This window comes from Enterococcus eurekensis (assembly GCF_042654605.1).
Lineage (GTDB): Bacteria > Bacillota > Bacilli > Lactobacillales > Enterococcaceae > Enterococcus_I > Enterococcus_I eurekensis.
Window position 1 is genome coordinate 114798 of record NZ_JBHSGT010000043.1, and the last position, 54675, is coordinate 169472.

Sequence of the window (54675 nt, forward strand, 5' to 3'; positions counted from 1 at the left end):
AGAGAAAACAATCTGTTTATGTGTTTTTTTGGCTACTTCGTGAATATCTTTTAAGATTTTTCTTCACTTATGCAACAAATCCCCCTTTCGTGTCGGGACTTAGTATGAAGGGAGATAAAGAAGTACATGCCACTCCCTTTCACGACAGAAAGGGGGTGAAAAACATGAAACCATCTTCTTTTCAAGAAACCATAGAAAATCAGTTTGACTATATCTGCAAACAAGCCATTGAAGATGAACGGAAAGATTATTTCAAACATCTAAGCAGACTGTCCAAAAAAGAAGTTTCATTTTCTGAAATAGATAACTACCTTGTCACCTCTTTTTCTACGGTTGATACGTATGTCACTGATTTTCAACTATTCACATTGTATGGATTAAGAATCAATGTTGAAAGTGATTTGTTAAGCGAAGCCTTACGCCACCTTCCAGAGAACAAGCGGAACATCATTTTACTTCATTATTTTATGGATATGAGTGATGTGGAAATTGCAGAATTACTAAATGTAAATCGTTCAACAGTTTATCGTCATCGAATAAGTGGACTAGCCATGATTAAAGAATTCATGAAGGAGTGTAAAGAATGAAAACAGCCTATCCAAGGGTTCCCTTCCCCCTCATTGTAAAGGCGACAGATGGCGACGTGGAAGCAATTAATCAGATTGTTAAACATTATCGAGGGTATACCTCAAAACGTTCTTTGCGTCGCATGACAGACGAATATGGCAATTCTCATATGGTTATTGATGAAACCCTACGTGGCAGAATGGAAACAAAACTCATCACCAAGATTTTAGCGTTCGAAATTAAATAATCTCATTTTTTCGTGGAAGCGTGTTGAACCGTTCCACGCTTCCCGATTTGGGAGGTTTGTTATTCCATCAAAGCCTACTGTATGTTCAGTATGTTTTGATAGGCTAACAAGCCAAACGTTCTTTGACAATTGAATAAAGCCAATCGAATACGTTTCGATAAGAAAAGAGCCAACGAACTAACACGCCATGACCTACAAAATTAGTGAGCGATTCATGTTAGTAATTCGAAAGTAATCTTTAGCAGGATTGCTGCCATGACTTTCTTATCGTGATAATGATACTCCCGTATAGCCATAGTCCGAGCGTTAGAAGCGTCACAGGCAATGGGTACGGCTACATGAGAACCATGCAGAAGTGAAATTCCTGTGAGCTTTGCTAGAGCTGTTCGATTGCTAAGATATTCTTCTCTTGTCAGTGTATTATTATAAAACTATTTGATATAATTATAGGTGAATATTGGAGTTTTCCTAGCCTATAATTGGGAAAGGAGTAATAATGATAACGGTCACAAAAAAGGATTTAGTTGAGCTAGGATATGGAACTTCTTTTTCAGCAGACATCATAAAAAAAGCAAAAGAATTGATGATTACAAAAGGGCATATCTACTATCAATCTCGAAAGCTAGATAGAGTCCCTCGTGAAGCTGTTGAAGAAATTCTAGGAATTCGGTTTTCAAATGAAAACAGGTCTGAGTAGTTTTTGCACAGTAAGGAGTAAAAACTATGGTTAAAGACCCAATAAAAAAAGCAAAGAATGGAACCTATTATTTTCGTGCAAATCTAGGTTATGATTCTAAAGGGAAAAAAATTCAAAAATATCGTAGTGGATTCACTACTAAAAAAGAAGCAAGAGAAGAATATTCGAAACTGCTATTGATGAAACCAGAAGAATTAAGTGAGAATAAGGATAAAATGACGTTTAAACATTATATCTTTGAAATTTTCCTTCCATGGTATAAGACACAGGTAAAGCTCAGAACATATGAAAATCGCTTACCAACTATTAAGAAGCATTTCTCTTATTTTGATAAAATGGCTGTTTCCGATATTGAGCCTATTGATGTGCAAAATTGGCAACTAAAATTATCAAAGAAGTGTAAGTCTTCTTATGTAAGAGCTGTTCAAGGACTATTTTCAGTTGCTATGGATCGAGCAATTGTCCTTGGGATAACCACCACAAATCCATCTAAGATTATTGGCAATGTGAAAAAGCAAAAGTCTAAAATTGAATTTTGGACAAAAGAAGAATTTGAAAAAGTAATCTCTCTAATTTACAAAGAAGATTACTATCAACACTTTTTATTTATCTCTCTGTGGTTTTTATTTATGACTGGAATGCGAATTGGTGAAGCTACTGCCATTCAATGGGAAGATATTGATTTTGACTCAGGAGTACTAACCATCAACAAAACACTCTATTACAAGAATCAATCGAATTATAGATTTGTTGAACCAAAAACAAAGGCGAGCGTTCGTCATATTGTATTAGATAAATGCACATTAACTTATTTATCCGAATGGAAGGAAGTACAACAAAATCTAATTCAGACAGACTTTGTAATGAGCTATAACGGTATTCCTACCCAAAAACATACACTATCATATGCTATTGAACGCTATGCTAAGCTGGCTGGTATCCATCGAATCAGAATCCATGGGTTACGGCATTCTCATGCTTCCTTGTTAATCAGTATGGGAGAAAATCCACTTATCATTAAAGATCGTCTAGGACACGAAGATATTGAGACGACTTTAGGAACGTATGGACATCTTTATCCTAACAGTAATTTCGAGGTAGCTAACAAATTAAATGGAGCCATTTCCTTTAAAGAAGCAAAACAAAATTATGATACTTCACCAAAGAATCAATTTACTGTAGACTACTTGCGAAACAAAGAAATGAAAAAAGTGCAATAAAAGTGCAGTAAAAAGATAAGAAGAGCCAGAAACCCTTGGTATAAGAGGATTTCTAGCTCTCCTACAACTACTCCCACTCAACTGTTGCTGGTGGTTTGCTCGTAATATCGTACACGATTCTATTTACGTGTGCGACTTCGTTTACGATACGTACTGATATTTTTTGTAAAACATCCCATGGGATACGTGCGAAGTCTGCGGTCATACCGTCAACTGAAGTGATCGCGCGGATCCCTACAGTGTAGTCATATGTACGGCCATCGCCCATAACACCAACACTGCGGATGCCTGGTAAAACGGTGAAATATTGCCAAATGTCGCGGTCTAGACCAGCTAATTTGATTTCTTCACGTAAGATGGCATCAGATTCGCGAACGATTTCTAATTTTTCTTCAGTGATTTCACCAAGGACACGTACGCCTAAGCCTGGTCCTGGGAATGGTTGGCGCCAAACGATTGAGTCAGGCATGCCAAGTTCAGTACCAACAGCACGAACTTCATCTTTAAATAATGTATTCAATGGTTCGATTAATTCGAATTCCATATCTTCTGGTAAACCACCAACATTATGGTGAGATTTAATTGTTTGAGCAGTTTCTGTACCAGACTCGATGACGTCAGTATATAACGTACCTTGAGCTAAGAAGCTGACTTTTTGTTCGCCGGCAATTTTGCCTGCTTCGTCATCAAATAAATAAACGAATTCGTTACCGATGATTTTACGTTTTTTCTCAGGATCGCTTACGCCAGCTAATTTGCTTAAGAAGCGTTCTTTTGCGTCAACGCGAATGATATTTAGGCCGAATTTTCCACCTAACATTTCCATTACTTCATCGCCTTCGTTTTTACGCATTAAACCGTGGTCAACGAAGATACATGTTAATTGATCGCCGATTGCTTTTTGTAAAAGAACCCCAACAACACTTGAATCCACGCCGCCTGAAAGGCCAAGTAAGACTTTTTTGTCGCCAACTTGTTGACGGATTTTTGCGATTTCAATTTCAATAAAGCTACCCATTGTCCAGTCACCTGCACAACCTGCAATATCAAAAGCGAAAGTTTTTAAGATATCCGTACCGTGTTCAGAGTGTAATACTTCTGGATGGAATTGAACGCCGTAAATGTGACGGGCTGGGTCTTGCATTGCTGCGATTGGGCAATCTTTACTTGTTGCTACAACTTCAAAACCAGCAGGAACTTCTGTTACTAAATCGCCATGGCTCATCCAAACAGTTTGATCCTTTGGTGTTTTTGTAAATAGTGCAGCATTATCGATTGCAATGTTAAGTTCGGCTTTACCGTATTCTTTATTAGCTGCTGCTTCGACTTTTCCGCCAAATTCATCGGTAATTAATTGCATACCGTAGCAAATACCTAAAACGGGGATACCTAAGTTTAAAATTTCTGGATCAATACGGAAAGCATTGTCCTCATATACACTGTTTGGTCCACCGGAAAGGATGATTCCTTTAGGATTGATTGCTTTGACTTCTTCAGCTGTGATGCGGTGGCTTAGTAACTCAGAAAACACACCGAATTCACGGATGCGACGAGTAATAAGTTGGTTGTATTGACTACCATAATCAAGAACGATGATTTTCTCAACGTTCGGCATAATGTCAACGTTTGTCACGGTGAACGACCTCTATTCTTTAAAATTTAATGAAAAAGCGAACTTTTTCGAAATGAATCTCCTGTCCTATCATAATAAAATTATTTTCATTTGGCAATTATTAATCATCATATATTAGTGTTTTCTTAGAGAAATCTGGTCAACAATATGGCTTTCTTGCTTATGTAAGATTACATCAGCCCGCCCACGTGTCGGTAAAATGAATTCTTCTAAGTTTTTTAAGTTGACGTTTTTCCAAATGGTCCGTGACATGGCCAAGGCTTTTTGACGGTCACCAATCGCATACTTATAATAATAGTTTTTCGGATCCAAAAAGGCTGTATCGAGAAGGGATTCAAAACGCTCTAAATACCATTTTTCGATTAAATCAGGTTCAGCGTCAATGAAAATGGAAAAATCAAAGAAATCGCTGACATAAATTTGTTCGTTAGCGGGTAATTGTAGCGTATTGATTCCCTCGACGATTAAAATGTCTGGTTGTTCTAACTTTTCGACTTCACCAGGTACAATATCGTAAATTTGATGGGAATAAATTGGAATTTCAACATCTTTACCAGTTTTGACTTCATTCAGCGTTTGAATTAAACGTTGCATATCGTAACTTTCAGGGAAGCCCTTTCGGTTCATAATTTTTCGTTCCTCTAAGACCGCATTTGGATATAAAAAACCGTCCGTCGTGATTAGCTGGACATTGCGTCTTGAAAACAATCGGGAAAGCAATTCTTGGAGTAAGCGCGCAACCGTGCTTTTTCCAACAGCGACACTTCCAGCAATCCCTATAATAAATGGTGGTACTTTGACATAGCGATGCAAAAAGAGTCCTTTACTCAAAGTTAATGACTCAAACTCTTTCATATAGAGATGAATCAAATGCGTAAGTGGGATATAAATATCTTCTACGTCTTGAACTGAAATTTGGTCATTCAGACTTTTGATGCTATCGAGTTCTTTTTGGGTCAAGGGCATATGCTCTTTCGTATAAAAACTTTGCCATTCCGACCGGGGGATTTCATAGTAGTTCATGCTTTCCTTCATTTTTTCTAAGGAGCCTCCTTAATTAACTTTAAGGATTATTTTATCATAAAAAGATGAATTAAATCATAAAAATGCACAAGGGTTAAAAAAGATGGTTTACAAGTAGTTAAAATTCGTTATGATTAAGGAAACACTCTAATTAAAGGAAGAAAACAGATGACAAATCATTATTATAGTAAGACACCAGACACGGCGCATGAATACGCGCATTGGGATTTTGAATTGAAAGGCAAGACGTTTCGTTTCACGACAGATAGTAATGTGTTTTCAAAAACAACGGTCGACTACGGCTCTCGAGTTTTAATTGATGCATTTGATGACACGGATTTGCCAGACGGGCCACTCCTTGATTTGGGCTGTGGCTATGGTCCAATAGGTTTGTCGTTAGCTTATGCGACGAATCGTTTTGTTGAAATGGTTGATGTCAATGAGCGTGCTTTGGAATTGGCACAAAAAAATGCCGTTCAAAATAAGATTGAAAATGTCGATATTCATTCATCATATATTTATGAAACCTTAAATAAAACGGCTTATGCCGGAATTTTAAGCAATCCACCAATCCGAGCAGGTAAACAAGTGGTCCACGAAATTTTAGAAAAAGCCGCTCCGTTATTGTTACCAGGTGGCACATTAACAATTGTCATTCAAAAGAAACAAGGCGCACCAAGTGCCCAAAAGAAAATGTTTGAAACTTTTGGTAACGCAGAAATCATCTTAAAGGACCGCGGGTACTATATTATTCAGAGCATTAAAGAAGCATAAGAATTGAGGGGAAATCAATGAAAAAGACGATTCGCCAGATTGCTGAAATGGCGGGGGTTTCTGTGACGACGGTCTCACAGATTTTAAATAACAAAGGGAGCCGTTTTAGTGAGGAGACGCGGAAACGGGTGTTAGATATTGTGAACGAACATCAATATCGTCCGGACTATTTTGCGTCGAACTTAATCAATCGTCACTCCAAAACGATTGGGATGATTGTGCCCGATGTGACCGATTTCTTCTTCTCAAAAATGGTTGAAGGGGTCGAAAAGTACTTAAATCCGTTAGGCTACATGTTGATTTTATGTAACTCACAACAAAGTTTAGATAAAGAAATTCAATTGTTGCAAGATTTGAATCACCGATCGGTTGATGGCGTCCTTTTAGCAACGCCGAACTTATTACCCGAAGAATATGCGTATGGGCATGATTTTTATCGTCGCATGCCTTTAATCTTAATTGATCGTGGAATTAACCAACGGGATACGGGACGCTTGATTATTAAAGAATATGAAGGAGCTTACCAGGCTGTTCATTATTTTACCAAACAAGGGCATAAACATATTGCGATGCTAAAAGAAAATGGCACGTATTATCAATTGCAAGAACGTTTTAACGCTTATCGTCATGCACTAAAAGATGCGGGGATACCCTTTAAAAAACAATACGTAGCAGTCGGTGATTTAACGATTGAAGGTGGCTATCAAATGGCTAAGGAAGTTTTGACGCATCCGGAGATTACAGCGATTTTTTGTAGCAACGACGCGGTGGCGATTGGTTGCTATCGAGCGCTTTATGAAGCAGGTAAGAAAGTTCCGGAAGATATTTCGGTTATTGGCTTTGATGGTTTACCCTTTACGCCATCGTTGACACCTGCGCTATCGACCGTCAGTCAGCCCATTTTTGACATTGGTTTTACAGCGGCTAAGTTCATTGTTGACGCGATTGAGTTTCCAGAGCGGCGCATTCCAAATAAAATTTTTGAAACTAAATTAATAATTCGTGAGAGTGTGAAAAATAACACAAAATAAAATAATATTTTTAAATACGAGAAAAGCGGTTGACAATCGAATCCAATCAATGTATATTTTGTTTGGAAGGGTTTTCAACCTTTTTGTTTTTTAAGTAAACTGTTTTACTAAAGTGGTTTACCTATTTTTGAAATTCTGTATAATGAATGAGATGAGGAAGAGAGGTTCGATTATGCGCACAGTAGATTTAATCGAAAAAAAACGCGATGGTGGTCAATTAACACAACGAGAGATTGATTGGTTAATTACAGGATATACGAACGATCAAATCCCCGATTACCAAATGAGCGCCTTTATGATGGCGGTTTATTTTCAAGATATGACCGATGAAGAAATTACAGCAATGACCTTAGCAATGGCCAATTCTGGCGAGGTAATTGATTTGTCTTCAATTAATGGAATTAAAGTCGACAAACATTCAACTGGCGGTGTCGGTGATACGACAACTTTAATTTTAGCACCGCTTGTAGCGAGTGTGGGCGTGCCAGTTGCTAAAATGTCAGGACGCGGATTGGGATATACGGGTGGTACACTGGATAAGCTTGAAGCAATTCCTGGTTTTAAAATTGAAGTTCCAGAAGAAGAATTTATTCGTTTAGTAAATGAAAATCAAGTGGCCGTAATTGGTCAATCAGGCAATTTAGCGCCTGCTGATAAAAAGCTATACGCGTTACGTGATGTGACGGCAACCGTGAATTCGATTCCTTTGATTGCCAGTTCGATTATGAGTAAGAAGATTGCGGCAGGAGCCGATGCAATTGTTTTAGATGTGACAACAGGCGACGGTGCATTTATGAAGAATCCAGAAGATGCACGTCGCTTAGCAAAAACGATGGTTCGTATTGGGAAACTAGCCAACCGTCAAACAATGGCTGTCATTTCAGATATGTCGCAACCTCTAGGCGAAGCAATTGGTAATAGTTTAGAAGTGGTGGAAGCAATTGAAACCTTGCAAGGAAACGGTCCGGCAGATTTAGTAGAAATGTGTTACGTTTTGGGAAGTCAAATGGTTGTTTTAGCGAAAAAAGCAGACACGATTGAACAAGCACGTCAAATGTTAGAAGAATCGCTACGTTCAGGTAAAGCCTTTGATAAGTTTAAAGAAATGATTGCCAGTCAAGGAGGCGATGTTTCTTATATTGAGCAACCTGAAAAATTACTAACGGCCCAACATGAAATTCCGTTAGTTGCTGAAGTAAATGGTGTTGTAACGAAATTAGTTGCCAATGAAATTGGGATTGCAGCGATGATGTTAGGTGCAGGTCGCAAAACGAAGGAAGATGCGATTGATTATGCAGTTGGTTTAAAACTACATAAGAAAATTGGGGATTCGGTTGCAGCAGGCGAAGCGATTTTAACGATTTATAGTAATACCGAAGATGTTGCAGAAGTAACCGCATTATTAAAAGAAAATATTGCAATTGGAGAAGTTGGCGTTGAACCACCATTAATCCATGAAATGATTATAGAATAGGAAGTGGCAATGAAATGAATTTGAACCGCATGATGGACCATACCATTTTAAAACCAGAGACGACTAAAGAAGGCGTCATGAAAATTATTAATGAAGCAAAAGAACATCACTTTTACTCTGTATGTGTCAACCCCACGTGGGTTGCGCTAGCGGCAGAAGAATTGAAAACATCACCAACATCGGTTTGCACAGTAATTGGTTTTCCTCTAGGAGCGAACACCACTGCAACCAAAGCTTTTGAGGCAACGGATGCTATTGAAAACGGTGCAGATGAAATTGATATGGTTATCAATATTGGTGCTTTAAAATCAGGTGATGATGCATTCGTTCAACAAGATATCGAAGCTGTTGTAGCAGCTGCTAAAGATCGTGCGTTAGTTAAAGTAATTATCGAAACAGCATTACTAACCAATGACGAAATTGTCCGTGCCTGCGAATTAGCCAAAGCAGCTGGTGCAGACTTTGTTAAGACCTCAACTGGTTTTTCAACCGGTGGAGCAACAGTTGATGATGTGCGCTTAATGCGTACAACCGTTGGACCTGAAATGGGAGTTAAAGCTTCAGGGGGGATTCATGACGAAGCACAAGCACGTGCATTGATTGAAGCAGGTGCCAGTCGATTAGGCACAAGTGCCAGTGTGGCAATTATTTCTGGATCGACAGGTGTCGGTTACTAAGGAGGCGGTTTTTAAAATGGGAGAAGCAAAAAAAGAATGGCTAGATGTTGCAGTCTCAGCACTTGATAAAGCCTATGTACCTTATTCTCGTTTTCCAGTAGGAGCGTGTCTCGTAACCAAAGAAGGTAAAGTCTATCAAGGTTTAAATATTGAAAATGCCTCTTATGGTTTAAGCAATTGTGCGGAAAGAACGGCCTTTTTCAAAGCAGTCTCAGAAGGCGAACGTGATTTTCAACATCTAGTGATTGCTGGACATACACCAGAACCGATTTCTCCGTGTGGTGCTTGTCGTCAAGTAATGGTGGAATTCTGTGAACCGACGATGCCTGTAACGTTGCTTGGTGATGATGGTGTCATGATGGAAACAACGATTGAGCAGCTCTTGCCGTATTCGTTTAATAATAAGGATTTACCTGGATAAACAGACTAGCGATTGCTTGTTAAAAATCTAGCAGAATGGACAGGTTTTAATTCGTCAAATCAAAGAAAATTCGCTATACTAAATGAAATAGTAAGTGAACTTAGCAAGTGAAAATTAGCTGTTTTACAACTCCTTGAGCAATTTTGCAAGAGGACTTTAATTTGTTCAACTGGCCATTAAAGGCTTTTGAAAATAAAAACTATTTAGTAGGGGGCTTTACAGAAATGAAAAAAGCAAAATTATTCGGTTTTGGCGCGATCGCAATGGCAAGCGCACTTGTTTTAGCGGCGTGTGGCGGCGGTACAGATGGATCTAAAGGTTCTGAAGAATCAGCAGCAGGTAGCGAACCAACAACAGAAATTGCAACAGCAGCATTAATTACGGATACTGGTGGGGTTGATGACCGTTCATTTAACCAATCAGCATGGGAAGGCTTAAAAGCTTGGGGCGAAGCAAACAATGTTGAAGAAGGTACAAGTGGTTACAAATATTTCCAATCTCAAAACGAAGCAGACTACATTCCAAATATTGACCAAGCATTAAATGCAGGTTTCAAAACGATTTTTGGTATCGGGTATAAACTACAACCAGCGGTAGCAGAACAAGCAGGCTTAAACCCTGACGTTAACTTTGCGATCATCGATGATGTTGTTGAAGGCGATAACGTTGTATCAGCAACATTTAAAGACCATGAAGCAGCTTACTTAGCAGGTATCGCAGCAGCTTATTCAACTGAAACAAACAAAGTTGGATTCGTTGGTGGGGTTAAAGGTCAAGTAATCGATCGTTTCGAAGCTGGATTCGTTGCCGGTGTTGAAGCTGGAGCAAAAGAATTAGGTAAAGAAGTAAAAGTTGAAGTTCAATACGCAGGCGATTTCAGTGCACCAGATAAAGGTCGTACAATTGCTCAAGGTATGTACGGACAAGATGCAGACATTATTTACCATGCATCAGGCGAAACCGGAAATGGCGTTTTCCAAGAAGCAAAAGCAATTAACGAAACAGGCGACAAAAAAGTTTGGGTTATCGGTGTTGACCGTGACCAATCAGACGAAGGCGGCTACAAATTAGATGGCGAAGATTTAAACTTTACTTTAACTTCAACAACTAAAGGTGTTGGAACAGTTGTTCAAGATTTAGCTCAAAAAGCAGTTGAAGGTAAATTCCCTGGCGGCGAGCACACTGTTTATGGTTTGAAAGAAGAAGGTGTTGGCCTAACAGATGGTCAATTATCAGCTGAAGCTTTAGCAGCAGTTAATGCAGCAAAAGACAAAATCATTGCAGGCGAACTTGAAGTTCCAGAAGCACCAGCAGCATAATATTAATTTAATATTTGAAAGATAAATGGTGAGAGAAGAAAGACCTGAACGCAAAATTCAAATAAGACTTTCGCGCGAGGGTCTTTTTTCTCTCAATTAAGGATTTTATGTGAAAATCTTTAATTGAGAGAAAAAAGCAAGTACTCTCTAATTTGTTGCTATTATTTTAGAAACGAGTTATTTATAAAAAAAGGAAGTGAGCATTGTGACGGAAGAACAATTTGTCATCGAGATGCGGGATATTACCAAAAGTTTTGGTACCTTTAAAGCAAACGATCAAATTAACTTGCAATTGAAAAAAGGCGAAATTCATGCGCTACTTGGTGAAAACGGTGCAGGAAAATCAACGTTAATGAATGTCTTATCAGGATTGTTAGAGCCAACTTCAGGCGAAATTTTGATGGGTGGCGAAGTTGTAAAAATTTCCAGTCCAACGAAAGCAAGTCAACTTGGAATTGGAATGGTTCACCAACATTTTATGTTAGTGGATGCTTTTACCGTGACAGAAAATATTATTTTAGGAAATGAGCCAGGGCGTTTGGGCATGTTAGATCGTCGTCAAGCACGTGAAGAAATTTTACGTGTCTCTAACCAATACGGTCTACAAGTAAATCCAGATGCTTATGTACGTGACATTTCAGTTGGGATGCAGCAGCGGGTTGAGATTTTAAAAATGCTATACCGTGGCGCAGATATCTTAATTTTTGACGAACCAACGGCTGTTTTAACGCCTCAAGAAATTGATGAATTAGCAAAAATTATGCAAGGTCTTGTTCAAGAAGGCAAATCAATTATTTTGATTACGCACAAATTAGATGAGATTAAAGCGGTGGCAGACCGTTGTACGGTTATTCGTCGTGGTAAAGGGATTGGCACAGTGAATGTGAACGAAGTTAATTCCCAACAATTAGCGGATATGATGGTTGGACGTTCCGTTTCATTTAAAACGGATAAAAAAGCAGCAGACCCTCAAGAAGTGGTATTGGCTATTGATAATTTAGTAGTTAAAGAAAATCGTGGACTGGATGCTGTTAAAGGTTTAAGTTTAGAAGTTCGTGCAGGTGAAGTTTTAGGGATTGCCGGAATTGACGGTAATGGTCAATCAGAGTTAATTCAAGCTTTAACCGGTTTACGTAAAGTTGAAAGTGGCGAAATTGTTTTGAATGACGAAAAAATCACGAATTTACGCCCACGTAAGATAACAGAAGCTGGTGTTTCGCATGTCCCAGAAGATCGTCATAAATACGGGTTGGTTTTAGAAATGTCCGTGGCAGAAAACATTGCACTTCAAACATATTACAAAGAACCGCTAAGTCACTTTGGTGTCTTGAACTACAACGAAATCAATTATCATGCGCGTGATTTAATTCAAGAATTTGACGTTCGTACAGTCAATGAACTTGTACCTGCTAAATCATTATCGGGTGGTAACCAACAAAAAGCGATTATTGCACGTGAAATTAGTCGCGATCCGGAATTGCTAATTGTAGCAAATCCAACTCGTGGTTTAGACGTTGGGGCAATTGAATTCATTCATAAACGTATCATCGAACAACGCGATAAATTCAAAGCCGTGTTGCTTGTGAGTTTTGAATTAGAAGAAATTCTAAATGTCTCTGACCGAATTGCCGTAATTCATGATGGTAAAATTGTTGGGGTCGTTAATGCGAATGAAACCTCTGAACAAGAACTTGGTTTGCTAATGGCAGGCTCTTCATTAGAAAAAGCACGTCAAGAATTAGAACAACAGGAGGTGACGGAGAATGCGTAGTCACACTGAAAAAATCCGGAATATTTTGATTCCGGTGATATCCGTTGTATTAGGATTATTGTTAGGTGCCTTATTGATGTTAGCCTTTGGTTACAATCCAATTTCAGGTTATGCTTGGATGTTGGATGCATCATTAGGTAGTACGCGGGGAATTGGTGAAACATTGCGTCAAGCAACACCGTTAATTTTTACCGCACTTGGCTTCTCAGTTGCTAACTCGGCTGGATTCTTCAATATCGGTTTATCTGGTCAAGCGTTAAGCGGTTGGGTAGCAAGTATCTGGATTGCATTAGCTTTTCCGGATATGCCAAGAATGTTGATGTTACCATTAGCAATCTTAGTCGGTGCATCAGCAGGAGCGATTGCCGCAGCGATACCAGGTTTCCTCCGTGCTTTCTTTGGTACGAGTGAAGTGATTGTAACGATTATGATGAACTATATTTTATTATATTTAAGTACCTTCATGTTACAAAATGGAATGCCAGAATCCATGCGTAACAACTTAGATGCCTCAAAACCGATTGCGGAAAATGCAACAATGCGAATCCCGTGGTTAACGCAATTTTTTGGTGGGTCACGTGTTAGCGGTGGGTTATTCTTAGCATTAATCATGTTACTTGTCGTTTGGTTCTTAATGAAGAAAACAACATTAGGTTATGAGATTCGTTCCGTTGGTTTGAATCCATTTGCTTCGGAATATGCGGGGATGAGCAGTCGCCGGACAATCGTGATGTCAATGGTGATTTCAGGCGCACTTGCTGGTTTAGGCGGCGTTGTAGAAGGGTTAGGAACTTATCAAAACTTCTTCGTACAAACAGGATCGCTTGCTATTGGGTTTGACGGAATGGCCGTTTCACTCCTTGGTTCTGGAACGTCAATCGGAATCTTGTTATCTGCTCTACTCTTTAGTATTTTAAAAATTGGTGGTTTGGGTATGCAAACAGGGGCCAATATTCCGTTTGAAATTGTTAACGTATCGATTGCATTAATTATTTTCTTCGTGGGAATCAATTATATCGTACGCGTAGCAGTGAATAAACTAATCCCTGTTCGTAAAGACGAAGGTATTGAAGCTGTCGTCTTAATGGAAACAGCTCTAGAGCCGAATGAAGAAAAAGCGGAAGGAGGCGAAGGCTAATGTCAGTCGTTGGAACTATTGCTTTAATCGTGCTTGCAACACTTACATACTCAACGCCCTTGATTTTAACCGCATTAGGTGGTACTTTTTCTGAACGTAGTGGAGTCGTTAACGTTGGTTTAGAAGGAATCATGGTTATGGGAGCCTTTAGTGCGGTTGTCTTTAACTTGGAGATGGCAGATAAGTTTGGTTCGTGGACACCTTGGATTGCGATTTTAGTCGGTGGAGTTGTTGGATTACTTTTCTCAATTATCCATGCGGTCGCAACCATTACGTTCCGTGCCGATCACATTATCAGTGGTACGGTTGTCAACTTGATGGCACCAGCTTTAGGCGTTTTCTTAATTAAAGCTTGGTACGGTAAAGGTCAAACAGATAATATCGTTTATAACTTAGGATATTACTCTTTTCCAGGTTTAGAAAAAATTCCTGTTATCGGTCAAATTTTCTTTAAAAATACCTTTTTACCAGCATACCTAGCGATTTTAATTGCAGTTGTTGCATGGTTTGTCTTATTTAAAACACGCTTTGGTTTACGTTTACGTTCAGTTGGTGAAAACCCGCAAGCAGCGGATACTTTAGGAATCAATGTTTATAAATTCCGTTATGCCGGTGTCTTAATCTCAGGTTTACTTGGTGGTTTAGGTGGCGCGGTCTTTGCACAATCAATTTCTGGGAACTTCTCAGTGGGTACGATTGTTGGTCAAGGATTTATCTCGATGGCAGCAATGATCTTTGGTAAATGGAATCCATTAGGTGCGATGGGTGCGGCTTTATTCTTTGGTTTTGCTCAAAGTTTAAGTATCATCGGTGCACAGTTACCGTTTATTTCATCCGTACCGCCAATCTTATTACAAATTGCTCCATACTTAATGACGATTATCGTCTTAGTAGCTTTCCTTGGAAAAGCTTCAGGTCCGAAAGCAAATGGTCGTAACTACATTAAATCAAAATAAGCTTTTGCAAAAGGGTGGGATTAAGGGAGAATATCGCTTTAATCTGCCCTTTTGTGTACAATAAGAATATAGAATAAAAGAAAGAAGGAAATCAAATGTTTAAACGTGTACATTTAATCGTCATGGATTCAGTTGGGATTGGTGAGGCACCGGATGCGGCGCAATTTAATGATGTGGGTTCAGATACTTTAGGACACATCGCGGAAGTTGCTGGTTTGAATATCCCGAATCTTGAAGCATTGGGTCTAGGAAGTATTCGTCCTTTAAAAGGCGTTGAAAATCGTCAAGATCATCAAGGCTATGCCACGAAATTAGAAGAAATCTCTGTTGGAAAAGATACAATGACTGGCCATTGGGAAATTATGGGTCTTAATATCCAAACGCCTTTTAGAGTTTTCCCAGAAGGTTTTCCAGAAGAACTTTTGAAAAAAATTGAAGATTTCTCAGGTCGTAAAATTGTTTGTAACTTGCCTTATTCAGGCACACAAGTATTAGATGATTACGGTGCGCACCAAATGGAAACCGGCGATTTAATCATTTATACGTCAGCCGACCCGGTATTACAAATTGCGGCTCACGAAGAAATCATTCCGTTAGAAGAGTTGTATCGTATTTGTGAGTATGTGCGTGAAATTACGAAAGACGATCCATACATGATCGGCCGTATCATTGCGCGTCCTTACTTGGGAGAACCAGGTAATTTCAAACGAACAAGTAACCGCCACGATTACGCACTTGATCCATTTGGTAAAACCGTTTTAGACTCATTAAAAGAAAACAATAAAGATGTGATTGCGGTTGGTAAAATTAATGATATCTTTAATGGTCAAGGAATGACTGATTTCGTTCGTACAAAAGACAATATGGATGGTGTCGATCAATTACTAAACGTGATGAACAAAGAATTTACTGGCTTAAGCTTTACCAACTTAGTCGACTTTGATGCTTTATACGGTCACCGTCGCGATGTCGAAGGTTATGCCAAAGCAATTGAAGACTTCGATCAACGCATACCTGAAATTTTGGCAGCGTTAGAAGAAGACGATTTATTAATCATTACAGCTGATCATGGAAATGACCCAACGTTCCCAGGAACCGACCATACTCGTGAGTACGTACCGATGCTTGTTTTTAGCAAAAAATTCGAACAAGCAGGCAGTTTACCACAAGGGCATTTTGCTGATATTTCAGCGACGATTGCAGAAAACTTCGGTGTTCCTGCAACTGAAAATGGCGAGAGTTTCTTAGCGCTTTTAAAATAAAAGGAGGATATATCAACAATGACATTAACGAATAAATTACAAGATACGGTTCAATTTATGAAAGATAAAGGTGTTGCTGATGTTGAATTTGGTTTGATTTTAGGTTCAGGCTTAGGTGAATTAGCAGAAGAAATTGAAAACGCGATTGTGATCCCTTACGATGAAATCCCACATTTCCCAGTTTCAACAGTGGTTGGACATGCAGGTCAATTAGTTTATGGCACGCTTTCAGGTAAAAAAGTTTTAGCTTTACAAGGACGCTTCCATTACTATGAAGGCCATTCAATGCAAACGGTGACGTACCCAGTGCGTGTGATGAAAGCTTTAGAAGCACATTCAGTCATCGTAACGAATGCATGTGGGGGCGTAAATACAACTTTCACACCAGGTGATTTAATGCTAATTACGGATCAAATTAACTTCATGGGTGACAATCCATTAATCGGTGCTAATGAAGAAGAAATGGGTCCGCGTTTCCCAGATATGAGTGAAGCTTATACATTAAGTTATCGTGAAGTAGCGAAAAAAATCGCTGAAGATAAAGGTTTGCATTTAAAAGAGGGTGTTTACATGGGATTCTCTGGTCCGACATATGAAACACCAGCAGAAATTCGTTTCGCTCGCACAATTGGCGCCGATGCAGTGGGGATGTCAACTGTTCCTGAAGTCATCGTTGCAGCACATAGCGGCTTAAAAGTTTTAGGGATTTCATGTATTACAAACTTAGCAGCTGGCATGCAAAAAAACTTAAACCACGCAGAAGTTGTTGAAACAACTGAACGAGTAAAAGTTGAATTTAAATCATTAGTCAAAGAAACATTAGCTGCATTATAATTGCACGATTGTGTAAACTATCAAGGAGGAATAAAAAAGAATGAGTGTTCATATCGAAGCTAAACCAGGCGAAATCGCTGATAAAATTTTATTACCAGGAGATCCATTGCGGGCGAAATATATCGCCGAAACATTTTTAGAAAACCCAGTTTGCTATAACAATGTCCGTGGCATGTTAGGTTATACAGGTACTTATAAAGGTGAACGTGTTTCTGTTCAAGGAACAGGGATGGGAATGCCATCAGCTTCTATTTATATCAATGAATTAATTCAATCATATGATGTGAAACGATTAATTCGTGTAGGAACATGTGGCGCGTTATCGACGGATGTTCACGTCCGTGATTTAGTTATCGCTCAAGGTGCGGTTACCACAACAGGTATTATCAAGCGTAACTTCCCTTATTTTGATTTTGCACCAATTGCAGATTTTCATTTGATGAAGAATGCTTATGATATTGCGGTTGAACGTGGCGTAACTACACACGTCGGTAATATCTTATCAGAAGATAGCTTCTATAAAGATTATACAAAAGAAACACTAGAATTAGCGAAATATGGCGTTAAAGGTGTGGAAATGGAAGCCGCAGTTTTATACTACCTCGGCGCAAAATTCAATGTGGAAACTCTAGCAATCTGTACAGTCAGCGACCATATCATCACAGGAGAAGAAACAACTTCTGAAGAACGCCAAACAAGCTTTAACGAAATGATCGAAATCGGCCTAGAAACCGCGATTAAATAAAGAGGTTGTAAGTGAAGCGTTTAATGATGAGCGATAAGCAAAGGATTTTTTGAAAGTGTTTTTTACTTTCAAAAAAATCCTGGCTTATCGCCGAGTCATTGATTCAGTTATACCGTTTAAAAAGAGGCTATAAAAATATCGTTCAGCTACGAGTAATAAGCACCCATCTGGAAAGAAAATGGCACTTTCATTTTTTTCCAGATGGCTTATTACCGAGTAGCTGATATTTTTATGCCGTTTCAAAAGAGGTTGTTAAAAGAGTGGTCAGCGACAAGAGATAAGAACGCATTAGAAAAAATCGCTTTTTGATTTTCTTCTAGTGTGAACTTATCTCCGCAGTCGCTACTCTTTTCACACCGTTTCAAAAGAGGTTGTTGCTTTGGGGCGTTTAGATGCGAGTGATAGTGAAGCCGATGGGAAAATCGTTTTTTGATTTTATCCATAGGAAGAGCTATCACCGAGCATTTGCCCCAACAACACCGTTTCAAAAAGAGGTTGTTGCTTTGGGGTGTTTAGATGCGAGTGATAGTGAAGCCGATGGGAAAATCGTTTTTTGATTTTATCCATAGGAAGAGCTATCACCGAGCATTTGCCCCAACAGCACCGTTTCAAAAAGAGGTTGTTGCTTTGGGGCGCTCAGATACCCCCAACAGCAGCTCCAAAATAAAAAAGTAAGTACGTGAGTTTTTTTCTCTCGTACTTACTTTTTCTTCTATTATAGGTAGTATTTTGTTAATACGTTCAACTGATCATCCATTTCATAAACGAGAGGAATACCGGTTGGGATTTCTAAATCCATAATATCGGCATCTGAAATGCCTTCGATATGTTTAACGAGTGCTCGAATGGAGTTGCCATGTGCAGCAACTAAGACGGTTTTGTGATCAAGTAATGCGGGTGCGATTTCATCTTGCCAAAATGGCAGAGCGCGTTCTAATGTAATTTTTAAATTTTCACCTTTTGGAATATCTCTGGGCGCTAAGTTTTGATAACGACGGTCCGGTTTTTCCTCAGAAAGTGGCGGTAAGACGTCATAGGAACGACGCCAAATATGGACTTGTTCATCACCATATTTATCACGCGTATCTTGTTTGTTTAACCCTTGTAGCGCGCCATAATGTCTTTCGTTTAGACGCCATGTTTTAATTTGAGGGACCCACAGTTGCTCGCTACCTTCTAAAATGTAGTTACACGTTTTGATTGCCCGAGTTAAAACGGAAGTATAGGCGATATCAAATTCAATACCAGCATCTTTGATTTTTTTACCAGCTTCCTGAGCTTCTTTGATGCCTTCAGTCGCAAGATCGACATCAACCCAACCAGTAAATTGATTTAATTTGTTCCATTCGCTCAAACCATGTCGAGCAAAGACTAATTTTGACATTTGTAAAATTCCTCCTTTAATGAATGGTACTTAAATACTTGTTACTTTTAGGGTACACCCTTTTATTGAAAAAAACAATGGGAAGCCTTAACTTGTTCAAAAGAAATCGGACGAGGATTTGAGATACGTTTATAAGGACTTTATATGTTAGAAAAAGAAAGAAAAAAGCAACGAGTTTACCATAAAAGGTAGAATCGTTGCTTTTAAATTTAACGCTGTACGTCAATAACTTTCGGACCATCAGCATAACCAACAATCACAGTATTAACCATTGAATTAAACAGGCCGTGTTCAACAACACCAACCATTTGGTCGAGTTCCAGTGCCAAGGCAATTGGATCTTCAATGACATCTAATTGTAAGTCGATGATTGAATGTCCAGAGTCTGTTTTTTTTAAGGTGTCTTCATTTTCCATTCGGAAACTTGGATTGTATCCTTTTGTTTGGAATAAGTGGAAGAGTTGTTCTTGTCCATAAGGCACAACTTCAACCGGTAGTGGGAATTTCCCTAATTTTTCAACCATTTTTGATTCGTCGACAATCCAAATAACGGCTTTTGAATTGATGGCAACAATTTTTTCGAAAAGTAACGCTGCACCGCCACCTTTAATCCCGTGGAAATCGTGACTGATTTCATCGGCGCCATCAATGGTTAAATCAACATGCGTCACCTCGTCAATATCTTTGATCACAATCCCTAATTTTTCTGCTTGTTCTTTTGAAGCAAAAGAAGTGGGGACACCAACAATATCTAAACCTTCTTCTTTTACACGACGACCAAGTTCTTCAATCATATAATATGCCGTTGAACCAGTCCCGAGACCAACTGTCATTCCATCTTTAACATAGCTTGCGGCTTTGAGGCCAACCATCTCTTTCAAATTCAATTCCATTCCCACCTTTAACTGATCGTAATTCTCTTTCATTATATAGGGATTTGACTTAAAAGAATAGCGTAAATAAAAAAGGAATGAAAAGTATCGATTTTTTAAAAAATAAAACGGGAAAATGATTGACTCGCATGTTAAAACGTGATATGATTTCGAAGGTGCTTATATACAGGTCTTTTAAAGACGTGCTGACTGTGAAAAGTACAATCGAAAATGAATGCATGAAATTGCATTATTTTTTATCGCATGAAAAGAACCACCTGGATGTGTGGGTCTATAATAGCGAATTAAGGAAGGAGGAATACAAGGAATGCCTACAATTAACCAATTAGTACGTAAACCTCGTAAATCTCAGGCGGATAAATCAAATTCACCTGCATTGAACAAAGGATATAACAGTTTCAAGAAAATTCACACAAACGTGAACTCACCTCAAAAACGTGGGGTAGCAACTCGTGTGGGAACAATGACACCAAGAAAACCTAACTCGGCGTTACGTAAATATGCGCGTGTTCGTTTATCTAACTTAATTGAAGTTACAGCTTATATCCCAGGGATTGGCCATAACTTACAAGAGCACAGTGTTGTCTTATTACGCGGAGGACGTGTAAAAGATTTGGCTGGAGTACGTTACCACATCGTTCGTGGTGCTTTAGATACTGCGGGAGTTAACGACCGTAAACAATCTCGTTCTAAATACGGAACGAAACGTCCTAAAGCTTAAGAACAACTATTGAAATTAAACGAAACACAAAAACATATTATACGTAAAGGAGGAGTTATGGATGCCTCGTAAGGGACCAATTACAAAACGCGATGTTTTGCCAGATCCAATTTATAACTCGAAAGTAGTAACACGTTTAATTAACCGTATTATGATTGACGGTAAGCGTGGAGTTGCAGCAAACATCATCTACAACTCATTTGAAATTATTAAAGAAACAACAGGTAACGATCCATTGGAAGTTTTCGAACAAGCAATGAAAAACGTTATGCCTGTTTTAGAAGTAAAAGCTCGTCGTGTAGGGGGTTCTAACTATCAAGTACCAGTTGAAGTTCGCCCTGAACGTCGTACAACTTTAGGTCTTCGTTGGATGGTTAACTACGCGCGTTTGCGTGGAGAGCACACAATGGAAGAGCGCTTAGCAAAAGAAATCATGGATGCAGCTAACAATACTGGTGCTTCAGTTAAGAAACGTGAAGACACGCATAAAATGGCTGACGCTAACCGTGCATTTGCTCACTATCGTTGGTAAGATCCTCCCTACTTTTTTAAGAAGTAGAAAGATTGCAACTTTAGCATAAAGTAAATATTTGAGAGGAGAACAACCTAACATGGGAAGAGAATTTTCATTAGAAAACACTCGTAATATCGGTATCATGGCTCACGTTGACGCGGGTAAAACAACGACAACTGAGCGTATCTTATACTACACTGGTAAAATCCATAAACTTGGTGAAACCCACGAGGGAGCTTCACAAATGGACTGGATGGAGCAAGAACAAGAACGTGGAATTACTATCACATCTGCTGCTACAACAGCACAATGGAAAGGTAACCGCGTAAACATCATCGATACACCAGGACACGTGGATTTCACTATTGAAGTTCAACGTTCACTACGCGTACTTGATGGTGCAGTAACTGTTCTTGACTCACAATCAGGTGTAGAGCCTCAAACAGAAACTGTTTGGCGCCAAGCAACAGACTACGGAGTACCTCGTGCGGTATTCTGTAACAAAATGGATAAAACTGGTGCAGATTTCTTATATTCTGTATCAACTTTACATGATCGTTTGCAAGCAAACGCTCATCCAATCCAATTACCAATTGGTTCTGAAGACACATTTACTGGAATCATCGACCTAGTGAAAATGAAAGCCGAAATCTATACAAACGATTTAGGAACTGACATGATCGAAGAAGATATCCCAGCTGAATACTTAGAACAAGCAGAAGAATATCGTGAAAAATTAATCGAAGCAGTTGCTGATTTCGATGAAGATTTAATGATGAAATTCTTAGAGGGTGAAGAAATCGAAGAAGCTGAATTAAAAGCAGCAATCCGTAAAGCAACTTTAACAGTTGAATTCTTCCCTGTGCTATGTGGAACAGCTTTCAAAAACAAAGGTGTTCAATTATTATTAGATGCAGTTATCGATTACTTACCTGCGCCAACTGATGTACCGGCGATTAAAGGTGTGAATCCGAAAACTGACGAAGAAACTGAACGTGAGTCAACTGACGATGCGCCATTTTCTTCATTAGCATTTAAAGTTATGACTGATCCTTTCGTTGGTCGTTTAACATTCTTCCGCGTATACTCTGGAACATTAAGCTCTGGTTCATACGTATTGAATGCTTCAAAAGGCAAACGTGAGCGTGTTGGACGTATTCTACAAATGCATGCGAACTCTCGTGAAGAAATTCAAGAAGTTTACTCAGGAGATATCGCAGCTGCGGTTGGTTTGAAAGATACTACAACTGGTGACACTCTATGTGATGAGAAAAACCCAGTTATCTTAGAATCAATTGAATTCCCTGATCCAGTTATCGAAGTTGCTGTTGAGCCTAAATCAAAAGCTGACCAAGATAAAATGGGTGTGGCGTTACAAAAACTTGCTGAAGAAGATCCATCATTCCGCGTTACTTCAAACGCTGAAACTGGTGAAACTGTTATCGCAGGTATGGGTGAGCTTCACTTAGACGTGTTAGTTGACCGTATGCGCCGTGAATTCAAAGTAGAAGCTAACGTAGGTGCGCCTCAAGTATCTTACCGTGAAACGTTCCGCGCTTCTGCAGACGTTGAAGGTAAATTCGTTCGTCAATCGGGTGGTAAAGGTCAATTCGGTCACGTATGGATCCAATTCTCTCCGAACGAAGAAGGAGCAGGCTTCGAATTTGAAAACGCAATTGTCGGTGGTGTGGTTCCTCGTGAATACATCCCAGCAGTTGAAAAAGGTTTAATTGACTCTATGGAAAACGGTGTGTTAGCTGGTTATCCATTAGTAGATATTAAAGCTCGTCTATATGATGGTTCTTACCATGATGTCGATTCAAGTGAAACAGCATTCCGTGTCGCAGCATCATTAGCATTACGTGCTGCTGCTAAAAAAGCAAGCCCATCAATTCTTGAACCAATGATGAAAGTGACTATTACTGCCCCTGAGGATAACTTAGGAGACATTATGGGTCACGTAACAGCTCGTCGTGGACGCGTTGAGGGTATGGAAGCTCATGGTAATGCACAAATCGTTCATGCGATGATTCCATTATCAGAAATGTTTGGTTACGCAACAACTCTACGTTCTTCAACTCAAGGACGTGGAACATTCATGATGGTATTTGACCACTATGAAGACGTACCAAAATCAATTCAAGAAGAAATCATTAAGAAAAACGGCGGCAAAACCGACGAATAGTCTTTTTGATGAATGAAATTTTGCAAAGAGCTATGTTTTTTGTCGAATTTCGTGTACAATGTTAGCGATGATATGGGCAAGCAATCTTTTTAAGGTTGCTTACCTATCAGCATAAAAAAATCAAAATTCATATTTTTAGGAGGAACATTTAAAATGGCAAAAGAAAAATTTGACCGTTCTAAACCCCATGTAAACATCGGTACTATCGGACACGTTGACCATGGTAAAACTACTTTAACAGCTGCGATTACAACTACATTAGCTACAAAAGGTTGGGCGCAAGCTTCTGACTACGCTGCAATCGATGGTGCTCCAGAAGAGCGCGAACGCGGAATCACAATCTCAACTTCACACGTAGAGTACGAAACTGAAAATCGTCACTACGCTCACGTGGACTGCCCAGGTCACGCGGATTACGTTAAAAACATGATCACTGGTGCTGCACAAATGGACGGAGCTATCTTAGTAGTATCTGCTGCTGATGGTCCAATGCCACAAACTCGCGAGCATATCTTATTATCTCGTAACGTTGGTGTTCCATACATCGTTGTATTCTTAAACAAAATGGATATGGTTGATGATGAAGAATTATTAGAATTAGTAGAAATGGAAGTTCGTGACTTATTATCAGAGTACGATTTCCCAGGCGATGACACTCCAGTTGTTGCAGGTTCTGCTTTACGCGCTTTAGAAGGCGATCCAGTATACCAAGAGAAAATCTTTGAATTAATGGCTGCTGTTGATGAGTACATCCCAACACCAGTTCGTGACACTGACAAACCATTCATGATGCCAGTTGAGGACGTATTCTCAATCACTGGTCGTGGAACAGTTGCAACAGGCCGTGTTGAACGTGGAGAAGTTCGCGTTGGAGACGTTGTTGAAATCGTTGGTATCGAAGAAGAAACTAAAAACACTACTGTAACAGGTATTGAAATGTTCCGTAAATTATTAGATTACGCTGAAGCAGGCGATAACATCGGTGCTTTATTACGTGGGGTTGCTCGTGAAGAAATCCAACGTGGACAAGTGTTAGCTAAACCAGGAACAATCACTCCTCATACTCAATTTTCGGCTGAAGTTTACGTGTTAAGTAAAGAAGAGGGTGGCCGTCATACGCCATTCTTCACTAACTACCGTCCACAATTCTACTTCCGTACAACTGACGTAACTGGTGTTGTTAACTTACAAGAAGGTACTGAAATGGTTATGCCTGGTGATAACGTTACAATTAACGTTGACTTAATTCACCCAATCGCTATCGAAGAAGGAACTCGTTTCTCTATTCGTGAAGGCGGACGTACTGTTGGTTCAGGCGTTGTTTCTGAAATCACTAAATAATCAACTTGATTATTTTAAGAAAGTGAGAGGCCCTAGGGCTTTTCACTTTCTTTTTTTATTTTTTAAAAGAGTGAAGGGAACTATCGGATAAAGCGTATCATAACAAATCAAAAACGACTCGTGTCTACCTAAGGGGTAGCGCGAGTCGTTTTGATTTGTTGGCTGATGAATTGTAATTTGCTGAAGAATACTTCCTGTTCGTCTATAGGGAGACGAGTATAGTTAATGCGGCAGTGATTCATTTCATTACCAAATAAAAAGGAAGGTGCTAAAGCTAGGCCGTTATCTAAGAAGGTTTGCCAATTTTTTTTCGTTAAGCGCTCATGTTTCCATGTCAGCCAGTAGTATAAGCCGCCTTGAATCGGTGTATAGCTCCAATCCTCGGAAAGACGCATCAAACCATTTCTAAAAGCGTGGTCACGGTCGGTCAATTCTTTGAGTAATGCTTGATGTTTCGTTGCATACTCAGGATCGGATAAAGCAGCATGGACGAGCAGTTGTGGCAATAGTTCAGTTTCTTGTTCCGTTTGATTTTTGGCTTGTATTAAGCGGTGAATTAAAGGGGCGTTGGCGTAGACCCAACCGATTTTGATCCGTGAACTAAATAATTTCGAAAAAGAACCTAAATAGATGACTTGTTCTGGAGCTAGTTCTTTTAGTGTTGGTAAAGGTTGACTCAGGGCAAAATCTGTAAAGACGTCATCTTCAATAATTGGAATTTGATATTTTTGACAAAGCGTTAAAATGGCTTCCCGTCGTTTTAAAGACATCGTTGTACCTGTTGGATTTTGGAAATTTGGATTTAAGTAGAGGAGTTTAATTTTCCCTTTTTGTAATTGTTCTTCTAAATGAAACGGATTGATTCCTTCGTTATCTTGTTTGATTCCTTGTAGTTCGATGCCAAGCGGTGCAAAAATTGGTAAAGAATATAAGAAGGATGTTTCTTCGGTCGCGATACAATCTCCTTGCTGTAAAAGGTTTTGGAGTAATAAAATAATCCCTTGAGTCGATCCAGAAGTGATCAAAATCTCCTGTTGTTCGGAGCCGTGATGAATCTGACGTGTTAGTTTTTCTTGAATTAATGCTTTTAAAGGGTCATAACCACTAACGGTTAGTTGTTGTTCGGCAGCAATCAGTTCATCCCATGAAAGTTGTGGAAATTGAAAATTGGGAATCAAATCAATTGGCAAGTCACCGGTATATAAATCCATCGTTCCTGGCGTTTTAATTTTTTCTTTTAGCTCAACGACGTAAGGATTTTCTTGAAAATGAGAACGACCGAGTAGGCGGATGAACGGTGTCGGAATTTGGCGGTTATGTACGCTGCTTTCCAGAATACGGGTGCCACTCCCGCGAATGCGCTCAACCCAACCATAACTTTCGAGTTCGTCTAAAGCACGAACGACCGTCGAGCGGTTGACTTGATAAACCTCTGCTAGTTTTCGTTCCGAAAGTAAAGTATCGCCAGGTGAAAGTTCGCCTTGTTGGATTGCTTGAATGAGATGATCGATAATTTGTTGGTATAAAGGGGTGAAATGTCTCTTATTCGGTTGCCACATAAAATAAGTCCTCCTTTTCAATTAAATTGGATGGTTTAAAAATAGTCCAATTGGCTGTTTTCGTCAAGTTTTGACTTCGCTATACTAAAATTTAGATCAAGGAGGGATAAAATGAAAAAAGTATTAACGATTGCTGGTTCAGATTCAACGGGTGGTGCGGGGATTCAAGCGGATTTAAAAACATTTCAAGAGTTTGGGGTCTTTGGTTTTTCGAGTCTCACGTCGATTGTGACGATGGATCCAAGTACGGGTTGGTCGCATGAAGTGACAGAGTTGCCAGGTGAGTTATTGCAAAAGCAGTTGGTTTCTGTTTTTGCAGGGGATAAGTTGGATGCGTTAAAAACTGGAATGATGGGCAACGAACGAAATATTCAAATTGCGAGGGAAGCAATTAAAGAAAATCAAATGGCAATGGTTGTCGTCGATCCGGTTATTGCTTGTAAAGGTACGGCGCAAGTTTTACAGCCGAAAAGCGTTGAAGGAATAAAACGCTACTTATTGCCACAAGCCCTGATAACGACGCCGAATTTAGTGGAAGCTGGTATTTTATCAGAGTTGGGTGATTTAAAGGACGTCAATGATATGAAAGAAGCAGCGAAACGTATTTATCAATTAGGTGCCAAACACGTGGTGATTAAGGGTGGGCATCGCCTGAATGCGACACAAGCGCTTGATTTGTTTTATGATGGTCAAAATTTTGAGGTGTTAGTTGGCGAGTTGTTTGCTACAGAGTATAACCATGGGGCAGGCTGTACTTTTGCAGCGGCAATTACGGCCGCTTTAGCAAAAGGTTATCCAGTCTTTGAAGCGGTTCAATTAGCTAAAGATTTTGTAGCGGCAGCAATCAATCAAGGAGTCCATATTAATCCGTATGTCGGACACGTATGGCATGGTGCCTATCATCAAGCACAAAATCGGATGAATCCAACGACGGGAGGGGCTACCCATGATTAAACAACATTCTGTTAGAGAAGTCGTTTTTGTGGCTTTATTTGCGGCTTTAACGGTCGTTGGAACGATGATCAAGATTCCGATGCCAACAGGAGCTTTTGCGCATCTGGGTAACGCCATTTTAGTCTTAGCTGTTTTATTGCTTGGCTACACCAAAGGATCGTTAGCGGGCGGTTTAGGTTTTATGATTTTTGATATTTTAAATGGCTACGCCGCAGAAGCACCGTATTTTTTATTAGAAAGTTTTATTGTTGGCGGCTTCGTGTACGGTGGTTTCCTTCTATATAAGAAGAATCCGCAACAAGTTTGGCAATTAGTTGTAATTAGCAGTTTGGCGGGTATAGGGAAGTTGTTGATGACTCAATTGAAAAATACTGCGCTCTTGCTGTTTCTAGGCAATGACTTGCGTGCGGCTTTTACGGCAGCAGCGTTTAAATTACCAGCGAGTCTGATAAATGTCGTGACAACCATTCTTATTGTAGCCATACTATACTTCCCTTTAAAACGTATTTTGAAGCAATAATAAACGAAAAATAGCGTAGATTCACTTTTTTTCATTTTTTCTGAAAAAAAGGACGAAAAATGCTTGCTATTATTTCGCATCCATAATATAATCATACAGGTGCTGTTTACAACAAGTAGTGAACGCACTGGTAGAAAGAAATTTTTACCGGCTATGAAACGAGAGGTTGCGACACGCCCGGACGCTTTGCCATGGACGAGTGTGACGGAAAAATTTTCGTGGAGCTATGTCTACTTTAAAAAGAGGCGAGGAGGGAAAGAAATGGCAAAACAAAAAATTCGTATCCGATTAAAAGCGTATGAACATCGTATTTTAGATCAATCAGCGGATAAAATCGTAGAAACTGCAAAGAGAACTGGTGCTAGCGTGTCTGGTCCAATTCCATTACCAACAGAGCGCAGCCTATACACAGTTATTCGTGCGACACATAAATACAAAGACTCACGCGAGCAATTCGAAATGCGTACACACAAACGTCTAATTGACATTGTGAACCCAACACCAAAAACAGTTGATGCTTTAATGAAGCTTGACTTACCATCTGGTGTGAACATCGAAATCAAATTATAAAAGTAAAATGGAGGTGTAATCATGACCAAAGGAATCTTAGGGAAAAAAGTGGGAATGACACAAATCTTCACGGAAACTGGTGAATTAATTCCAGTAACAGTTGTTGAAGCAACACCAAACGTTGTTTTACAATTAAAAACTATCGCAAACGATGGTTACGAAGCTGTTCAAGTTGGTTACCAAGATAAACGTGAAGTTTTAAGTAACAAACCTGCGAAAGGTCATGTTGCAAAAGCAAACACGGCTCCTAAGCGCTTCATTCGCGAATTCAAGAATGTTGAGCTAGAGGGCTTAGAAGTAGGATCAGAAATTAAAGTTGACGTATTCCAAACTGGCGATATCGTTGATGTTACAGGAACTTCAAAAGGTAAAGGATTCCAAGGCGTTATCAAACGTCATGGCCAATCTCGTGGACCAATGGCTCACGGATCTCGTTACCACCGTCGTCCTGGATCAATGGGAGCAGTTGCTGCGAACCGTGTGTTCAAAGGTAAAAAACTTGCTGGCCGTATGGGTGGCGACCGTATCACAATCCAAAACTTGGAAATTGTACGTGTTGACTTAGACCGTAACGTAATTTTGATCAAAGGTAACGTTCCTGGAGCGAAAAAATCATTGATTACTATTAAATCAGCTGTTAAAGCTAAATAATTAGATAGGAAGAAAGGAGGAACTAAGGAATGCCGAATGTAGCATTATTTAAACAAGATGGAAGCCAAGCTGGCGAAATCACTTTAAACGAAGAAATCTTCGGAATCGAACCAAATGAATCAGTTGTCTACGATGCAATCATCATGCAACGTGCTTCATTAAGACAAGGAACACACGCGGTTAAAAACCGTAGTGCAGTTCGTGGCGGTGGTCGTAAACCGTGGAGACAAAAAGGAACTGGACGTGCGCGTCAAGGATCAATCCGTTCACCACAATGGCGTGGAGGAGGAGTTGTCTTTGGACCAACACCTCGTTCATACAGCTACAAACTTCCTAAAAAAGTTCGTCGCTTAGCAATGAAATCTGTTTTATCAGAAAAAGTTGCTTCAAGTAAATTTGTTGTTGTTGATGCATTAAGCTTCTCAGCTCCAAAAACACAAGAATTCAAACAAGTTCTTGCTAGCTTATCAATCGATAAGAAAGTATTAGTCGTATTAGAGGAAGGCAACGATTTTGCAGCATTATCTGCTCGCAACTTACCAAACGTTTCAGTTATTGCATCTAATAACGTTTCTGTTTTAGACGTTGTATCTAACGATAAAATCTTGGTAACACAAACTGCTCTTACTCAAATTGAGGAGGTGCTTGCATAATGAATTTATTAGACGTAATCAAACGCCCAGTTATCACTGAAAAGTCTATGCTTGCAATGGACGAGAAAAAATTCACTTTTGACGTGGATACTCGTGCAAACAAAACTTTAGTGAAACAAGCTGTAGAAGCAGCTTTTGACGTAAAAGTTCAGAACGTTAACATCATCAATGTTCGTCCTAAATTTAAACGCGTTGGTAAATATGCAGGTTATACAAAAAAACGTCGCAAAGCGATTGTGACATTAACTGAAGATTCTAAAGCAATCGAATTTTTCTCAGCTGAGTAATTAGCTGAGTTGTTCTAGATTAACATAGGAGGGAAAAAGACGTGGCAATTAAAAAGTATAAAGCTATTACTAATGGTCGTCGTAATATGACTACTTCTGACTTTGCTGAGATTACTACAGCAACTCCAGAAAAATCATTATTAGCACCATTAAAAAACCATGCCGGTCGTAACAACAACGGACGCATTACTGTACGCCATCAAGGTGGCGGTCACAAGCGTCAATACCGTATCATCGACTTCAAACGTAACAAAGATAACGTTGTAGCTGTTGTAAAAACAGTTGAGTATGATCCGAACCGTTCAGCTAACATCGCGTTAGTTCACTATGAAGACGGGGTGAAAGCATACATCTTAGCACCTAAAGGCTTAGAAGTTGGTATGCGTTTAGTATCTGGACCAGAAGCAGATATCAAATTAGGTAACACATTACCTTTAGTAAATATCCCTGTAGGTACAGTCGTACACAACATCGAATTAAAACCTGGAAAAGGTGGACAATTAATCCGTTCTGCTGGAACAAGTGCTCAAGTACTTGGTAAAGAAGGTAAATACGTATTAATCCGCTTAAACTCAGGAGAAGTTCGTATGATTTTAGCAACTTGCCGTGCAACAATCGGTTCAGTTGGTAACGAACAACACGAATTAATCAACATTGGTAAAGCAGGTCGTTCTCGTTGGATGCGTAAACGCCCAACTGTTCGCGGTAGCGTAATGAACCCTAACGATCACCCACACGGTGGTGGTGAAGGTAAAGCTCCTATCGGTCGTAAAGCACCTCTTTCACCTTGGGGCAAACCAGCTCTTGGTTACAAAACTCGTAATAAGAGAGCACAATCTGACAAACTTATTGTTCGTCGTCGTAACGAAAAATAATTACACTAACCATGTGTTGCACATTTTGAGAGGAGGTTCACCATGGGTCGTAGTTTAAAGAAAGGGCCTTTTGTCGATGACCATTTAATGAAAAAGGTTGACGCACAAGCAGGCGCTGAAAAGAAAAAAGTTATTAAAACTTGGTCACGTCGTTCAACAATCTTCCCAAGTTTTATCGGTTTTACGATAGCTGTCTATGATGGTCGTAAACATGTACCAGTTTACATCCAAGAAGATATGGTAGGACATAAATTGGGTGAATTCGTACCAACAAGAACTTATCGCGGACACGTAGCCGATGATAAGAAAACAAGACGTTAATCTGAGGGGAGGATATACAGATGGCAGAACAAATTACATCAGCGAAAGCAACTGCTAAAACAGTACGCGTTTCCCCTCGCAAATCACGCCTAGTTATTGATTTAATTAGAGGAAAAAGCGTTGCTGAAGCAATTGCAATCTTGAAATTTACACCGAATAAAGCGGCTGGAATCATCGAAAAAGTTTTGATGTCAGCAATCGCTAATGCGGAAAACAACTTCGACTTAGATGTTGAGACTTTAGTAGTTTCTGAAGCTTTTGTTAACGAAGGACCGACAATGAAACGTTTCCGTCCACGTGCAAAAGGATCAGCTTCTCCAATCAACAAACGTACAAGTCATGTTACGGTAGTCGTATCAGAAAAATAAGGAGGGACATTCAGTGGGTCAAAAAATTAATCCAATTGGAATGCGCGTAGGCATCATCCGTGACTGGGATGCTAAATGGTATGCAGACAAAGATTATGCAGACTTTTTACACGAAGATTTACGTATTCGTAAATTTATCGCAAAACAACTTGCTGATGCCGCTGTGTCAACTGTTGAAATCGAACGTGCTGCAAATCGCGTAAACATTTCAATTCACACAGCTAAACCAGGTATGGTTATCGGTAAAGGTGGATCTGAAGTCGAAAACTTGAGAACACAATTAAACAAATTAACTGGTAAAAAAGTACACATCAACATCGTAGAAATTAAAAAACCAGATTTAGACGCTAAATTGGTCGGCGAAGGAATCGCTCGTCAATTAGAAAGCCGCGTTGCTTTCCGTCGTGCACAAAAACAAGCAATTCAACGTACAATGCGTTCAGGAGCAAAAGGAATTAAAACTCAAGTATCAGGTCGTTTAAACGGTGCAGAAATTGCTCGTAGCGAAGGATATTCTGAAGGAACAGTTCCATTGCATACTTTACGTGCAGACATTGACTATGCATGGGAAGAAGCAGATACAACATACGGAAAACTAGGAGTTAAAGTGTGGATTTATCGTGGAGAAATTCTTCCAACTAAAAAGAACACTGAGAAAGGAGGGAAATAAGCATGTTAGTACCTAAACGTGTAAAACACCGTCGTGAATTCCGCGGTAAAATGCGTGGAGAAGCTAAAGGTGGAAAAGAAGTATCTTTTGGAGAATACGGTTTACAAGCTGTTGAATCTCATTGGATTACCAACCGCCAAATCGAAGCATCACGTATTGCAATGACTCGTTACATGAAACGTGGTGGGAAAGTATGGATTAAAATTTTCCCTCACAAATCCTATACAAGTAAAGCTATCGGCGTTCGTATGGGTAAAGGTAAAGGAGCTCCTGAAGGATGGGTTGCACCAGTAAAACGTGGAAAAATCATGTTTGAAATCGCAGGCGTACCTGAAGAAGTTGCTCGCGAAGCTCTACGTCTTGCTTCACACAAATTACCTGTGAAAACTAAGATCGTAAAACGTGAAGAAATGGGTGGTGAATCGAATGAAGGTTAAAGAAATCAGAGAATTAACCACTGCCGAAATGATTGATCAAGAAAAACAATTAAAAGAAGAATTGTTTAACTTACGATTCCAATTAGCTACCGGACAATTAGAAAACACAGCACGTATTCAAGAAGTACGTAAATCGATTGCACGCATCAAAACTGTATTGCGTGAACAAGCAAAGTAATAGTGGAAGGAGGCCATTTAGCGTATGACTGAGGAAAGAAACCAACGCAAGGTTTACCAAGGCCGCGTGGTATCCGATAAAATGGATAAAACAATTACAGTAGTAGTTGAAACAAAGAAAAACCACCCAATTTATGGTAAACGTATGAAATACTCTAAGAAATACAAAGCTCACGACGAAAACAACGAAGCAAAAATCGGTGATATCGTGAAAGTTATGGAAACTCGCCCATTATCAGCTACAAAACGTTTCCGTCTAGTAGAAATTGTTGAAAAGGCAGTGATTATTTAATAATCACACGAGATTTTCCTATATAGATTGAATTGAAAATCTGAAAGGAGGATACACATCGTGATCCAACAAGAAAGTCGTTTAAAAGTTGCTGACAACTCTGGCGCTCGTGAAATCTTGACAATTAAAGTCCTTGGCGGTTCAGGCCGTAAGACTGCTAACATCGGTGACGTTATCGTTGCTACTGTTAAACAAGCAACGCCAGGTGGAGTTGTCAAAAAAGGTGAAGTCGTTAAAGCTGTTATCGTTCGTACGAAATCAGGCGCTCGTCGCGCAGACGGTTCATATATCAAATTTGACGAAAATGCTGCGGTTATTATCCGTGATGATAAAAGCCCACGTGGAACTCGTATCTTTGGCCCAGTTGCCCGTGAATTACGCGAAAGCAACTTCATGAAGATCGTTTCACTAGCACCAGAAGTATTATAATTCTTACTCATTATCAAAGGAGGTGCGAAACAAAATGTTTGTTAAAAAAGGCGATAAAGTTAAAGTTATCACTGGAAAAGACAAGAACAAAGAAGCTGTCGTATTAGAAGCTTTCCCTAAAAAAGACAAAGTCATCGTTGAAGGTGTTAACATCGTTAAAAAACACCAAAAACCTTCTCAAGCAGCCCCACAAGGTGGAATCGTAGAAATGGAGGCACCAATTCATGTTTCTAACGTGATGGTGATTGATCCTTCAAACGGCGAAGCAACTCGCGTAGGCTATAAAGAAGTTGACGGTAAAAAAGTCCGTGTTTCTAAGAAAACCGGAGAAGTATTAGATAAATAATCCTATTAAGGAAGGAGGGGCTTATTGAATGAACCGCCTTAAAGAAAAATATAACAAAGAAGTTACCCCATCATTGATGGAAAAATTTGAATATAGTTCAGTAATGCAAGCACCAAAAGTTGAGAAAATCGTTGTCAACATGGGTGTGGGTGATGCAGTATCTAACGCAAAAGCATTAGATAAAGCTGTTGAAGAACTACAAATTATTACAGGTCAAAAACCTTTAATTACAAAAGCTAAAAAATCAATTGCTGGCTTCCGTTTACGTGAAGGCATGCCAATCGGTGCTAAAGTTACTTTACGTGGAGAAAGAATGTACGAATTTTTAGATAAATTGGTTACAGTTGCTTTACCACGTGTACGTGACTTCCACGGCGTAAGCAAAAAAGCTTTCGACGGACGTGGAAACTATACTTTAGGTGTCAAAGAACAATTAATCTTCCCAGAAGTTGATTATGATTTGGTCGATAAAGTACGCGGAATGGATATCGTTATCGTAACGACTGCCAACACAGACGAAGAGTCTCGTGAATTGTTAACTCAATTAGGAATGCCATTCCAAAAATAAAAAAAGGAGGCGAACTACGTGGCTAAAAAGTCAATGATTGCTAAACATAACCGTCCGGCAAAATTCTCAACACAACAAAATTCTCGTTGTGAACGTTGTGGACGTCCACACTCAGTTTATCGTAAATTTCAACTTTGCCGTATTTGCTTCCGCGAACTTGCCTATAAAGGTCAAATTCCCGGCGTGAAGAAAGCTAGCTGGTAAACAAGTAAACTCGCATAAAGGAGGTAAATCATCTAATGGTCATGACAGATCCAATTGCAGACTTTCTAACGCGCATTCGTAATGCCAACATGGTAAAACACGAAGTCTTAGAAGTACCTGCTTCAAAAATTAAACGTGACATCGCTGAAATCTTGAAAAAAGAAGGTTTTGTACGTGATGTTGAATATATCGAAGATGACAAACAAGGCGTTATCCGCGTATTCCTGAAATATGGAAGAAATGGTGAACGTGTTATCACTAACTTAAAACGCATCTCTAAACCAGGTCTACGTGCTTATGTTAAAGCAGACGAAGTTCCTAAAGTATTAAACGGTTTAGGTATTGCAATTATCTCAACTTCTGAAGGTGTTGTAACTGATAAAGAAGCTAGAGCTAAAAACGTTGGTGGCGAAGTAGTCGCTTACGTATGGTAATTTAAATTTAATACACAAGGAGGTGTCTCTAAGTGAGTCGTATTGGTAATAAAGTAGTCGTTATTCCTGCAGGTGTAGAAGTTACACAAAACGGAAACGATATTACAGTTAAAGGACCTAAAGGTGAATTGACACGTACATTCTCTGCAGACATTACAATGAATGTTGAAGGAAATGAAGTAACTTTCACTCGTCCAAATGATAGCAAAGACATGAAGACAATTCATGGAACAAGCCGCGCAAACTTCAATAACATGGTTGTTGGTGTAAGCGAAGGTTTCCAAAAAGCGTTAGAATTGATCGGGGTTGGATACCGTGCGCAATTACAAGGTACAAAACTTGTATTAAACGTAGGTTACTCTCACCCAGTAGAGATCGAAGCACCAGCTGGAACTACAATTGAAGTTCCTTCAAACACATCAGTTATCGTAAAAGGTATTGATAAAGAAGTTTTAGGTGAATTAGCAGCGAATATTCGTGGCGTTCGTCCTCCAGAACCGTATAAAGGCAAAGGTATTCGCTATGTTGGTGAATTCGTACGCCGTAAAGAAGGTAAAACTGGTAAATAATCTTCGCAAGCAACAAGCTTTGCGAAGCGCAGCTTAGGCTAGCAATTTAAAGAGGTGACAATTGTGATTACTAAAACAGCTAGAAATAAGACACGCCAAAATAGACATAAACGTGTCCGTAATAAAATTTCTGGTACTGCTGAGTGCCCACGCTTGAACGTTTTCCGTTCTAACAAAAACATCTACGCTCAAATTATTGATGACGTAGCGGGTGTGACGCTAGCAAGTGCCTCTGCCTTAGATAAAGAAATTTCAGGTGGAAACAAAGTAGAACAAGCACAAGCTGTCGGTAAATTAATCGCAGAACGTGCAGCAGCAAAAGGAATCAAAGTAGTAGTCTTTGACCGTGGTGGATACCTTTACCATGGCCGTGTAGCAGCATTAGCAACAGCAGCTCGCGAAAATGGACTAGAATTTTAAGAAAGGGAGGAATACCATTCATGGTTTATATCGATCCAAAACATTTGGAATTAGAAGACCGCGTTGTTGCGATTAATCGCGTAACAAAAGTTGTAAAAGGTGGACGTCGTTTACGTTTCGCAGCTTTAGTCATCGTTGGTGATAAAAACGGACACGTAGGATTTGGTACTGGTAAAGCTCAAGAAGTTCCAGAAGCAATCCGTAAAGCCGTTGAAAGTGCTAAGAAAAACTTAATTGAAGTGCCGGTTGTAGGAACAACAATTCCTCATGACGTCGTTGGTAAATACAGTGGCGGACATATCTTAATGAAACCTGCTGTAGAAGGTTCTGGGGTAGCCGCTGGTGGAACAGTTCGTGCCGTATTAGAGTTAGCTGGAGTGAACGATATCACTACAAAATCTTTAGGCTCAAGCACACCAATCAACGTTGTTCGCGCAGTAGTTGATGGATTAACTCAATTAAAACGCGTGGAAGAAGTGGCAGCACTTCGCGGAAAATCTGTAGAAGAAATCGTAGGTTAAGGAGGACAAAAACATGGCTGAATTAAAAATTACTTTAAAACGCAGTCTTATCGGACGTCCTCAAAACCAAAAGGATACCGTAAAAGCGTTAGGTTTAGGAAAAGTGAACAGTACTGTAGTAAAACCTGCTAATGAAGCAATCAAAGGCATGGTTAACACAATCTCTCACTTAGTAGCAGTAGAAGAAGTCTAAGAACGAAATAAAGATATTTTCGATTTTTAATAAGGAGGTGCCAAAGCATGAAACTTCATGAATTAAAACCTGCAGAAGGCTCTCGCCAAGAACGTAACCGTGTTGGTCGTGGATCTTCATCTGGTAATGGTAAAACAGCTGGACGTGGACAAAAAGGACAAAAAGCCCGTTCAGGTGGTGGAGTACGTTTAGGATTTGAAGGTGGACAAACACCATTGTTCATGCGTTTACCAAAACGTGGATTCACAAACGTAAACCGCAAAGAATATGCAGTTGTTAACCTTGACATTTTAAACCGCTTTGAAGACGGAACTGAAGTATCAGCATTAACTTTAGTTGAAGCTGGAATCGTTAAAGACGAGAAAGCCGGAATCAAAGTATTAGGAAATGGCGAATTAACTAAAAAATTAACTGTGAAAGCAGCGAAATTCTCTAAAACAGCCGAAGAAGCTATCGTAGCTGCTGGTGGATCTGTTGAGGTGATTTAATGCTAAAATTGTTAAAGGATGCTTTTAAAGTAAAGGAAATTAGAAATAAAATATATTTTACGATATTCATTCTTTTCATTTTTCGCTTAGGTACACATATCACCGTTCCGGGTGTCGATGCTTCTCGTTTGCAAAGCATCTCTGACTTACCATTTCTAAACATGTTAGATCTAGTAAGTGGAAGTGCCATGCAACGTTTCTCTATTTTTTCCATGGGGGTTTCACCTTATATCACTGCTTCAATTATTATTCAATTGATGCAAATGGATATCGTACCGAAATTCGTTGAGTGGTCAAAACAAGGGGAAGTTGGTCGCCGCAAGTTAAATCAAGCAACACGCTATATGACGCTAGTCTTAGGATTTGCACAATCAATGGCATTGACTGCAGGGTTTAACATGTTCACACAATACGGCTTTGTTCCAAACCCAAATGCACAAACATTTATCTTAATCGGAGTTATTCTGACAACAGGTACGATGTTCGTCACTTGGTTAGGTGAACAAATTACCGAAAAAGGAATTGGTAATGGTGTATCAATGATCATCTTTGCCGGTATCATCTCACGCTTACCAGTCGATATTAAAGGTTTAATCGAAGACTACTTTATTAATATTGAAGCATCAAAAATTTGGCAATCTGCAATTTTTATGGTGTTGTTAGTTATTGCAGTGTTGGCAATCGTGACTTTTGTGACGTATTTCCAACAAGCAGAACGTAAAATACCAATTCAATATACGAAACGAGTAGCGGGTGCACCAACAAGCTCTTACCTTCCATTGAAAGTAAATGCTGCCGGTGTTATCCCTGTTATCTTTGCTAGTTCATTCATTACAACGCCGAGTGCGATTTTACAAGCATTTGGTAATTATGAAGGCGAAGTTTGGTTTGAAACGGTTCAAACATTGTTCAACTATAATACTGTGCCAGGAGCAATCCTTTATACAGTATTAATCGTTGCGTTTACCTTCTTCTATGCTTTTGTTCAAGTGAACCCTGAGAAATTAGCGGAAAACTTACAAAAACAAGGAAGTTACATTCCAAGTGTCCGTCCTGGTAAAGGAACAGAAGATTATGTTTCAGGCGTTTTGATGCGCTTGAGTACGGTGGGAGCACTTTTCTTAGGACTTGTTGCTTTACTACCAATTCTTGCTCAAATGCTATGGGACTTGCCTCAATCAATTGGATTAGGTGGTACAAGCTTACTCATTGCCGTGGGTGTTGCTCTAGAAACTGCTAAACAGTTAGAAGGATTAATGCTTAAGCGTCAATACAAAGGGTTTATGGACTAAAAGTTTTGTAGGGTGTTGAGGTCTTCCTCAACATCGCACAAACACTTATGGGAGGAATTATTAAAATGAACATCATTTTAATGGGATTACCCGGTGCTGGAAAAGGTACGCAAGCAGAACAAATTATTGCTGAGTACAACATTCCGCATATTTCAACAGGTGATATGTTTCGTGCCGCTATGGCAAACGAAACAGAATTAGGCCTAAAAGCAAAATCATACATGGATCAAGGCGCATTGGTTCCGGATGAAGTAACTAACGGAATTGTGAAAGAGCGTTTAGCTCAACCAGATACAGAGAAAGGCTTCTTATTAGATGGCTTCCCCCGTACTTTGGAACAAGCAAAAGCTTTGGATCAAATGCTGAAAGAACTTGATAAGAAACTGGATGCTGTTATTGACATTCATGTCCCTGAAGAAATTCTTGTTGATCGTTTAGCTGGCCGTTACATGTGTCGCGAATGCGGTGCAACGTATCATAAAGTTTTCAACCCAACAAAAGTTGAAGGCACTTGTGATCGCTGTGGAGGCCATGAATTTTATCAACGAGAAGACGACAAACCCGAAACGGTTAAAAATCGTCTAGCAATTAACATTAAAAGTAGCGAACCAATTTTAGCTTACTATAAAGAAGAGGGTTTATTGCAGTCAATTGATGGTAATCGTGAAATCGATGCTGTCTTTGCAGACGTAAAAAAAATCATCGGATAACGATCGATTGCCCGTAACCGACTTGCACTAGGAAACAACTCTTGCTTAGTAAGACACATTATGCTATAATGTGTCAGTCCGACTTCTGAAGTCATTTCAGAAGGTTGTATTGAGAATCTAAGGTGGGAGCACTCGTTTCCGCCGTTTTATCGTGTGAAAACACGAAACAATTTCAAGGAGGTACTGTGCGTGGCAAAAGAAGATATGATTGAAGTCGAAGGTACAGTCGTCGATACTTTGCCGAATGCAATGTTCAAAGTCGAATTAGAAAACGGGCATCAAGTTTTAGCAACTGTTTCTGGCAAAATTCGTATGCATTATATTCGAATTCTACCAGGAGACAAGGTGACAGTAGAACTTTCACCATATGACTTAACTCGTGGCCGTATTACTTATCGCTTTAAATAATTGTACTCCGTAAAATCACAGGAGGTAAGATCATGAAAGTAAGACCATCAGTAAAACCAATGTGTGAACATTGTAAAGTAATTCGTCGTAATGGACGCGTTATGGTGATTTGCCCAGCAAATCCAAAACATAAACAACGTCAAGGATAAACGGAGGTGTAACGAATATGGCTCGTATTGCAGGAGTAGATATTCCTCGTGATAAACGTGTCGTTGTGTCCCTAACATACATTTTTGGTATTGGGAATACAACTGCAAAGAAAGTTTTAGCAAACGCTGGCGTTTCTGAAGAAGTTCGAGTTCGTGACTTAACGAATGAACAAACAGATGCTATTCGTGCTGAAATCGATAAATTAAAAGTTGAAGGTGATCTTCGTCGTGAAGTGAACTTAAACATCAAACGCTTGATGGAAATCGGTTCATACCGAGGAATCCGTCACCGTCGTGGGTTGCCAGTACGTGGACAAAACACTAAAAACAACGCACGTACTCGTAAAGGTCCATCAAAAACAGTTTCAGGTAAGAAAAAATAATTCCTAAGTGAAGGAGGTTAAAACTTCATGGCAGCAAAAAAAGTGAGTCGTAAACGCCGCGTGAAAAAGAATATTGAGACTGGTATTGCACATATCCACTCAACATTCAACAATACAATCGTGATGATCACTGATACTCATGGTAACGCGTTAGCATGGTCATCAGCTGGTGCATTAGGGTTCAGAGGTAGTAGAAAATCAACACCATTCGCCGCTCAAATGGCAGCAGAAACTGCTAGTAAAGTAGCAATGGAACATGGATTAAGAAGTGTGGACGTTACTGTTAAAGGTCCTGGTTCAGGACGTGAAGCAGCAATTCGTTCATTACAAGCAGCAGGTTTAGAAGTGACTGCAATCCGTGACGTAACACCAGTTCCTCATAATGGATGTCGCCCACCAAAACGCCGTCGTGTTTAATGAGTGCCACTCATTTTGAGTTTCAAAATCACGTCATTGAACAAGACACTTTTCGTTTTGAAAGGGGTAAGAGATAATAATGATTGAATTCGAAAAACCAAGAATTGCTAAGATTGATGAAGAGAAAGATTATGGCAAGTTTATTGTAGAACCTCTAGAACGAGGCTACGGAACTACTTTAGGAAATTCCCTACGTCGTATTTTATTATCTTCTTTACCAGGTGCAGCCATTACTAGTATTCAAATTGATGGTGTGTTACATGAATTTTCAACTGTCAAAGGTGTAAGAGAAGATGTAGCTCAGATCATTTTAAATATTAAAGGTCTTGCATTAAAAATGTATGGTCAAGAAGAGAAAACTCTTGAAATCGATATTACAGGACCAGCTGTCGTAACTGCAGGCGATATTATCGTCGATAGTGACGTAGAAATCCTTAATAAAGATATGTATATTTGTACTGTATCTGAAGGCGCAACTTTCCACGCACGTTTAACAGTTAAACCGGGTCGTGGATATGTTCAAGCAGATGAAAACAAAAAAGAAGACATGCCAATCGGTGTGCTTCCAGTTGATTCTATCTACACTCCCGTTCGTCGTGTAAACTACCAAGTAGAAAATACACGTGTAGGACGCCGAGATGATTTTGATAAATTAACAATGGAAATATGGACAGATGGTTCAATTGAGCCATTAGATGCAATGAGTTTAGCTGCAAAAATCATGACTGAACATTTAGATATTTTTGTGAATCTGACTGATGAAGCGAAAAACGCTGAAATCATGGTTGAAAAGGAAGAAACACAAAAAGAAAAAATGTTAGAAATGACAATTGAAGAATTAGACTTGTCTGTACGTTCATATAACTGTTTAAAACGTGCAGGAATTAATTCTGTACAAGAACTAACAAACAAATCTGAGCCAGAAATGATCAAAGTACGTAATTTAGGTCGTAAATCGCTTGAAGAAGTGAAATCTAAGTTAAGTGATCTAGGTTTAGAATTACGTAAAGACGATTAATTTTTACGAAGGAGGGAAACCACGTGAGTTATCGTAAATTAGGACGCACATCATCACAACGTAAAGCGATGTTGCGTGATTTAACAACTGATTTAATCATTAATGAACGCATCGTTACGACTGAAGCTCGTGCGAAAGAAATTCGTTCAACTACTGAAAAAATGATCACTTTAGGTAAACGTGGTGATTTACATGCACGTCGTCAAGCAGCTGCTTACGTCCGTAACGAAGTTGCAAGCGTGCGTGAAGAAAACGAAGAAATCGTTGTTGAATCAGCTTTACAAAAGTTATTTAACGACATTGCTCCTCGTTATACAGATCGCCAAGGCGGTTATACTCGTATCTTGAAAACAGAACCAAGACGCGGAGATGCTGCACCAATGGTTATTATTGAACTAGTTTAAAATCACACTTAATAGAAAGTAGAAAAGGCAACTTTTCTACTTTTCTACCATCACTTTGTCGATGATTACTTTAAGAGTGTTATGATGTTGGAAGGCAACTTCCGAGTCTAGCTCGTCGCTGGCCCCTTGATTATTCAAGGGGTGAGCACTCATCATAAAGTGTTTTTTTTGTCCTCGAATACCTGTCAAGACAGGTGCTGGCGGATGGAAAAAAAGAGGAACCAAGAAAGTTCCATGAAAAGGTTCTTAGCATTTGAAAAAAGCCCCATTTTTTGGTAGTGTTAGTTAGAAATCAAGGAATTAGGAGAATTAGAATGAATCCGATTATTGAGTTAAATAACCTCACTTTTAGATATCACAAAACAGACGAACGTCCTGCTTTAAACGATGTCTCATTAAAAATTTATCCCGGTGAATGGGTTGCCATTATTGGTCACAACGGCTCAGGGAAATCAACATTAGCAAAAACAATTAACGGTTTACTTGCGCCAGAAGCAGGTAGTGTTCAAGTGGGGGATTATGCACTGAACGAAGAGAATTTATGGTCGATTCGCCATATGGTCGGCATGGTTTTCCAGAACCCCGATAACCAATTTGTGGGGGCAACGGTGGAAGACGATGTGGCTTTTGGTATGGAGAATCAAGGGATTCCACGCGAAGACATGGTTACTCGTGTGGAAGAAGCATTAAAGCAAGTGCGGATGAATGAATTTGCGACGAGAGAACCCGCACGTCTATCTGGTGGTCAAAAGCAACGCGTAGCCATTGCAGGTATTGTGGCGCTTCGTCCAGGTATTATTATTTTAGATGAAGCCACAAGCATGCTTGATCCAGAAGGTCGCGAAGAAGTGATTGCGACCATCAAAAAAATTAAAGAAGACAATGACTTAACCGTATTATCAATTACGCATGACATTGATGAAGCAGCCAATGCCAATCGTGTGCTAGTGATGCGACAAGGTGAACTTATCGATGAAGGGACACCAGAAAAGATTTTTTCTGCAGGTCCAAAATTAGTTGAGTTGGGCTTGGACTTACCATTCCCTGAAAAATTAAAATATTCGCTCAGTGAAAAAGGCATTGATGTGCCTGAAACCTACTTAACAGAAGAAGGGATGGTGGACTGGTTATGGACATCCGTTTTGAAAAAGTAAACTTTACCTACCAACCGAATTCACCCTTTGAACAACGCGTTTTACACGATATTGACCTGATAGTACAAGAAGGCTGTTATACGGCACTTGTCGGTCATACAGGTAGTGGGAAATCAACATTAGTCCAACATTTGAATGCTTTATTGAAACCAACAACCGGTACAGTTCAAATCGGCGATCGGACCATTACACCTGAAACAAGTAACAAGAATTTAAAACCAATCCGTCAAAAAGTTGGGATTGTTTTCCAATTTCCCGAATCACAATTGTTTGAAGAAACGGTGGCGCGAGATATTGCCTTTGGTCCACAAAACTTTGGTGTTTCTGAAGAAGATGCAGCCAAACTTGCAGTTAAAACACTGCAAATGGTTGGTTTAGATGAAAGTTATTTAGAACGTTCACCTTTTGATTTATCGGGTGGACAAATGCGTCGAGTGGCGATTGCTGGCGTTTTAGCCATGGAACCTGAAGTTTTGGTGTTGGATGAGCCAACAGCTGGTCTGGATCCACAAGGACGCAAAGAAATGATGGAAATGTTTGCGCGATTACATAAAGAAAACAACATTACGATTGTTTTGGTTACCCATTTAATGGATGATGTGGCCGACTATGCTGACTTTGTCTATGTCTTAGAAAAAGGGACAGTTGTTAAACAAGGAAAACCACAAGATGTCTTCCAAGAAGTTGAATGGCTACAAGCGAAACAATTAGGCGTACCTACTGCGACAGCTTTTGCTCAAAAGTTGGTTGATAAAGGTTTTGAATTTAATCGCTTGCCACTTACTTCAAATGAATTAGCAGAGATGCTGGTTGAATTAGGAGGACTTGCTCATGATGAATAAATTAATACTCGGTCGTTATTTACCAGGTGATTCTTTGATTCACCGGTTAGATCCACGAGCAAAACTAGTTGCCAGTTTTTATTTTATTGCCATTATTTTCTTAGCCAATAATTTATGGAGCTATTTATTTTTAGGTGCTTTTACACTCTTTTGTTTATGGCTATCTAAAATTGATTTTGGCTTCTTCTTAAGAGGCGTGAAACCATTAATCTGGTTAATCTTATTTACAGTAGCCCTTCAAATCTTCTTTACAAGTGGTGGCGACGTCTACTGGAAATGGAGCGTCTTTCAATTAACTGAATTTGGTCTGAAAAACGGAATCTTTATTTTCTGTCGTTTCGTTTTAATTATCTTCATGTCAACGCTCTTAACACTAACAACACCACCATTGGCCTTGTCAGATGCGATTGAATATTTATTGAGACCATTGAAACCGTTAAAAGTTCCAGTTCATGAAATTTCATTGATGTTATCGATTGCTTTACGTTTTGTTCCAACATTAATGGATGAAACGGAAAAAATCATGAACGCGCAACGAGCACGTGGTGTCGATTTTGGTGAAGGTAATTTGATTCAAAAAATGAAAGCTGTTATACCGTTGTTAATTCCGCTTTTTGTCAGCAGTTTTAACCGTGCGGATGATTTAGCAACTGCAATGGAAGCACGTGGCTACCAAGGTGGCGACGGAAGAACAAAATACCGTATTCTACACTGGAGCACAAAAGACACAATCGTCATTTTGACATTTGCAGTCCTAACGGCAGTGTTAATGTATATCAGAAATTAAGGTGATTTTCGAATCGCTTTATCCTGAGCAATTGGAGAGAATGGGCAGAGTCGGCACTTTCGACGGCGACCATTATTGAAATTGCCGAAGGATAGATACGAAAATCCCGTTCAACCAAGGTGATTTTTGAATTGTTTTAGCCTGAGAGATCGCTTCGAGCTGATATTGTCCGAGGATAGTGAATGAATCAGAATAAAAAGTAAGAATAATAATCAAAAGGCTGTGACTTCGGTCATGGTCTTTTTTTGAGGAAAGAAGGATAATCAAAAAATGGTACGTTATAAAGCAATTATTTCTTATGATGGAACGAATTTTAGCGGGTTTCAGCGTCAGCCGAATGGACGGACCGTTCAAAGTGAGTTGGAAAAGACACTAAGTAAGATGGCGAGTCAACCAATTGAAGTCCATGCTTCAGGCCGAACAGATGCTGGGGTTCATGCGATTGGACAAGTGATTCACTTTGATTTTCCACATGAACGACCGCTTGAGCGGATGCGTTATGGACTTGATACGCAAACGCCAGATGATATCGCCTGTCGTAGTGTTGAACTTGTTGCGGATGATTTTCATGCGCGTTACTTGGCAACAGGGAAGACATATGAATTTCGGGTAGACATCGGGAAGCCACGTAGTCCATTTCGTCGTTACTATGCGAGTTATTTTCCATATCCTGTGGATGTGGAAAAAATCCAACAAGCCTTACCCGATTTATTAGGGACACATGACTTTACGTCATTTTGCGCATCGGGTAGTTCCGTTGAAGATAAGACACGCAAAATTGATGAGGCGAGCCTCGCGGTCAGTCCAGACGGTGATGAGTTAATCTTTACCTTTAGCGGCAATGGCTTCTTGTACAAAATGATACGGATTCTGGTCGGGACGTTATTAAAAATCGGGAATGGCCGTCTACCAGTCGATGCCATTCCCGGAATTATTGCGGGTAAAGATCGTAATTTAGCGGGACCGACTGCACACCCTGAAGGACTTTATTTAAAAGAAGTAAGATATTAAGGTGAATTCATGAGCGTTTTGATACGAGTGATAAGCAAAACTTACAAAAAAATCGTATTTTGATTTTTATTGAAAGTTAGCTTATTATCGAGTATCAGCTCAGGAATTCCCGTTCAATCAGGTGAATTTATGAGTGCTTTGATACGAGTAACAAGCAAAACAATTCAAGATGCAAAAAAAGAGCTGGGGAATTTATAAATTCGGTACCGACCCCCGAAAGTTAGAGTAATAAATCTAACTTTCGGGGGTATTTTTATGGCTAAATATAGTGAAGAATTTAAAATAAAGCTTGTTACGGAGTATTTAGATGGAAATATTGGTTATAAATTATTGGCGAAGAAATACAATATGCCTTCTGCAACACCATTACAAAATTGGGTAAGAGCTTATAAAACACAAGGGATGGAGGGATTAAAACGAAGAAAAAGGAAGGAAGTATATCCTGTTCAATTTAAATTAAATACGATACAATTTATGTTAGACACAGGTGCTTCTTATCAGGAAACGACTGAACAATTCGGATTAAATAATCCTTCATTAATTTATCGTTGGATGAAAGATTTTAATTCTCAAGGGATAGAAGGCTTGAAACCAAAATCAAAGGAGCGACCTTCTATGACTAAGAAACCAAATAAACAAAAGAAAAAGGAAGAAAACAAGTTCACACGTGAAGCGGAGTTAGAACGAGAGAATGAACTACTGAGATTAGAAATTGCCTATTTAAAAAAGCTGAGAGCTTTTCGGGAAAATCCGAATGTCTTACTCGAAAAGCGCAAGCGAAATGGGCATTCGAACTTAAAGAAGAAGGGTTCCGATTAAAGGATATTATCCTAGTTGTGGGAATTCCCGAAGCAACCTATCACTATCATGTCAAGAACTTCGGAAAAGAAGATCTGGATATCGAACTAAAAGAACGCATTACTCACCTATTTAAGGCGTTTCATGAACGTTATGGATATAAACGGATTACAGACGAGCTAAAGAAATTAGGATACTGTATTAATCATAAAAAGGTGTATCGCATTATGCGAGAGCTAGGATTAAAGTGTGTAAAATTCATGCGAAAATCCCGTAAATACAATTCATATAAAGGAACTACTGGAAAGGTAGCGAAGAATCGATTGGCACGTCGGTTTAGTACACCTATCCCATTTCAGAAACTAGTAACTGACATTACGGAATTCAAATGTCTAGGGGAAGAAAAGTTGTATTTAAACCCTATTCTTGATCTATATAATGGAGAAGTGATTGCGTTTGGAATTAAGAAACGTCCAACATTAGATTTAGTCATGGAGCCACTAAATGAAACAATAGAGATAATAAAGAATCACGCAACCTACCGTACAACTATCCATTCGGATCAAGGTTGGCATTACCAACATAATAAATGGGTAAAAACATTAAATAAAAATAATGTATTCCAAAGTATGTCACGTAAAGCAACGTGTGCAGACAATGCTTCGATGGAGAATTTCTTTGGCATATTAAAACAAGAAATGTATTATGGAGAGAAACTAGTCAGTTATGAAGAATTAAAACGACGAATTAAAGAATACATCTACTGGTATAACCACGTACGATCAAAAGTAAAATTGGCTGGACTGAGTCCGGTCGAATACCGAATTCAATCCAGCCAATCAGCTGCATAATAAAAACTCTAACTTTTAGGGGTCGCCACCTTCCAGCTCTTTTTTGCATAGTCGTACATTTCGTCCATTTCGGTACGACGATCGATGATTAATTGATTAATTTGTTCTTTAGGCATGTCAGATGGATTTTTCCCACTGTCATAATTTAAGGATTGATCAAGAATGACGGAATAAGTGACACCATCAGGACCTAAAATTTGAAGTCCGATTTCAGGTGTAGCGCCGACTGATGGCCAAATAATAAAGGATAAATCATCATTTTTATTTGTAATCGCTAAATTCCCAGTGAAGGTTGGATAGCTAGGCATCGCTACACTCAAATCATAATTATCCGTCATCAAAAAGTACTCGCCACTCTCATGCATGGGTACCGTTTTGGTATACGGACGATAATTTAAGAAATAATTTCCAGCCCATGCAAGATGAAAGAGGAGAATCACTCCGAACAACAGACTTAGTAAAATTTTTGTTCTTTTCTTCATAATTGAATCACTCGCTTTGCACGTTTTTTGATTTCCTCATCGTGGGTAACGACAATTACTGTTTTGCCCGAATGGTGCATCGCTTCTAGAATAGTCATGACTTCTTCGGCGTTTTTTTTATCTAGTGATCCGGTGGGTTCATCTGCTAAAATAATTTGGTTCTTTTTTAACATTAAGCGAGCTAAGGCGACTCGCTGCTGCTCACCACCGGATAATTTGTAAACTTTGCTATTCATTTTACTTGCTAGGCCAACGAATTGAAGAGCTTCTTCTAGCGAAATTTGTGAGTTTCGACTTTTTTTCTTAATAATTGCTAAGTTTTCTTTGACTGTCTTATTGTCAATCAGAGCAAAATTTTGAAAAAGGAAACCAACTTGTTCTCTAAAATAGGGCATCAAATTTTTTTGTTTTAAAATATTGTTACCATTCACTATAATTTCGCCATGATCAGCTACTTCAAGTCCACCAATCATGTTTAAGAGGGTTGTTTTTCCACAACCGCTAGGACCAGAAAAAACAACGAATTCCCCTGTTTCAATCGTTAAACTTAAATCTTCAAAAATCGTTTGCTCGTCAAATGTTTTCGTTAGTTGATTAATGACAATCATAGGGCGCCTCCTTTAAGTATTTTTGGAATTTCAGATTGATCCATGCGTTTGATGTGGATTGCGATGAATAATAGTTCAACAACCAATACGAGAAGTCCGCCATACAAGATATAACGAGCTTCAGCAATTTGAAGCCATTGATTCATCACAATCGCGCTGATTGTGCTAAGCAGGCTGGCAGATAATGTCATTAATGTCATTTTTTGATTGCGCGACCAGATGGAATAACCCAATAATTTTTTAAGCGACAGTTCCATTGCATGGACACGATATTCCAATTTTAAAACAAGGCTAATCACAATCATTTCTAGAAAAATTGTGAAGAAAAAGAGTACCGTAGCAATCAAGGCACTACGTTTTAAGAATTGCCAATGGTATTGGTAGACGTCTTCAACATTGGTTTTTTCAGCCAACTCATTTTCTAAGTGATTTTGTTTAATAAATGAATCAAATGCGTCATCGGTGAGTTGATACATCACATCATAGGCATAATAGGCTCGGCGCAAGTTTCGTTCCAAATCAGAAGCATCAGGTAGTGTATGATTTAAGATGATGATTGGATTTTTTAGATAGCGACTTCGATTAAAATAATTTTTCCCGTCAATACTCATGATTTTTGTGCTGTCCTCATAAGTCGAAAAATTTTCTGCGTGATTGGAAGTCTCAATATAATCTTGAATGACCTCTGAAGTCGTTTGTTGTAATTCTTGATCCATTTGATATTTTTTAGGGAAAAAATAATGAATCCCTTCTGTAAAGGAATAAGATCTTAACTCAGGTAGTTGTTCGATTAGATAAGGAATCGCTGCAGAATTAAGCAGGACAGTTGGTTTTGTTATTCGAAAGTCGGCATAGGACAAGTTAACCAGCTGTAAGGATTGATTTGCATATTCTTGATAAAATTGCTCTCGTAAATTGGCACTTTGTTCATTGAGCGCCACGAAAGAATCATTCGTTTCATCTTTTGGTAGTAAATGGAGTTTTACGTAACTAAAGTTTTGGTATATTTTGAAAAAATCTTTTTGCTGAGCGTACTGCCATGATTCTGAAAATAGTGCCAAACAGCTAGAGGTAACTGTGATGGTCAATAACAATGAGACGACCTTAACCATGTAATTAACCAATAGTAAACGCCGCTCGTTTTGCGTATTTGAAAAAGCTTCTTTTAGGTTTGTCCGAAAAAGAGTCGTATAGAGTGCCGCATTGAATAATAGAAAAAGACTAAATGCAATCAAGACGCTTACACGTTCAAAGCGAGTATTTGTAAAGAAGGAAGTGAAAAAGTAGGCAGAAACAAAAAAAACAGAAGTTAAAAAGGTATCAATGAGTATATTTTTTAAGACAAGGTATTTTAACTCCTCACCAAAGACCACTTTCACTAAAATTTCTTTACGCATAAATAAGATGTCATAATAGGTAAAAAATAAGAGCAAAATCAAAAGAATCATCCAAACAAACAGCACATTTCGTGCCGATTCATTGGAAGATGTAACCATTCTAGGAAAATTACCAGCATACTTATCGACGAGCTCGGATTTAAATTGCTGGAGATTCTCTTCATCGCCTAAGAGGTAAATTTTATCGACTGTCTCCATTTGCGGAATCGTTTGCCAATCTTCTAGATGAATCGTCGCTTTACCAAGTAATAAGCTCTTATATTCTTTTTCGCTGATTGCGGCATGGTTCTTTAACTCTTCTTTGGTTTCTTGGGTGGTGTAAATATAAATATCCGTTTGTTTGGCGCCAGTCAATTTTTCTTGGTAGGCGAAGAATTGGATATTGTTTCGATTGGCCGCGAGCGTGAGATCCGACTTCATTTCTTCATCTGAGACAGAAACAGGTTTAAATAACGTTGTTTGCGGAAAGTTCTCTTCAAAAGTGTCTAAATAGAGCATGAAGCTTTCTCCAGAAAAACTAAAGCCGATAAAAAATAGAATAAAGGCTAAGAGGTATTTTATTTTTTTCATTGTTTCCTCCAAATTTAAGAGATAAAAATAAAGCTTTTCTCCGATACAATCGATTACTTGTATCGGGGAAAAGCGTAATCAAATGCCGAGAGAAATTAGTAACTCATCGAGTAGGAAATGTTTGAACCGCTATGACGGACTTCTATCTTTGCCGTTTTCCCTTTTCCAACATTACCACTTGTATGACTTCCATTACTATTAGATACACTGGCATAATGTGTTTTGGTTGCATGGTAGCCATGCGCATAGTCTTCATTAATTGCAGCAGTATTGTATCCATAAGTCAAAACCCCAGCACCATCTGAAGTAGATGCGCTTTTTTGCCATGCTTTAGAGAAAGAACCACTGTAACTTTTGGTAATGGATGCAGCTTCGACTTTATGAACTAAAATAGGGGATAAAGTAATAGCACCCAATAAAGATGTTGCAGCCAAACTTAATATAATTTTCTTTTTTAATTTAATGTCCTCTTTTCAATCTTATTTTTTCAACGTTGAGTTGATATGTTTAGTATGTCATTTTTAATATGAAAGTAAAGCCCTATTGCCTGAACGGTCGAAAATGACACCTAAACGGTAAAAGTTAAGAGTATTTTTATTATTCAAGAAGCAAATATGATATAATAAAAACAAAAATATCATATGTGAAAGAAGTTGTAGCTGTGATTTATGTCATTGATCTTTTGAATATTATTGATACGTTTTTGGCTTTTACCATATGACAGCTTTTTGAGAGTACTCGATTCTCTTCTCGTACTTTTATATAGAGTACATCGGTCATTAAGTAAGGATAATGTTTTTCTGATAATAAACGATTCTGCCACTCATTAACCATAGGTTCTAGCTGTTCTGTTAAGCTAGAAACGAAGGACTTAGAGACGGATTTACCACAAAGTTCTTCCACAATTTTTGATACTTACGAGTTGAAACGCCTGATACATACATTTCCAACATTGAAGCCATTAGGGCTTTTTCGTTTCATTGATAACGTTCAAACACTGTGGGTGAAAATGGCCATCACGTGTTCTGGGTACTTTTAATTCTAGCGTGCCTACACGTGTCGTAAAACTGCGCTCATAATAGCCATTTCGTTGACTTTGTCGGTTTTCTGTTCGTTCATATTCTTTTGCTTGAATATATTCTGTTCGTTGATTTTCCATTAGTTGATTAAATACCGTTGTTAAGATATTTTTAGAAACGTCATCCTTTACAGAATATTCAATAATGCTTTGAATCTCTTCGCTTTTCAGTGTAAAATGTACTTGGGTCATGTAAAAGTCCTCCTGGGTATGTTTTTGTCGTTAAAAACATTGTACCGTAAAAGGACTGTTGCATGGCCTTTTTACTTTTACACAATTATACGGACTTTATCCAGGAACGGAATCACATGGGAGAATTATTTTTTATGTTATAACGATAAACAGAATAACCTTCCATAGGGTCACCGCCTTGTACAGAAAAAATGGGTGATAGAAATAATGAAAAGGAATCACCAAGTTGATAAGAAGGATAATAGGGATCGCTATCATCGCTGACAATATCGGCAGTTACTTGTAAGCGAATCGACTCACCAGGCTGTAGTACGCCGTCTATTTGGCTACGAACTAAGTTGTTAAAGTCTTGAACTTCTTCGTAGAAAGTAAAGGATTGATCTTTCGAAAGATCAATGGTTTCGTTTGAAATGTTTTTAATTGAAAAGATAATCGGTGTGTAAAGTTTGTTAATTGAAAACTCTTTGTCATAGGCTTCATAAGAAGGTTGGATTTCCTCAAGTACAAATTCGAAAGCGTCCATTGTAACTACCTGTCCTCGCTCAGCTGCTACTTCCGTTATTTGATATTTTGAATTATCCTGATTGACTTGATAAATTTTCATACCACTAAATATTCCGAGTGCAATAAAGCAAAGACAAGTGAAAAAGAAGAACGGTTGTTTAGGTTTCATTGTTCGAGTACTCCTTCGCATAAACGATATTGAATATCAGAAACAGCATTCAAAAAATCTTTATCATGGCTAGTGACAATAATTGTTTTCCCTTCTTGCTTCCCTTGTTCAATAATCGATGTCATCATTTTAATTCCTTTTTCGTCTAATGCGTTAGTCGGTTCATCGAGTAGTAAGAGAGTTTGATTTTCCATGATAGCTTGAGCGATTCCTAAACGCTGCTTCATTCCTAGGGAGTATCGTTTAAATTTATCATTTTGAGCTGCAACTAAATCAACGGTTTCAAGAGCAGCTTGAATCTCTTTTTCACCGATTAAATGTTGAATAGCTGCCAAAAACTGTAAATTTTCTTTCCCAGAAAACTCACCAATAAATTGAGGCATTTCAATGAGTACGCCTGTATGAGGAGGATGCTCGATTTCTTCGCCAATCACCTGATTTTCAACTTTGATTTCACCTTGGTTATAAGGCATCAATCCTGCGATGCATTTAAGTAAAACACTTTTCCCAGAACCGTTGACTCCAGCGATTCCAGTAACCTGACCTTTAGGAATGGTTAAAGAAATATTTGATAAAATTGTACGCCCAGATAATTTTTTTGTTAAATTCGTAATGATAATCTCCATCAGTATGTTCCTTTCTTTTTTACGATTGTTTGATAGATTTTGAGACTACTAAATAACATGAGATAGAAAATCAAGAGAAACAAGCCTTCGAGCCAAGGATTTTGTTCACCTGTAACCCATTGATTGAACATGGTGACTCCTATAAATAGACCCTTACCTGTAAATAGAAGAATTAGCAGTCCAATAGCTGTAACTAATAAGCTAAAAGATGCAGGGAAAATCATAGATAGATACTCGTAGCAAAGTCCAGTTAAATAAAGATGACTGAAAAATAAAACCAGATATAAAAGCAAGTTTTGTCGTGTTCCAAAGATATTTTCAATTAACCATGTTTGTTCAACTAAGACTGGGATGAAAATGAGTAATAAAAAGAAAAACATTGTCCAAATCAATAAGGAAAGATTTTTCGTCTTTTGAAAAAGATGATTACTAATCCGCATGCGAATAAATTGTCCGTATAGCTGCCAATCATCTGAGCGAAACGATGACAATAAAATCAGGAAGCTTAATAAAAAGCAAAACCAAATCAAAGGAAATGAATAGAAGTCGCCTTGCTGAATCGAATTAAAGCCCTCTCGACTAATCCCTTGAAAGAAAGATAATAAATACCAAAGTAGGAGTGAGACATCCGATTGTTGAGAGAAAAAATAAAGTGTTAATCCAAATAAAAAGGAGAGTAAAACGAAAAAACCCTGCCACTCTCTTTTACGAATACGTAAATCGCGTTCGATTAATGGCATTCCTACTGTAGAAATTGCCGTTCGTAACCAAATAAAGAAAAGAATCGCTAAGTAAAAGAGGGTAAAAATACCAAAGGAATCAAGAGTATTTGGTGTCGGTTTAAGGCCGATTGTTTTGAAAATCCATTCATCAAACACATAAAAATCAAGAATAAAGAGAATGATCAGAGGGAATTTGAACCCTTTTGATTGCCACGATTTTTTTAAATGTAGTAAAACATAACTCAAGATAAAATAAAATATCCATTGATTTATCAGGCTTTGAAAAAGTGTTTCAATGGGTACCTTCTCCCAACGATTTTGGAAAATAGTAATTAGGAATCCGGGCAAGTAAAAGACAATAAAGAAAGTCGAGCTAGTAAATAAAGCGTAAAAAAAACGCGATTTCTTTTTTATTCGATTGCTCATACGAATTTGAGTAAAAGTCCCATAATAGTATTCAGTAATGGCGTAATGATAAATTAAATAAATCGGATAGATGAAGACACCAAAAATGAAAGAATCTTCTAAAAAGGAAAAAAGAGTATAGAGATTGAGTGTAAGGTAAAAATAAAAACAAATAAAGGCATAAGGAAATAGTAAAAGTAGTTTCTTCTCATGGCGAATCAGGACTAAAAATGATTGGATCATGATACCGAACCTCTTTTTTTAACATAATAAATAAAAAGAAAGAGCGTTAGCGATCCAAAACTAGCGATTAAACAGAGAATGGGTAAGAGATAAACATTGTTGCTTCCTGGCACGACAACAAG

72 protein-coding genes and 1 pseudogene (1 of these 73 cut by a window edge) are annotated in these 54675 nt (G+C 38.8%); 58 read left to right on the plus strand and 15 right to left on the minus strand.

The window, feature by feature from the left end; genetic code table 11:
- Positions 1–164 precede the first annotated feature (164 nt).
- From ACFO3L_RS07105 to ACFO3L_RS07120, 4 genes are all read left to right on the plus strand, one after another.
- Positions 165–587, plus strand: coding sequence for an RNA polymerase sigma factor (locus ACFO3L_RS07105; protein WP_000804878.1), 423 nt, complete (start codon positions 165–167; stop codon positions 585–587).
- On the plus strand, positions 584–814 hold the full coding sequence (locus tag ACFO3L_RS07110) for a helix-turn-helix domain-containing protein (protein WP_000845144.1): 231 nt from the start codon (positions 584–586) through the stop codon (positions 812–814). The genes ACFO3L_RS07105 and ACFO3L_RS07110 overlap by 4 nt, the downstream gene beginning before the upstream one ends.
- Positions 815–1310: 496 nt before the next feature.
- Positions 1311–1511 carry a DUF3173 family protein gene (locus tag ACFO3L_RS07115; protein ID WP_000633907.1) on the plus strand — a complete coding sequence of 67 codons (201 nt, stop codon included), beginning with the start codon at positions 1311–1313 and terminating at the stop codon, positions 1509–1511.
- Between the two features lie 26 nt (positions 1512–1537).
- On the plus strand, positions 1538–2731 hold the full coding sequence (locus ACFO3L_RS07120) for a site-specific integrase (RefSeq protein WP_000237797.1): 1194 nt from the start codon (positions 1538–1540) through the stop codon (positions 2729–2731).
- A gap of 67 nt (positions 2732–2798) precedes the next feature.
- Here ACFO3L_RS07120 and guaA read toward each other — a convergent pair whose 3' ends face one another.
- Both guaA and coaA read right to left on the minus strand, forming a co-directional pair.
- On the minus strand, positions 2799–4364 hold the full coding sequence (guaA, locus tag ACFO3L_RS07125; protein WP_379965244.1) for a glutamine-hydrolyzing GMP synthase: 1566 nt from the start codon (positions 4362–4364) through the stop codon (positions 2799–2801).
- Between the two features lie 114 nt (positions 4365–4478).
- The gene (gene coaA / locus ACFO3L_RS07130) at positions 4479–5399 is read right to left on the minus strand and encodes a type I pantothenate kinase (protein WP_379965247.1); all 921 of its coding nucleotides are present in this window, start codon (positions 5397–5399) and stop codon (positions 4479–4481) included.
- Between the two features lie 156 nt (positions 5400–5555).
- Here coaA and ACFO3L_RS07135 point away from each other — a divergent pair, with 156 nt between their 5' ends.
- From ACFO3L_RS07135 to ACFO3L_RS07195, 13 genes are all read left to right on the plus strand, one after another.
- Positions 5556–6161 carry a class I SAM-dependent methyltransferase gene (locus ACFO3L_RS07135; RefSeq protein ID WP_379965250.1) on the plus strand — a complete coding sequence of 202 codons (606 nt, stop codon included), beginning with the start codon at positions 5556–5558 and terminating at the stop codon, positions 6159–6161.
- Positions 6162–6178: 17 nt separating this feature from the next.
- Positions 6179–7192 carry a LacI family DNA-binding transcriptional regulator gene (locus ACFO3L_RS07140; RefSeq protein WP_379965253.1) on the plus strand — a complete coding sequence of 338 codons (1014 nt, stop codon included), beginning with the start codon at positions 6179–6181 and terminating at the stop codon, positions 7190–7192.
- 172 nt (positions 7193–7364) lie between these two features.
- Positions 7365–8666, plus strand: a complete 1302-nt coding sequence (locus tag ACFO3L_RS07145) for a pyrimidine-nucleoside phosphorylase (RefSeq protein ID WP_379965256.1) — start codon at positions 7365–7367, stop codon at positions 8664–8666.
- A 14-nt stretch (positions 8667–8680) separates the two neighbouring features.
- On the plus strand, positions 8681–9343 hold the full coding sequence (gene deoC, locus ACFO3L_RS07150) for a deoxyribose-phosphate aldolase (protein ID WP_379965259.1): 663 nt from the start codon (positions 8681–8683) through the stop codon (positions 9341–9343).
- Positions 9330–9764, plus strand: a complete 435-nt coding sequence (locus ACFO3L_RS07155) for a cytidine deaminase (protein WP_379965262.1) — start codon at positions 9330–9332, stop codon at positions 9762–9764. The genes deoC and ACFO3L_RS07155 overlap by 14 nt, the downstream gene beginning before the upstream one ends.
- A gap of 224 nt (positions 9765–9988) precedes the next feature.
- Positions 9989–11083, plus strand: coding sequence for a BMP family lipoprotein (locus ACFO3L_RS07160; RefSeq protein WP_379965265.1), 1095 nt, complete (start codon positions 9989–9991; stop codon positions 11081–11083).
- 232 nt (positions 11084–11315) lie between these two features.
- Complete coding sequence (locus tag ACFO3L_RS07165) at positions 11316–12854, plus strand: ABC transporter ATP-binding protein (protein WP_379965467.1); 1539 nt, start codon at positions 11316–11318, stop codon at positions 12852–12854.
- Positions 12847–13992, plus strand: coding sequence for an ABC transporter permease (locus tag ACFO3L_RS07170; RefSeq protein WP_379965268.1), 1146 nt, complete (start codon positions 12847–12849; stop codon positions 13990–13992). The genes ACFO3L_RS07165 and ACFO3L_RS07170 overlap by 8 nt, the downstream gene beginning before the upstream one ends.
- Entirely contained in the window at positions 13992–14948 is a 957-nt protein-coding gene (locus ACFO3L_RS07175) for an ABC transporter permease (RefSeq protein WP_379965271.1), read from the plus strand. The genes ACFO3L_RS07170 and ACFO3L_RS07175 overlap by 1 nt, the downstream gene beginning before the upstream one ends.
- Positions 14949–15043: 95 nt before the next feature.
- Positions 15044–16210 (plus strand): phosphopentomutase, encoded by a 1167-nt coding sequence (deoB, locus tag ACFO3L_RS07180; RefSeq protein WP_379965274.1) that lies wholly within the window; start codon positions 15044–15046, stop codon positions 16208–16210.
- Between the two features lie 18 nt (positions 16211–16228).
- Complete coding sequence (locus ACFO3L_RS07185; RefSeq protein WP_379965277.1) at positions 16229–17044, plus strand: purine-nucleoside phosphorylase; 816 nt, start codon at positions 16229–16231, stop codon at positions 17042–17044.
- Between the two features lie 40 nt (positions 17045–17084).
- Complete coding sequence (deoD, locus tag ACFO3L_RS07190; protein WP_379965280.1) at positions 17085–17789, plus strand: purine-nucleoside phosphorylase; 705 nt, start codon at positions 17085–17087, stop codon at positions 17787–17789.
- A gap of 392 nt (positions 17790–18181) precedes the next feature.
- Positions 18182–18346: a hypothetical protein gene (locus ACFO3L_RS07195; RefSeq protein ID WP_379965283.1), complete on the plus strand. Its 165-nt coding sequence runs from the start codon at positions 18182–18184 to the stop codon at positions 18344–18346.
- 158 nt (positions 18347–18504) lie between these two features.
- On the opposite strand, the gene gpmA is transcribed toward ACFO3L_RS07195, so the two are convergent.
- Positions 18505–19173: a 2,3-diphosphoglycerate-dependent phosphoglycerate mutase gene (gpmA, locus tag ACFO3L_RS07200; protein WP_379965286.1), complete on the minus strand. Its 669-nt coding sequence runs from the start codon at positions 19171–19173 to the stop codon at positions 18505–18507.
- Between the two features lie 209 nt (positions 19174–19382).
- Entirely contained in the window at positions 19383–20060 is a 678-nt protein-coding gene (rpiA, locus tag ACFO3L_RS07205) for a ribose-5-phosphate isomerase RpiA (RefSeq protein ID WP_379965289.1), read from the minus strand.
- 313 nt (positions 20061–20373) lie between these two features.
- Here rpiA and rpsL point away from each other — a divergent pair, with 313 nt between their 5' ends.
- The 4 genes from rpsL (at position 20374) to tuf (ending at position 24827) form a co-directional block, all read left to right on the plus strand.
- On the plus strand, positions 20374–20787 hold the full coding sequence (gene rpsL, locus ACFO3L_RS07210; protein WP_188366943.1) for a 30S ribosomal protein S12: 414 nt from the start codon (positions 20374–20376) through the stop codon (positions 20785–20787).
- Positions 20788–20848: 61 nt separating this feature from the next.
- Positions 20849–21319 carry a 30S ribosomal protein S7 gene (gene rpsG / locus ACFO3L_RS07215; RefSeq protein WP_379965292.1) on the plus strand — a complete coding sequence of 157 codons (471 nt, stop codon included), beginning with the start codon at positions 20849–20851 and terminating at the stop codon, positions 21317–21319.
- A 79-nt stretch (positions 21320–21398) separates the two neighbouring features.
- A complete protein-coding gene (gene fusA, locus ACFO3L_RS07220; RefSeq protein WP_379965295.1) occupies positions 21399–23486 on the plus strand; it encodes an elongation factor G in 2088 nt (695 codons plus the stop codon).
- A gap of 153 nt (positions 23487–23639) precedes the next feature.
- A complete protein-coding gene (gene tuf, locus ACFO3L_RS07225) occupies positions 23640–24827 on the plus strand; it encodes an elongation factor Tu (protein ID WP_379965298.1) in 1188 nt (395 codons plus the stop codon).
- Positions 24828–24955: 128 nt separating this feature from the next.
- Here the strand turns inward: tuf and ACFO3L_RS07230 are convergent, their stop codons facing one another.
- A complete protein-coding gene (locus ACFO3L_RS07230) occupies positions 24956–26386 on the minus strand; it encodes an aminotransferase-like domain-containing protein (protein ID WP_379965301.1) in 1431 nt (476 codons plus the stop codon).
- Positions 26387–26497: 111 nt separating this feature from the next.
- On the opposite strand from ACFO3L_RS07230, the gene thiD reads away from it, so the two are divergent.
- The 37 genes from thiD (at position 26498) to ACFO3L_RS07415 (ending at position 47557) form a co-directional block, all read left to right on the plus strand.
- Positions 26498–27340, plus strand: coding sequence for a bifunctional hydroxymethylpyrimidine kinase/phosphomethylpyrimidine kinase (gene thiD, locus ACFO3L_RS07235; RefSeq protein WP_379965304.1), 843 nt, complete (start codon positions 26498–26500; stop codon positions 27338–27340).
- Positions 27333–27860 carry an ECF transporter S component gene (locus ACFO3L_RS07240; RefSeq protein WP_379965307.1) on the plus strand — a complete coding sequence of 176 codons (528 nt, stop codon included), beginning with the start codon at positions 27333–27335 and terminating at the stop codon, positions 27858–27860. The genes thiD and ACFO3L_RS07240 overlap by 8 nt, the downstream gene beginning before the upstream one ends.
- Positions 27861–28121: 261 nt before the next feature.
- Positions 28122–28430, plus strand: a complete 309-nt coding sequence (rpsJ, locus tag ACFO3L_RS07245; protein WP_005880808.1) for a 30S ribosomal protein S10 — start codon at positions 28122–28124, stop codon at positions 28428–28430.
- Positions 28431–28451: 21 nt separating this feature from the next.
- Positions 28452–29081 (plus strand): 50S ribosomal protein L3, encoded by a 630-nt coding sequence (gene rplC / locus ACFO3L_RS07250; protein ID WP_379965310.1) that lies wholly within the window; start codon positions 28452–28454, stop codon positions 29079–29081.
- Between the two features lie 29 nt (positions 29082–29110).
- Positions 29111–29734: a 50S ribosomal protein L4 gene (gene rplD, locus ACFO3L_RS07255; protein ID WP_379965313.1), complete on the plus strand. Its 624-nt coding sequence runs from the start codon at positions 29111–29113 to the stop codon at positions 29732–29734.
- Positions 29734–30021, plus strand: coding sequence for a 50S ribosomal protein L23 (locus ACFO3L_RS07260; RefSeq protein WP_379965316.1), 288 nt, complete (start codon positions 29734–29736; stop codon positions 30019–30021). The genes rplD and ACFO3L_RS07260 overlap by 1 nt, the downstream gene beginning before the upstream one ends.
- A 41-nt stretch (positions 30022–30062) precedes the next feature.
- Positions 30063–30896 carry a 50S ribosomal protein L2 gene (gene rplB, locus ACFO3L_RS07265; RefSeq protein ID WP_379965319.1) on the plus strand — a complete coding sequence of 278 codons (834 nt, stop codon included), beginning with the start codon at positions 30063–30065 and terminating at the stop codon, positions 30894–30896.
- A 42-nt stretch (positions 30897–30938) separates the two neighbouring features.
- The gene (rpsS, locus tag ACFO3L_RS07270) at positions 30939–31217 is read left to right on the plus strand and encodes a 30S ribosomal protein S19 (RefSeq protein ID WP_188366932.1); all 279 of its coding nucleotides are present in this window, start codon (positions 30939–30941) and stop codon (positions 31215–31217) included.
- Between the two features lie 20 nt (positions 31218–31237).
- Positions 31238–31585 carry a 50S ribosomal protein L22 gene (gene rplV, locus ACFO3L_RS07275; protein WP_379965323.1) on the plus strand — a complete coding sequence of 116 codons (348 nt, stop codon included), beginning with the start codon at positions 31238–31240 and terminating at the stop codon, positions 31583–31585.
- 13 nt (positions 31586–31598) lie between these two features.
- Positions 31599–32255, plus strand: coding sequence for a 30S ribosomal protein S3 (gene rpsC / locus ACFO3L_RS07280; protein ID WP_379965326.1), 657 nt, complete (start codon positions 31599–31601; stop codon positions 32253–32255).
- 2 nt (positions 32256–32257) lie between these two features.
- Positions 32258–32692 (plus strand): 50S ribosomal protein L16, encoded by a 435-nt coding sequence (gene rplP, locus ACFO3L_RS07285; RefSeq protein WP_379965329.1) that lies wholly within the window; start codon positions 32258–32260, stop codon positions 32690–32692.
- Positions 32682–32870: a 50S ribosomal protein L29 gene (gene rpmC / locus ACFO3L_RS07290; protein ID WP_379965332.1), complete on the plus strand. Its 189-nt coding sequence runs from the start codon at positions 32682–32684 to the stop codon at positions 32868–32870. The genes rplP and rpmC overlap by 11 nt, the downstream gene beginning before the upstream one ends.
- Positions 32871–32894: 24 nt before the next feature.
- Complete coding sequence (gene rpsQ, locus ACFO3L_RS07295) at positions 32895–33161, plus strand: 30S ribosomal protein S17 (protein ID WP_188366927.1); 267 nt, start codon at positions 32895–32897, stop codon at positions 33159–33161.
- Positions 33162–33221: 60 nt separating this feature from the next.
- Positions 33222–33590 carry a 50S ribosomal protein L14 gene (gene rplN / locus ACFO3L_RS07300; protein ID WP_379965335.1) on the plus strand — a complete coding sequence of 123 codons (369 nt, stop codon included), beginning with the start codon at positions 33222–33224 and terminating at the stop codon, positions 33588–33590.
- A 34-nt stretch (positions 33591–33624) separates the two neighbouring features.
- A complete protein-coding gene (gene rplX, locus ACFO3L_RS07305) occupies positions 33625–33936 on the plus strand; it encodes a 50S ribosomal protein L24 (protein ID WP_379965338.1) in 312 nt (103 codons plus the stop codon).
- A gap of 28 nt (positions 33937–33964) precedes the next feature.
- On the plus strand, positions 33965–34504 hold the full coding sequence (gene rplE, locus ACFO3L_RS07310; RefSeq protein ID WP_379965341.1) for a 50S ribosomal protein L5: 540 nt from the start codon (positions 33965–33967) through the stop codon (positions 34502–34504).
- A gap of 18 nt (positions 34505–34522) precedes the next feature.
- The gene (locus ACFO3L_RS07315; RefSeq protein WP_188366923.1) at positions 34523–34708 is read left to right on the plus strand and encodes a type Z 30S ribosomal protein S14; all 186 of its coding nucleotides are present in this window, start codon (positions 34523–34525) and stop codon (positions 34706–34708) included.
- A 35-nt stretch (positions 34709–34743) separates the two neighbouring features.
- On the plus strand, positions 34744–35142 hold the full coding sequence (rpsH, locus tag ACFO3L_RS07320; protein ID WP_379965344.1) for a 30S ribosomal protein S8: 399 nt from the start codon (positions 34744–34746) through the stop codon (positions 35140–35142).
- Positions 35143–35174: 32 nt separating this feature from the next.
- A complete protein-coding gene (rplF, locus tag ACFO3L_RS07325) occupies positions 35175–35711 on the plus strand; it encodes a 50S ribosomal protein L6 (RefSeq protein ID WP_379965352.1) in 537 nt (178 codons plus the stop codon).
- Between the two features lie 63 nt (positions 35712–35774).
- Positions 35775–36131, plus strand: coding sequence for a 50S ribosomal protein L18 (rplR, locus tag ACFO3L_RS07330; RefSeq protein ID WP_379965355.1), 357 nt, complete (start codon positions 35775–35777; stop codon positions 36129–36131).
- Positions 36132–36151: 20 nt separating this feature from the next.
- A complete protein-coding gene (gene rpsE, locus ACFO3L_RS07335) occupies positions 36152–36652 on the plus strand; it encodes a 30S ribosomal protein S5 (RefSeq protein ID WP_379965358.1) in 501 nt (166 codons plus the stop codon).
- 13 nt (positions 36653–36665) lie between these two features.
- Entirely contained in the window at positions 36666–36845 is a 180-nt protein-coding gene (gene rpmD / locus ACFO3L_RS07340; protein WP_379965361.1) for a 50S ribosomal protein L30, read from the plus strand.
- Positions 36846–36892: 47 nt separating this feature from the next.
- Positions 36893–37333 (plus strand): 50S ribosomal protein L15, encoded by a 441-nt coding sequence (gene rplO, locus ACFO3L_RS07345; RefSeq protein WP_379965364.1) that lies wholly within the window; start codon positions 36893–36895, stop codon positions 37331–37333.
- The gene (secY, locus tag ACFO3L_RS07350; RefSeq protein WP_379965367.1) at positions 37333–38625 is read left to right on the plus strand and encodes a preprotein translocase subunit SecY; all 1293 of its coding nucleotides are present in this window, start codon (positions 37333–37335) and stop codon (positions 38623–38625) included. The genes rplO and secY overlap by 1 nt, the downstream gene beginning before the upstream one ends.
- A 65-nt stretch (positions 38626–38690) precedes the next feature.
- The gene (locus ACFO3L_RS07355; RefSeq protein WP_379965370.1) at positions 38691–39335 is read left to right on the plus strand and encodes an adenylate kinase; all 645 of its coding nucleotides are present in this window, start codon (positions 38691–38693) and stop codon (positions 39333–39335) included.
- Between the two features lie 189 nt (positions 39336–39524).
- Positions 39525–39743 (plus strand): translation initiation factor IF-1, encoded by a 219-nt coding sequence (gene infA / locus ACFO3L_RS07360; protein WP_071874013.1) that lies wholly within the window; start codon positions 39525–39527, stop codon positions 39741–39743.
- 32 nt (positions 39744–39775) lie between these two features.
- Positions 39776–39892, plus strand: a complete 117-nt coding sequence (rpmJ, locus tag ACFO3L_RS07365; RefSeq protein ID WP_010742772.1) for a 50S ribosomal protein L36 — start codon at positions 39776–39778, stop codon at positions 39890–39892.
- A 17-nt stretch (positions 39893–39909) separates the two neighbouring features.
- Positions 39910–40275, plus strand: coding sequence for a 30S ribosomal protein S13 (gene rpsM / locus ACFO3L_RS07370; protein WP_379965373.1), 366 nt, complete (start codon positions 39910–39912; stop codon positions 40273–40275).
- Between the two features lie 27 nt (positions 40276–40302).
- Positions 40303–40692, plus strand: coding sequence for a 30S ribosomal protein S11 (rpsK, locus tag ACFO3L_RS07375; protein WP_379965376.1), 390 nt, complete (start codon positions 40303–40305; stop codon positions 40690–40692).
- Positions 40693–40771: 79 nt separating this feature from the next.
- A complete protein-coding gene (locus tag ACFO3L_RS07380; RefSeq protein WP_379965379.1) occupies positions 40772–41710 on the plus strand; it encodes a DNA-directed RNA polymerase subunit alpha in 939 nt (312 codons plus the stop codon).
- Positions 41711–41733: 23 nt separating this feature from the next.
- Positions 41734–42114, plus strand: coding sequence for a 50S ribosomal protein L17 (gene rplQ / locus ACFO3L_RS07385; protein ID WP_188366910.1), 381 nt, complete (start codon positions 41734–41736; stop codon positions 42112–42114).
- 314 nt (positions 42115–42428) lie between these two features.
- Positions 42429–43268, plus strand: coding sequence for an energy-coupling factor ABC transporter ATP-binding protein (locus ACFO3L_RS07390; RefSeq protein ID WP_379965382.1), 840 nt, complete (start codon positions 42429–42431; stop codon positions 43266–43268).
- Positions 43244–44110: an energy-coupling factor ABC transporter ATP-binding protein gene (locus tag ACFO3L_RS07395; protein WP_379965385.1), complete on the plus strand. Its 867-nt coding sequence runs from the start codon at positions 43244–43246 to the stop codon at positions 44108–44110. Before ACFO3L_RS07390 ends, ACFO3L_RS07395 begins: the two co-directional genes overlap by 25 nt.
- Positions 44100–44897 (plus strand): energy-coupling factor transporter transmembrane component T family protein, encoded by a 798-nt coding sequence (locus ACFO3L_RS07400; RefSeq protein ID WP_379965389.1) that lies wholly within the window; start codon positions 44100–44102, stop codon positions 44895–44897. Before ACFO3L_RS07395 ends, ACFO3L_RS07400 begins: the two co-directional genes overlap by 11 nt.
- 270 nt (positions 44898–45167) lie before the next feature.
- Complete coding sequence (gene truA, locus ACFO3L_RS07405; protein WP_379965392.1) at positions 45168–45908, plus strand: tRNA pseudouridine(38-40) synthase TruA; 741 nt, start codon at positions 45168–45170, stop codon at positions 45906–45908.
- A 255-nt stretch (positions 45909–46163) separates the two neighbouring features.
- Positions 46164–46727: a transposase gene (locus ACFO3L_RS07410; RefSeq protein WP_379965395.1), complete on the plus strand. Its 564-nt coding sequence runs from the start codon at positions 46164–46166 to the stop codon at positions 46725–46727.
- Complete coding sequence (locus ACFO3L_RS07415; protein WP_311985677.1) at positions 46613–47557, plus strand: IS3 family transposase; 945 nt, start codon at positions 46613–46615, stop codon at positions 47555–47557. Before ACFO3L_RS07410 ends, ACFO3L_RS07415 begins: the two co-directional genes overlap by 115 nt.
- Positions 47558–47565: 8 nt before the next feature.
- Here the strand turns inward: ACFO3L_RS07415 and ACFO3L_RS07420 are convergent, their stop codons facing one another.
- The 10 genes and pseudogenes from ACFO3L_RS07420 to ACFO3L_RS07465 all read right to left on the minus strand — a co-directional run.
- Positions 47566–48039 (minus strand): hypothetical protein, encoded by a 474-nt coding sequence (locus ACFO3L_RS07420; RefSeq protein WP_379965398.1) that lies wholly within the window; start codon positions 48037–48039, stop codon positions 47566–47568.
- Entirely contained in the window at positions 48036–48647 is a 612-nt protein-coding gene (ccmA, locus tag ACFO3L_RS07425) for a heme ABC exporter ATP-binding protein CcmA (protein ID WP_188366904.1), read from the minus strand. Before ccmA ends, ACFO3L_RS07420 begins: the two co-directional genes overlap by 4 nt.
- A complete protein-coding gene (locus ACFO3L_RS07430; RefSeq protein ID WP_379965401.1) occupies positions 48644–50614 on the minus strand; it encodes a DUF1430 domain-containing protein in 1971 nt (656 codons plus the stop codon). The genes ccmA and ACFO3L_RS07430 overlap by 4 nt, the downstream gene beginning before the upstream one ends.
- Before the next feature lie 95 nt (positions 50615–50709).
- Entirely contained in the window at positions 50710–51078 is a 369-nt protein-coding gene (locus ACFO3L_RS11520; protein WP_465253951.1) for a mediterrocin family bacteriocin, read from the minus strand.
- A gap of 202 nt (positions 51079–51280) precedes the next feature.
- Positions 51281–51576: pseudogene (locus tag ACFO3L_RS07440) on the minus strand (transposase).
- Positions 51576–51884, minus strand: a complete 309-nt coding sequence (locus ACFO3L_RS07445) for a transposase (protein WP_379965407.1) — start codon at positions 51882–51884, stop codon at positions 51576–51578. Before ACFO3L_RS07445 ends, ACFO3L_RS07440 begins: the two are co-directional and overlap by 1 nt.
- A gap of 112 nt (positions 51885–51996) precedes the next feature.
- Positions 51997–52557 (minus strand): hypothetical protein, encoded by a 561-nt coding sequence (locus tag ACFO3L_RS07450; protein WP_379965410.1) that lies wholly within the window; start codon positions 52555–52557, stop codon positions 51997–51999.
- The gene (locus ACFO3L_RS07455) at positions 52554–53183 is read right to left on the minus strand and encodes an ATP-binding cassette domain-containing protein (protein WP_379965413.1); all 630 of its coding nucleotides are present in this window, start codon (positions 53181–53183) and stop codon (positions 52554–52556) included. Before ACFO3L_RS07455 ends, ACFO3L_RS07450 begins: the two co-directional genes overlap by 4 nt.
- A complete protein-coding gene (locus tag ACFO3L_RS07460) occupies positions 53183–54553 on the minus strand; it encodes a hypothetical protein (protein ID WP_379965416.1) in 1371 nt (456 codons plus the stop codon). Before ACFO3L_RS07460 ends, ACFO3L_RS07455 begins: the two co-directional genes overlap by 1 nt.
- Positions 54550–54675 carry the 3' end of a hypothetical protein gene (locus ACFO3L_RS07465; protein WP_379965419.1) on the minus strand. It continues 678 nt past the right edge of the window, so 126 of the gene's 804 nt are visible here — the last part of the coding sequence; the start codon falls outside the window, past its right edge — the gene reads right to left on this strand; its stop codon occupies positions 54550–54552. The genes ACFO3L_RS07460 and ACFO3L_RS07465 overlap by 4 nt, the downstream gene beginning before the upstream one ends.

Excerpts from the sequence above, each read along its gene's own strand:
- ACFO3L_RS07105 (WP_000804878.1), top strand. The coding sequence starts at position 165 with ATGAAACCATCTTCTTTTCAAGAAACCATAGAAAATCAGTTTGACTAT.
- ACFO3L_RS07110 (WP_000845144.1), top strand. The coding sequence starts at position 584 with ATGAAAACAGCCTATCCAAGGGTTCCCTTCCCCCTCATTGTAAAGGCG.
- ACFO3L_RS07115 (WP_000633907.1), top strand. The coding sequence starts at position 1,311 with ATGATAACGGTCACAAAAAAGGATTTAGTTGAGCTAGGATATGGAACT.
- ACFO3L_RS07120 (WP_000237797.1), top strand. The coding sequence starts at position 1,538 with ATGGTTAAAGACCCAATAAAAAAAGCAAAGAATGGAACCTATTATTTT.
- coaA (WP_379965247.1), bottom strand. The coding sequence starts at position 5,399 with ATGAAGGAAAGCATGAACTACTATGAAATCCCCCGGTCGGAATGGCAA.
- ACFO3L_RS07135 (WP_379965250.1), top strand. The coding sequence starts at position 5,556 with ATGACAAATCATTATTATAGTAAGACACCAGACACGGCGCATGAATAC.
- ACFO3L_RS07140 (WP_379965253.1), top strand. The coding sequence starts at position 6,179 with ATGAAAAAGACGATTCGCCAGATTGCTGAAATGGCGGGGGTTTCTGTG.
- ACFO3L_RS07145 (WP_379965256.1), top strand. The coding sequence starts at position 7,365 with ATGCGCACAGTAGATTTAATCGAAAAAAAACGCGATGGTGGTCAATTA.
- deoC (WP_379965259.1), top strand. The coding sequence starts at position 8,681 with ATGAATTTGAACCGCATGATGGACCATACCATTTTAAAACCAGAGACG.
- ACFO3L_RS07160 (WP_379965265.1), top strand. The coding sequence starts at position 9,989 with ATGAAAAAAGCAAAATTATTCGGTTTTGGCGCGATCGCAATGGCAAGC.
- ACFO3L_RS07165 (WP_379965467.1), top strand. The coding sequence starts at position 11,316 with ATGCGGGATATTACCAAAAGTTTTGGTACCTTTAAAGCAAACGATCAA.
- ACFO3L_RS07170 (WP_379965268.1), top strand. The coding sequence starts at position 12,847 with ATGCGTAGTCACACTGAAAAAATCCGGAATATTTTGATTCCGGTGATA.
- ACFO3L_RS07175 (WP_379965271.1), top strand. The coding sequence starts at position 13,992 with ATGTCAGTCGTTGGAACTATTGCTTTAATCGTGCTTGCAACACTTACA.
- deoB (WP_379965274.1), top strand. The coding sequence starts at position 15,044 with ATGTTTAAACGTGTACATTTAATCGTCATGGATTCAGTTGGGATTGGT.
- ACFO3L_RS07185 (WP_379965277.1), top strand. The coding sequence starts at position 16,229 with ATGACATTAACGAATAAATTACAAGATACGGTTCAATTTATGAAAGAT.
- deoD (WP_379965280.1), top strand. The coding sequence starts at position 17,085 with ATGAGTGTTCATATCGAAGCTAAACCAGGCGAAATCGCTGATAAAATT.
- ACFO3L_RS07195 (WP_379965283.1), top strand. The coding sequence starts at position 18,182 with ATGCGAGTGATAGTGAAGCCGATGGGAAAATCGTTTTTTGATTTTATC.
- gpmA (WP_379965286.1), bottom strand. The coding sequence starts at position 19,173 with ATGTCAAAATTAGTCTTTGCTCGACATGGTTTGAGCGAATGGAACAAA.
- rpsL (WP_188366943.1), top strand. The coding sequence starts at position 20,374 with ATGCCTACAATTAACCAATTAGTACGTAAACCTCGTAAATCTCAGGCG.
- rpsG (WP_379965292.1), top strand. The coding sequence starts at position 20,849 with ATGCCTCGTAAGGGACCAATTACAAAACGCGATGTTTTGCCAGATCCA.
- fusA (WP_379965295.1), top strand. The coding sequence starts at position 21,399 with ATGGGAAGAGAATTTTCATTAGAAAACACTCGTAATATCGGTATCATG.
- tuf (WP_379965298.1), top strand. The coding sequence starts at position 23,640 with ATGGCAAAAGAAAAATTTGACCGTTCTAAACCCCATGTAAACATCGGT.
- ACFO3L_RS07230 (WP_379965301.1), bottom strand. The coding sequence starts at position 26,386 with ATGTGGCAACCGAATAAGAGACATTTCACCCCTTTATACCAACAAATT.
- thiD (WP_379965304.1), top strand. The coding sequence starts at position 26,498 with ATGAAAAAAGTATTAACGATTGCTGGTTCAGATTCAACGGGTGGTGCG.
- ACFO3L_RS07240 (WP_379965307.1), top strand. The coding sequence starts at position 27,333 with ATGATTAAACAACATTCTGTTAGAGAAGTCGTTTTTGTGGCTTTATTT.
- rpsJ (WP_005880808.1), top strand. The coding sequence starts at position 28,122 with ATGGCAAAACAAAAAATTCGTATCCGATTAAAAGCGTATGAACATCGT.
- rplC (WP_379965310.1), top strand. The coding sequence starts at position 28,452 with ATGACCAAAGGAATCTTAGGGAAAAAAGTGGGAATGACACAAATCTTC.
- rplD (WP_379965313.1), top strand. The coding sequence starts at position 29,111 with ATGCCGAATGTAGCATTATTTAAACAAGATGGAAGCCAAGCTGGCGAA.
- ACFO3L_RS07260 (WP_379965316.1), top strand. The coding sequence starts at position 29,734 with ATGAATTTATTAGACGTAATCAAACGCCCAGTTATCACTGAAAAGTCT.
- rpsS (WP_188366932.1), top strand. The coding sequence starts at position 30,939 with ATGGGTCGTAGTTTAAAGAAAGGGCCTTTTGTCGATGACCATTTAATG.
- rplV (WP_379965323.1), top strand. The coding sequence starts at position 31,238 with ATGGCAGAACAAATTACATCAGCGAAAGCAACTGCTAAAACAGTACGC.
- rplP (WP_379965329.1), top strand. The coding sequence starts at position 32,258 with ATGTTAGTACCTAAACGTGTAAAACACCGTCGTGAATTCCGCGGTAAA.
- rpmC (WP_379965332.1), top strand. The coding sequence starts at position 32,682 with ATGAAGGTTAAAGAAATCAGAGAATTAACCACTGCCGAAATGATTGAT.
- rpsQ (WP_188366927.1), top strand. The coding sequence starts at position 32,895 with ATGACTGAGGAAAGAAACCAACGCAAGGTTTACCAAGGCCGCGTGGTA.
- rplX (WP_379965338.1), top strand. The coding sequence starts at position 33,625 with ATGTTTGTTAAAAAAGGCGATAAAGTTAAAGTTATCACTGGAAAAGAC.
- rplE (WP_379965341.1), top strand. The coding sequence starts at position 33,965 with ATGAACCGCCTTAAAGAAAAATATAACAAAGAAGTTACCCCATCATTG.
- rpsH (WP_379965344.1), top strand. The coding sequence starts at position 34,744 with ATGGTCATGACAGATCCAATTGCAGACTTTCTAACGCGCATTCGTAAT.
- rpsE (WP_379965358.1), top strand. The coding sequence starts at position 36,152 with ATGGTTTATATCGATCCAAAACATTTGGAATTAGAAGACCGCGTTGTT.
- rpmD (WP_379965361.1), top strand. The coding sequence starts at position 36,666 with ATGGCTGAATTAAAAATTACTTTAAAACGCAGTCTTATCGGACGTCCT.
- rplO (WP_379965364.1), top strand. The coding sequence starts at position 36,893 with ATGAAACTTCATGAATTAAAACCTGCAGAAGGCTCTCGCCAAGAACGT.
- secY (WP_379965367.1), top strand. The coding sequence starts at position 37,333 with ATGCTAAAATTGTTAAAGGATGCTTTTAAAGTAAAGGAAATTAGAAAT.
- ACFO3L_RS07355 (WP_379965370.1), top strand. The coding sequence starts at position 38,691 with ATGAACATCATTTTAATGGGATTACCCGGTGCTGGAAAAGGTACGCAA.
- rpmJ (WP_010742772.1), top strand. The coding sequence starts at position 39,776 with ATGAAAGTAAGACCATCAGTAAAACCAATGTGTGAACATTGTAAAGTA.
- rpsM (WP_379965373.1), top strand. The coding sequence starts at position 39,910 with ATGGCTCGTATTGCAGGAGTAGATATTCCTCGTGATAAACGTGTCGTT.
- rpsK (WP_379965376.1), top strand. The coding sequence starts at position 40,303 with ATGGCAGCAAAAAAAGTGAGTCGTAAACGCCGCGTGAAAAAGAATATT.
- ACFO3L_RS07380 (WP_379965379.1), top strand. The coding sequence starts at position 40,772 with ATGATTGAATTCGAAAAACCAAGAATTGCTAAGATTGATGAAGAGAAA.
- ACFO3L_RS07390 (WP_379965382.1), top strand. The coding sequence starts at position 42,429 with ATGAATCCGATTATTGAGTTAAATAACCTCACTTTTAGATATCACAAA.
- ACFO3L_RS07395 (WP_379965385.1), top strand. The coding sequence starts at position 43,244 with ATGGACATCCGTTTTGAAAAAGTAAACTTTACCTACCAACCGAATTCA.
- ACFO3L_RS07400 (WP_379965389.1), top strand. The coding sequence starts at position 44,100 with ATGATGAATAAATTAATACTCGGTCGTTATTTACCAGGTGATTCTTTG.
- truA (WP_379965392.1), top strand. The coding sequence starts at position 45,168 with ATGGTACGTTATAAAGCAATTATTTCTTATGATGGAACGAATTTTAGC.
- ACFO3L_RS07410 (WP_379965395.1), top strand. The coding sequence starts at position 46,164 with ATGGCTAAATATAGTGAAGAATTTAAAATAAAGCTTGTTACGGAGTAT.
- ACFO3L_RS07420 (WP_379965398.1), bottom strand. The coding sequence starts at position 48,039 with ATGAAGAAAAGAACAAAAATTTTACTAAGTCTGTTGTTCGGAGTGATT.
- ccmA (WP_188366904.1), bottom strand. The coding sequence starts at position 48,647 with ATGATTGTCATTAATCAACTAACGAAAACATTTGACGAGCAAACGATT.
- ACFO3L_RS07430 (WP_379965401.1), bottom strand. The coding sequence starts at position 50,614 with ATGAAAAAAATAAAATACCTCTTAGCCTTTATTCTATTTTTTATCGGC.
- ACFO3L_RS07445 (WP_379965407.1), bottom strand. The coding sequence starts at position 51,884 with ATGACCCAAGTACATTTTACACTGAAAAGCGAAGAGATTCAAAGCATT.
- ACFO3L_RS07450 (WP_379965410.1), bottom strand. The coding sequence starts at position 52,557 with ATGAAACCTAAACAACCGTTCTTCTTTTTCACTTGTCTTTGCTTTATT.
- ACFO3L_RS07455 (WP_379965413.1), bottom strand. The coding sequence starts at position 53,183 with ATGGAGATTATCATTACGAATTTAACAAAAAAATTATCTGGGCGTACA.
- ACFO3L_RS07460 (WP_379965416.1), bottom strand. The coding sequence starts at position 54,553 with ATGATCCAATCATTTTTAGTCCTGATTCGCCATGAGAAGAAACTACTT.